This is a genomic window from Micromonospora sp. PRAS1 (assembly GCF_059553435.1).
In genome coordinates this window covers 1-57,061 of sequence record NZ_JCANNB010000023.1, presented here as the reverse complement: position 1 = coordinate 57,061, position 57,061 = coordinate 1, and the positions used below count along the sequence as shown (strand labels likewise).

Below are 57,061 nucleotides of genomic sequence, written 5' to 3'. Positions count from 1 at the left end.
TCCCGCAGCGGCCCACCGTACGCCCCGAGTGCGTGGCAGGGCGGCAACCCGGATGGGGCCGGCACCGGCCGCACCGGCCCGGGACGCAACGCCCGCAGCTCGCGCACGCACTCCGGGCAGATTCCGCGCCGCAGCCCCGGCCGTTGTTCCCGGCACCCGGCGCACTCGGCGGGCAGCACCAGGTCGGCCAGATCCGCCCACAGCCCGCCCAGCACGGCCGGCTCAGTAGAGGAAGAAGGGAGCGGTGGGGTAGCCGGCACGTACCCCGGCCGGCGGCGGGGTGACGTCTTGGACGTGTTCCCGCTCCAGCCGCTGGAAGGGGTTGCTGCGGTAGGCGACCCGGTTGGCCTCGTACATGAACGAGCCGGCGGGCGGGGCGAGTTGGGCGGGTACGGCGCTCAGCTGGGTGGCCGCGGCGCCGGTGTCCTCCCGCAGCCGGGTCTCCAGGGCGCCGTCGACGCTCACGTCGTAGATCGCCGGGCGACCGGCCGAGCCCGCCACCACCAGCCGGTTCTCCCCCGCCCAGTCCACCGCCGTGGGGTTGCTCAGGGAGACCACCAGCCGTCGGACCGGGCCGACCGTGGGCACACCGCCCTCCCAACCGATCGCGGCGACGTGCAGCACACCGCCGATGACCACGGCGATCCGGTGCCCGTCCAGGGCGGCCGCCACCGCGCTGACCCGACCGGGTACGCCGATCGACACCGGCCGCAGCACCGCCTGGTCGTCGAAGCGGTAGAGGCCTCCGTCGACGACCACCAGCCCCGAAGGCCGACCGTCGGTACGGATCCAGACCGGCCGGCCGATGCTGGCGTGCGCGGAGTCGCTGGTGGCGAAGTTCCGCACCACTCCCTGGCCACGACCGACGGCGAGTCGCTGCCGACCGTTCTCCCCGGTGATCACCAGTGCGGCCAGCACGTCCCCGCCGGAACGGCGCAGCCCAGCGGAGACCACGTCGCGGTTCACCTCGGCGGCCACCGGGACCATGCCGGGCAGTTCGTTGGCCACGGCGAGGGCGTGGATCGCCCCCTCGTAGACGCAGAAGCGCTGGGCGCCTTCCTCGAATCGGTACAACTGGTTGTTCGACCGCTGCTCACCGAGGTCGACCAGCTTGCGGGGCTGGTTGAGGATCTTGATCTCCAGCGTGCCGTCCAGGTCCAGGTCGCGCAGCGACCAGGCCAGCTGCGTGGCTAGTTGCTCCAGGCGCTGGTCGTCGGCGCCGGGCATGTCGAGGTTGACCTCCCAGCGTCCATCCGAACCGGTGGCATTGTTGATCATCTCGGTCCGGTCGGGTAGGCCGGAGACGCCGATCCGCAACCATTCCGACGGGCCCGCGGTCAGCCATCGGACCACCTCGCTCACCCGACGCTCCGCCGGCACCGCCGAGGAGAGATAGCGCTGGTCCGGCACCAGCCGGGTACGGTCGGAATTCCAGAAGTAGATCGACTTGGCCTCGTAGAAGCGACGCAGCGCCTCGTCACTGAGCAACAGCAGGTTGGGCGGATCGCTGACGTAGTAGCCGGCATCGTCCTGGCCCGCCGGCCCGGCGTTGACCAGCCGGAACTCGTACGTCGTCTCGGTGGCCAGCGGTGGTGCCAGGACGCCGTTGGCCCGCAGCAGCCCCACCTGTTGCACGGTGATGGTGACCTTCATGCTGTCCACGTCCGGCGCGATCATCGGGTTGTCGGTGAGGCGTACCACCGACAGCGCCACCTCGCTGCCCTGCTTGTCCTGCAGCGCACCCCGGTCGGTCGGCGCGATGAACTGCTTGACCCGGTCGTACGCCCGGTCGGGCTCGCCCGCCGCCGCGGCCAGGAAGTTTCGCACGAACGCCTCGGCGTCGCTGCCGCTGGCCGTCCGGGTGGGCGGTTCGGTGCCGCGCCCCGACGACCAACTGGTCTCCGCGGCCGGTCCGCGCTGCTCGATCTGGACCTCGGTGTCGTCGGGAATGCCGCAGCCGCCCAGGCCAGCCAGCACCAGCGCACCGGCCAGCATGCCACTGAGCAGGCGACGCGTCACGAACCCACCTCCGCGGGCCGCTCGGGGCCGGTGGTCGGGGTGTCACTCGACGCGGGGAGAATCGCGGGCGCACCAGCCGGGCCGGGACCAATGGCCAACAGGCCGTTACCGGCCGCCCCGCCGAACGGCGGGGTCGCGTCCGCCGGTACCAGGCGCAGCGGCGAGGTGGTGAGCCGGTCACCGGCCCGGGCCGGCAGCGTGAGCCGGAACTGGGCGCCCTGGCCGGGTGCGCCCCACGCCTCAAGCCAGCCGCCGTGCAACCGGGCGTCCTCCAGGCTGATCGACAGCCCCAGCCCGGTCCCGCCGGTCTGCCGGGCCCGCGACGGGTCGGCCCGCCAGAACCGGTTGAAGACCAGCTTCTCCTCGCCCGGTTTGAGCCCCACACCGTGATCCCGGACGGTGATCGCGACGGCGGTCTCGTCCATCCCGAGGGCGATCCGCACCGGCCGGCCCTCGCCGTGCTCGACGGCGTTGCCGACCAGGTTGCGCAGCACCCGCTCGACCCGTCGCGGGTCGATCTCGGCGATCACCGGGGCGGCGGGGACGTCCAGCTCCACCTCCACCCCGACCCGCTCGGCCAGCCCGGCGAGCCGGTCCACCACCCGGTGCACCACCGGCACCAGGTCGGTCGGCTCGGCGTCGAGCACCGCGAAACCCGCGTCGAACCGGCTGATCTCCAGCAGGTCGGTGAGCAGCTCCTCGAACCGGTCCAGCTCGGCCTGGAGCAGTTCGGCGCTGCGGGCCACCGCCGGCTCGAACCCGTCCCGCTCGGCGAAGATCAGGTCGGCCGCCATCCGTACCGTGGTCAGCGGGGTCCGCAGTTCGTGCGAGACGTCGGAGGTGAACCGGCGCTGCAACCGCGACATCTCCTCCAGCCGGAGGATCTGCCGTTGCAGGTTGGTCGCCATCTGGTTGAACGACGCGGCCAGCAGGGCCAGGTCGTCCTCGCCGTTGACCGCCATCCGCTGGTCGAGCAGCCCGGCCGAGAGCCGCTGGGCGGTCCGGGCAGCCACCCGTACCGGGGTCACCACGAGCCGGGTCACCAACGCGGCGAGCACGCCGAGCAGCAGCACCAGGGCCACCCCGGTGGCCACCACGGTGGCCCGGGCCTGACCGGCCGTGGTGTCCTGCAACGTCAGCGGTACGAAGTAGTAGAGCTCCACCTGGCCGAACCGGGTCGGCACCGGCGAGCCGTAGACGAGATACTTCGTGGTGCTTCCGTCGTCGCCGAGCTGTCCGGTACGGATCTGGTTGGCCACGTTGCCGCCGGCCACCGCGGCGCGCAGTTCCGGGCTGATCAGTGGCTGGAAGTCCACCGCGGGTGAGCTGCGCGGCTCGATCATCTCGCCGGAGGCGTCGGCGGCGAGCGCCACCACCACCCCGCTGGTCTGCTGCTGGCCGCCGCCGGCCAGATAGTTGACCGTGCCGTCGATGGTCTCCTGGAGCTGCGCCTCCTGCGGCTGACTGTAGAGGCTGAACTGCTTGGCCGCGTACTCCGCGCCGCTGGTCAGGCGCTGCCGGACGTCAATCTTGGCGTTGTCCAGCAGGATGCTGGTGATCTTGTCGGCGATCAGGTACGCGAACCCGCCCACCAGCAGACTCGACACCACAAGTGTGATGGTCACCACACGCACCTGCAACGAGCGCCGCCAGGTCTGGTGCAGGCCAGCGAGCAGCCGGGCACCTCGACCAGTGAGCCCACGCCACAGCTCCCACCCGGCGCCACGCCGGCGGGAAGTCGTGTCAAGATCCGGAATCGGGGTGTCGGTCACAGTGCGACCAGGCTATCCGGTACCCGCCTTGTAGCCCACGCCCCGGACGGTGAGGATGATTTCCGGCCGCTCCGGATCCGGCTCGATCTTGGCGCGCAGTCGCTGCACGTGCACGTTGACCAGCCGGGTGTCCGCCGCGTGCCGGTATCCCCAGACCTGCTCCAGCAGCACCTCCCGGGTGAAGACCTGACGTGGTTTGCGGGCCAGCGCGACCAGCAGGTCGAACTCCAGCGGAGTCAGCTTTACCTCCTCGCCGTTGCGGCTGACGGTGTGCGCCGGCACGTCGATGGCGATCTGGTTGCCGGGCGGGCCGATGGTGAGCAGTTCCGGCGCCGCGTCCTCGCCCCGCCGCAGCCGGGCCCGCATCCGGGCCACCAGCTCCTTGGGCTTGAACGGCTTCACCACGTAGTCGTCGGCCCCCGACTCCAGGCCCAGCACCACATCGACCGTGTCGCTCTTGGCGGTCAGCATGACGATCGGCACTCCCGACTCGGCCCGGATCGCCCGCGCCACGTCGATGCCGCTCATGCCGGGCAGCATGAGATCGAGCAGGACGATGTCGGGCCGGTTGTCGCGGAACGCGGCCAGGGCCCGTTCCCCGTCCGCCACGAAGGAGGGCATGAAACCTTCGCTGCGCAGCACGATGCCGAGCATCTCGGCGAGCGCGGGGTCGTCGTCGACCACCAGTACCCGGGCTCTCATGGGGTTAATGTTTCCATCCCGTCAGTTCGGTGGGCTCGGCGTACCCGGCACGCTACTGGCGCCACGCGTACTGCGCGCCCAGCACCGGCCTGGTGACATCGCCGCGCGCGAGCCCGCCCACCGGGCGGGACTGCACCCGGACGGATCGCGCGTGCCACCATGATTCCTGGCCGCAGCGCCGCGCGCCACCGCCCCGCCGTCAGGAGTACGCGTGCCCGAAGCAGGCCCGACCGCCGTGCTTCCCGCTTACCGGCCGGCCGTCGCTTCGGCGAGGCGCTCCTGACACGGAGAATTGCGGCAACGGTGCCGGTGGCCGGCGCCGAGCACACCGAGGAGGCCGTGATGAGGGGTTTCGGACCGTGGCTGGCCGTGCTCGCAGTGGTGGTGCTGCTCAGCGCGCTGCGGCTACGCACCCTGGCAGCGCTGGTCTCCCTGACCTGGCTGGCCTGGTGCGTCTGGACCTGGATCCGCCCGACCCGCCCCCACCAACCCCCCAACCCACCCCGTTGACCAATGAGGTTGGCGGCAGCCTGAAGATCAACCGCTGCCGCCAACCTCATGACCAACCGCCGAGGTGGCCGGGGGTCGGGGTTGTCAGTAGCGGTAGTGGTCCGACTTGAACGGCCCCTCGACGGGGATGCCGAGGTAGGCGGCCTGCTCCTTGGTCAGCGTGGAGAGCTTGGCGCCGAGCGCCGCCAGGTGCAGCCGGGCGACCTTCTCGTCCAGGTGCTTGGGGAGCACGTACACGCCGATCGGGTACTCGGCGGTCTTGGTGTACAGCTCGATCTGGGCGATCGTCTGGTTGGCGAACGAGTTGGACATCACGAAGCTCGGGTGACCGGTCGCGTTGCCCAGGTTCAGCAGGCGGCCCTCGGAGAGCACGATGATGGCGTGGCCGTCGTCGAACTTCCAGAGGTCGACCTGCGGCTTGATGTTCTCCCGGGTGACGTCCGAGCGCTTGGCCAGGCCGGCCATGTCGATCTCGTTGTCGAAGTGACCGATGTTGCCGACGATCGCCTGGTGCTTCATCCGGGCCATGTGCTCGTTGGTGATGACGTCGAAGCAACCGGTCGCGGTGATGAAGATGTCGGCGATCTCGACCACGTCGTCAAGCGTGGCGACCTGGTAGCCGTCCATCGCCGCCTGCAACGCGCAGATCGGGTCCACCTCGGTCACCACGACCCGGGCGCCCTGGCCGCGCAGCGACTCGGCGCAGCCCTTGCCCACGTCGCCGTAGCCGAGTACGACGGCCATCTTGCCGCCGATCAGCACGTCGGTGGCCCGGTTGATGCCGTCGATGAGCGAGTGCCGGCAGCCGTACTTGTTGTCGAACTTGCTCTTGGTCACCGAGTCGTTGACGTTGATGGCCGGGAAGAGCAGGGTGCCGGCGCGGTGCATGTCGTAGAGGCGGTGGACACCGGTGGTGGTCTCCTCGGTGACGCCCTTGATGCCGGCCGCGATCCGGGTCCAGCGCTGGTTGTCGGCGGCCAGCGAGCGGTGCAGCAGACCGAGGACGACCGCGAACTCCTCCGACTCGGCGGACTCGACGGCCGGCACGGAGCCGGCCTTCTCGAACTCGGCACCCTTGTGGACGAGCAGGGTGGCGTCGCCACCGTCATCGAGGATCATGTTGGGGCCCTGCCCGTCGGGCCAGTCGAGCACCTGCTCGGTGCACCACCAGTACTCCTCGAGCGTCTCGCCCTTCCAGGCGTAGACCGGCACGCCGGACGGAGCGTCGGGGGTGCCGTGCGGGCCGACCACGATCGCGGCGGCGGCGTGGTCCTGGGTGGAGAAGATGTTGCAGGAGGCCCAGCGGACCTGCGCGCCGAGCGCGACGAGGGTCTCGATCAGTACGGCGGTCTGGACGGTCATGTGCAGCGAACCGGTGATCCGCGCGCCCGCGAGGGGCTGCGCGTCGGCGAACTCACGGCGGATCGCCATCAGTCCGGGCATCTCGTGCTCGGCGAGCCGGATCTCCTTGCGCCCGAACTCGGCGAGCGACAGATCCGCCACCTTGTAATCGCCCTCGGCGAGGGTGCGCGGCCGGGCCTCGGACGACGTGCCACTGGCGGACACCGGGAGGGTGCTGGTCATGAATGCTCCTGTCGGACGACGATGCTGCGCAACCATCCACCTTACGCGCGCCACCCATGAGCGCGCGGGGCAGTTGCGCGCAGCGCACGGGGCGGCCGGTGATGGACGTGTGCCGTCCATCGCCGCCCGCCCCGTGCATCCCCCCGGTTTGGTTCCCCCGCGCGTTCCCGGACGGTTCGTCGCGACAACGCTGCGCACACATAGAGTCACACAGCGCAAGAAGCGAGTCAAGCCATTCCGGGAAAGTCGGACATGTCGGCGTGGCGTGGCACGCGGAAATCCTGAATCCCGTCGACTCAGCTCAGACCGGTCGTGGCGACGTACACCGTGCCCGCACCCGACACCACGAACGGCCCGGCGTCGGCCGACCCCACCGCGGCCCGCCCCGTGGTGAGGGTCACCGACCCGGCGTCGTCGGTCACGGTGACCCCGCCCGACGTGCAGAGCACCACCCGGGGGCCCGGCACCGCCAACGCCACCTCGGGCCGGTCGTCCGCCACCGTCACCCGGTGCAGCGCGAAGTCGGGCACCGGCACCGGCCAGGTGACCACCCCGTCGGAGACCGGCCGGGGCGACACCACCGGCTGGTCGAGCGGATCGAATCGGAGCACCCGGAGCAGTTCGGGCACGTCCACGTGCTTCGGGGTCAGCCCGCCGCGCAGCACGTTGTCACTGGCCGCCATCACCTCGACGCCGGTGCCCCGCAGGTAGGCGTGCAGGTTCCCGGCCGGCATCCAGATCGCCTCCCCGGGCGCCAACCGGACCCGGTTGAGCAGCAACGCGACGAGCACCCCCGGGTCCGCCGGATACGCCGCCGCCAGCAGCGCCACCAGCTCCGCGTCCGGCCCGGCGACCGCCGCCGCCCGTACCGCCGCGACCAGCCCGGCACGCTCCGCCGCCGGCCAGGTCAGCAGCACGCGTACGGCTTCGGCCAGCCCCGCCGGCCCGGCCGCCAGCGCGTCGAGCACCGGCCGCAGCTCCGGTACGCCCAGCCCGGCGAGCGCCGCCGCCGAACTGGCCGGATCCCGGAACCCGCAAAGCGCCTCCATCGGCCCGAGCGCCACCAGCAGTTCGGGCTTGTGGAACGGGTCGACATAGTTGCGGTGCGCGCCGCCGGTGCGGGCCTGATCCGCCGCGTACCCGGCCCGGGCCTGCTCGGCGTCCGGATGTGCCTGGAGGCTCAACGGTGCCTCCGCGGCCAGTACCTTGAGCAGGAAGGGCAACCGGGGACCGAACCGGTCGAGCACCGGCCGGCCGAGCCAGCCGTCCGGGTCGGCGGCGATCGCCTCGGTCAACGCGACCCGTGCCCCGTCGCGCTCGACCACGGCCGGAGCGCCCGGATGCGCGCCCAGCCAGAGTTCAGCCTCCGGGCCGTCGCTCGGCACCGGCCGCCCCTGGAGCTCGGCGATCGCCGAGCGGGACCCCCAGGCGTAGTCCTTGATCGGCCCGTACAGCGGTTCCACGGTCAGCTCTCCCGTCAGCCGGACGTCTCTGTCGCCCCGGCCTCGGCATGGTAGATGTCCGGCTCCAGATAGATCACCCGGGCGAGCGGTACGGCGGCCCGGATCCGGGCCTCGACCGCGTTGATGCCCCGGGCCACGTCCTCGGCGCTCTCGCAGCGCGGCACCGCGACTTTCGCGGCCACCATCAACTCCTCCGGGCCCAGGTAGAGCGTCTTCATGTGGATGATCCGTTCGACCTCGGGGCCGGCGGCGACCGCCCGCTCGATGGCCGCCACGTCCGCCGCCTCGGCGCCCTCGCCGAGCAGCAGGCTCTTGGTCTCCACGGCGAGCACGATCGCGATCGTCACCAGCAGCAGACCGATCATCGCGGTGCCCGCCGCGTCCCACCGGCCGTTGCCGGTGGCCAGGGTCATCCCCACCCCGAACAACGCGAAGACCAGACCGACCAGGGCGCCGAAATCCTCCAGCAGCACCACCGGCAGCTCCGGGGCCTTGGACCGCCGGATGAACCTGGTCCAGGTCTCCCGGCCCCGGACCAGGTTGGACTCCTTGATCGCGGTACGGAACGAGAACGACTCCAGCACGATCGCCACCAGCAGCACCGTCACCGGCACCCACTGCCAGTTGGTGATCCCGTGCGGATCGGACCACTTGTGCCACGCCTCGTAGAGCGCGAAGAGGCCACCCAGGCTGAACAGCACGATCGCCACGATGAACGCGTAGACGTACCGCTCCCGGCCGTAGCCGAACGGGTGCTGCGCGGTGGCCGCCCGCTTGGCCCGCCTGCCACCGACCAGCAGCAGGGCCTGGTTGCCCGAGTCCGCGACCGAGTGGATCGACTCGGCAAGCATCGACGACGAGCTCGTCAACAGGTACGCGACGAACTTCGTCACGGCGATGCCGAGGTTGGCCAGCAACGCGGCGATGATCGCCTTCGTGCCGCCCTGGGTGCTCACTGGTTGGACAGCTCCTTCATCTCCGTGATCGCCGGCACTGCCATCGGATCCAGGCCGTGCGCCAGCGCCAGGTAGATCGACGCGAAGTCCGGGACCGCGACCAGCGAGGCCAGCCGCTCCAACGCCGAACCGCCCTCGGCGGTGACCACGTCGCACCGTACGCCGCGCCGCTCGGCGAGGGTCTGCACCGCGTCGGCCCGGCGCTCCTCGACCGCGAGGGGCTCGTCGGCGTCGTCCTCGGCGTTCAGCCCGCCGTCGCGCAGCAGCACCAACCGCAGCCGGGTCTCCTCCTCCGACGATTCGTCCGGGTCGGCGAAGATGTCCCGCTCCCCCTCGGCGAGACCACCGAATACCCCGTCCAGCAGACCGACCCGCCCCCGACCCGCCTCACCGAGCGCCCCGGTGACCACCGGGTACCTGGCGTTTGCCGACAGGGTGTCGCCGAAGCGGCGGGCCGCGACCGAGGCCAGCGGCGAGGAACCCCACACGATCGGGATCGACCCGGCCAGGCCCAGCGCGAGGGACTTCGCCGGGTTGACAAACGACTCGGCACTCGGGCGGCAGCGGTCGGCGTCGGCGTCCAGCCGGGCCGCCGTCTCCGCGAGGTCCGCCTCGTTCACCTTCACCAGACCGAGTGCCCGGGCGGCCAGCAGAACCGGCACCGTCAGCCCCCAGAGGCTGGCCCGGGCCGGGGCCCGTCGGGGCACCGGGATGAACGGGGCACGAGCCCGCTCAGCCACCGACTGCAACTGCGAATCCGGCGGGGCCACCGCGACCAGCCGGGCACCCCGCCGATGGGCCGCCTCGGCGGCGCCGAGCGCCTCGGGGCTGCGACCGGAGGCGCTCACCGCAATCACCACGTCGGCCGCGCCGACCCAGCCGGGCACGCCCGCGCTGCGGTGCGCGATGACCGGCACCGGGCAGCGCGGCCCGGCGACGGTGGCGAGCACGTCACCGGTACGCCCGGCGGTGCCGATGCCGGCGATGACGACCGCCCGGGGCCGCCCGTCGTCGGCGAGTACGGCGAGGTTCGCCTCGGCGGCCAGCGCCGCCGACTCGCGGACCTGAGCGCCGGCCGAGGCCGTGTGCCGCAACATGCCACCCGGGTCCCGCTCGGCCAACGCCTGCGGGTCGTCGAGCAGCCGGTCGTCGGCGTGGCGGTGGCCGCTGACGCCGGCCGTCCCGTCGATCACGACGACTCCGCGGGACCGCGTGCCTCGTCCAGCAGCAGCACCGGCACGTCGTCGCGGACCTCGAAGATCCGGCCGCACTCGGTGCAGGTAAGCGTCTGGGCCTGCACGTCGTAGTCCAGCGGCGCATGGTGTGTGTCCGGGCAGGCAAGGATTTCCAGCAACTGCGGGTCGAGGGCCACTGCGCGGCTCCTTCCACGTATGCGGCTTGACCGATCGACGGTGCCGATCGGCGCGAGCGATCTTATCGGCGAACCCGGTCGAGCACCTCGTCGCGGAGCGACGTCATCCGCTCGCTTGTCGGTGCCTCGACGTTGAGCCGCAACAGCGGCTCGGTGTTCGAGGCGCGCAGGTTGAACCACGCGCCGTCGGGGAAGCGCAGGGTGAGCCCGTCCAACTCGTCGACTTCGGCGTCCGGGTACGCGGCCCGGACCTCGGCCATCTTGGCCGTCTGGTCCGCCACCGTCGAGTTGATTTCCCCCGAGGCGGCGTACCGCTCGTACTCGGCTGCCAGGGTGGAGAGCGGCAACGGCTGCTCGCCGAGCGCCGCCAGGGTGTGCATCGCGGCCAGCATGCCGGTGTCGGCGAACCAGAAGTCCCGGAAGTAGTAGTGCGCGGAGTGCTCACCACCGAAAACCGCGTTGGTGCGGGCCATCTCCGCCTTGATGAACGAGTGGCCCACCCGGGCCACCACCGGCTGGCCACCGTGTTCGCGGATGATCTCCGGCACCGCGTTCGAGGTGATCAGATTGTGGATGACCGTCGAGCCGGGGTGCTTCGCCAGCTCACGGGTCGCCACCAGGGCGGTGATCGCCGACGGCGAGACCGGTTCACCGCGCTCGTCGACCACGAAGCAGCGGTCGGCGTCGCCGTCGAACGCCAGCCCGATGTCGGCGCCGTGCGCCACCACCGCGCGTTGCAGGTCGACCAGGTTGGCCGGGTCCAACGGATTTGCCTCGTGGTTGGGGAACGTGCCGTCCAACTCGAAGTACAGCGGCACGATCCGCAGCGGCAGGGCCGGCAGCACGGCGTCACCGAGCACGCTGGGCACGGTGTGCCCGCCCATGCCGTTGCCCGCGTCGACCACCACCGTCAGCGGCCGGATGCCGGTCAGGTCCACAAGCGTGCGCAGGTGTGCCGCGTAATCGGCGAGCAGGTCCCGACGCTCGGTCGGTGCGGTCGGCTCACCGAGTGGCTCGTCCTTGTCCAGCAGCGCCTGCGCCCGGTCGCGGACCTCGGCCAGCCCACTGTCCTGCCCGACGGGGCGGGCACCCGCGTGGCACATCTTGATGCCGTTGTACTGCGCCGGGTTGTGGCTGGCGGTGAACATCGCGCCCGGCAGCCCCAACGCACCGGAGGCGTAGTAGACCATGTCGGTCGAGGCGAGCCCGATCTCGATCACCGGACGGCCCTCGGCGCGTACGCCGGCCGCGAAGGCCGCCGCCAGCCCCGGCCCGGACGCCCGCATGTCGTGCCCGATCAGCACCGCCGCACCCGGCTCGCCGGCGGCGTCGAGCATCTGGGCGAAGGCGCTGCCAAGTGCGCCGGCAACCCGCTCATCCCACTGGTCCGGCACCGTCCCACGGACGTCGTACGCCTTCACGATCTGGGACAGATCAGACACCAGTTCCACTCCTCGGCCGCAGGACCTCAACGAAGCTGAGCGTATCGGAGGGGGCGGTCCCGCCCCGGCTCAGCCGGGGAGGTCGCGTACCGGATTCGGATCGTCGTCCGCACCACCGGCCGCCGGCGAGTCCTGCCGCCCGGACAGCTCCTGCCCCCCGGCCGACGGGTCCGGCCTTCCGGACAGGCCCTCTCCTCCGGCCGGCGGCTCCGGCCGCGCGGGCGGGACGGCGGAGCCGGCGGGGGCCTCCGGCGGCATCGCCCGGGTCTGGTCGCCGGGGTCGGCCGGCCGCGCCCCGTACACGCTGCCCGACTGGCGAGGAGCGGGCGGAACGCCGTAGACGCGGGGCGTGCCGGACCGGCTCGACCCGTACACCTGGCCGGGTGGCACCGGCGGCGGGGCACCCGGGCCGCGCGGAGCCGGCGGCACGGTGCCCAGGCCCGGCGGGACCGGCGCGGCGCCCGCGCCCTGCCCGGAGCGGTAGGTGGTGCCACCCGGGTTACGCGGCAGCGGAACCTCGGGCAGCTCCTGACGCTGCCGCCGGTCCTTCCGGGCACGGTGGATCAGCAGCCCGATGAGCAGCGCGCCGGCCACGACCATGGCGATGCCGAAATACATCACCGGCGAACTGCCCGACGACTCCCCGGCCGTCTGCGCCAGGTCACCCGGACCGTCCGCGGCGAGCGCCACCGTCGGCACGACCTCGGCCGGTGGCTCCTCGTCCGGCGTCGGCGACGGCGTGGGTGACGGGGACGGCGAGGGCAGCGGCGCGACCCGCCCACCGACCACCCGGGACGCCACCGCGGCCCGGCCCAGCACAGCTCCCCCGGCGGTGACCGCCTCACCGGTCACGATCAACCTGCCGTCGGGTGCGTCCGCGCCGAAGGCCACCCGGTACCGCATCGTCGCGCGCTTGCCCCGGCACAGCTCGTCCCTGGCCGGGGCGACCACGGAGGTGGTCAACAACCCGTTGTCACCGGAGACAGCCACCGGCACCCAACGGCCCTGCACGTTGGCCTGCACGGCAATCTGGTCGGCCCGCACGCCGGGCAGGCTCAGCCCGAGCGCGCTGCGCACCCGCACGCACCCTTCGGTGCGCTTGCGTACCTCGATCGAGACCCCCTCGGCGGAGCGGCCAGCGGTGAACTTGCCGGCCGACCGGACCCGCACCTGATCCTCGTCGGCATGCGCAGGCGCGCCGCCGAGCAGCACCAGGCCACCCAGCAGTACGCAGACCGTCGCGAGCCGCGCTGCGTGGCGACGTACCGACATGATCACCCACCGTTCCTCCCCCGGACGGGGAATCGCCGGTCAGGCTACTACCGGGGCCCGACCCGGGGTGGTCATCGAGCATCCCGGATGTGCGCCGCGCCACCCCGGCAACGACTCTTCCGACCAGCCTGAACGGCGTGCACCGGGTCCTCCGGCAGCGCTCAGTTCCGACCGCTCTCGTCAGCGACGGGCACAGGACGCCACTCGCAGGCCAGCGGACTCGACCGCCGCCCGGACACCCGCCACGACTCGGCTGACCTCCACGTCGGGCACCGCCTCGACGTCGAACCTCCATTCCCCGGAGTCGACATCCCGCCACAGCTCGATCCCGATGGCACCGCCCGGCGAGGTCATCCGAGTCTCGCCGAACAACTCGTCCCAGTCGTCGCTCAACCGACCGGTCCGAGTCAGGTCCAACGCCGACCGCAGGGCGTCGAGCGCCCGCTGATCCAGCCGCTCGACCAACCGCACCGCCCACCTAATCGCCACGGCCATCCTGAGCAGGCTGGGCTGGTGTACTGCCGGGGTGCGGGTCGCGGGGCTGGTTGGCTTCGGTGGGGGCCTGCCCGGGGCCGCCGAGCAGGTGCATTCGGTTCAGGTACGGCTCGCCGTACCCCTGGTATTCCTTGGCGGACGGGTAACCCGGCAGGTCCGGTCGCCGGCTGTACAGGCCCCGTCGCAATCCGGTCAGTGGCATCGGCCGGGCGGTGCCGTCGAGCACCAGCACGTCCGCGTCGAGCGCGTTGAAGGGGTGCGCGGCACCGTGATGCCGGTAGAGCGGACGGTCGCTGACCAGCCCGATCTGCGGGTCGACGTAGAGCACGGTCCCGTTCTGGTTCAGCGCCACCCAGATGTGCGAACCGCCCCGCTCCAGATGGTTGACAACGAAGGCGAAGCTGCCGTGGCCGCCCAGCAGAAGCTGGTCGCGCAGGTTGCGGTAGCCCGCGTCGAGCGCCCGTTGCCGGCCGGAGTCCGTGGTGGCGGTGTCGTCACAGAGCCGCTGGAAACGTCCGCCCGTGACGTCCTCGACCCGGGCGGTGCCATCCTGCTCACCATTGAGCGGCCGGGTCACGTCACCGGACTGGTACGCATCGAAGGTGCGCGGCGCCGACACCCGGGGACGGCCGTGCACCCAGGTGTCGAAGAGCGAGAGCGTGCAGTCCAGGCAGTTGATGCCCCGGGTCGGGTCGGCCTGCGGCCCACCATCGTTCACCAGCCCGAACCAGTCGCCCACCCGGGGATCTGCCGTACGCAACACGTTGCCGGCCCGGTCCCGGGGCATCTGCCGCTCCACGTCCAACTGGTGCAGGGCGAGCGGCGGGCGCAGCCCGCCGGGCTGGCCGTACCGGCGGGACCGGTCTATCGGCGGCGGATGGTCATCGCCGGTCAGAGCCGAGCGGTCACTGGTCCCGATCGCCCCAGACGCAAGATCACCTACGTCGTCGTTGATCCGCCGAAAGTCCTCCGGCCGGTCGACGGCCACCGTGTCGGGCACAACGGAACCGGCAAGCACCTCGTCGGCCAGATCCAGACACTCGCCGTACGCCCGGGTCTCCTCGTCGGCCGCCCGCTGCCAGCCTGCCGACGCGCTACGGTGACCAGCCTGATGGAGTTGACGCGCGTACGCCGCAAAGTCGCTGGCCCGCTGGTAGTACTCCGCCGCCTGCGCCCGTAGCCGTGCTGCCTCATCGAGGCGACGCTTCTCCTCGAACCACGTTCGCTGCGACTCGTAATAGCCCTGGTAGCGGCGCCGTTCGAGGGCCTCCTGCTCGGCGGACCAACTGCCGCCGTTCCGATCAGCGGGCCCCGGCCGCGAGGTCGGCTGGCTGGCCCGCCCCGGTGAGCTCGCCACCTGGCGGTTCGGGGCGAGCGCTTCGAGCAGCGCGGATCGTGACGGCGGCAGGGGCTCCGGCCGGGGCGGCGGTTCCGGCCGAGGAGATGCCACGACGGACGGAGTGCCCTCTGTCGGTCTTGCGGCTGGCGGGTACACCGTCGGTTGGACCGCCGCTGGCCCGCCCAAGGTAGGTGGCCCGCCGATTCCGGTCGCCGCTGGAGGGCTGGCGCTTTGAGTGAAGCCGGTCGGGGTCGCCACACTCGCGCCCGTCGCACCCGGGCCCGTCATCTCGACAGCGGTGGCGCCCCCCGGAACCGGGGTGAGCGACGGCGGAGCGACCGTGGACAACGTCGGACCCGGCTGGCCGACCGGTCCGCCCGTCGGGACCGTCGTGGACGGGCTCGCTGCGGAAGATGCAGTGGTCACCTCGCCTGCGCGTGGGGCCTCAACGGTCGGGGCTTCACGGATCGGCTGGTGCGGCTCCGGCCGCTGACCCGACTCGGTCGGACGGTCCGGTGTTCCGCCCCGGTCGGGGCTGGCGTGATGCGTCGCCTGCGCATCCTGGGGCGACCCGGCGGAAGGGACCGGGCCGGCAACGATGTCCGGACCTGGCACGGGCCCACTCGGCGGCGGAGAGGCACTGGACGGCCCGGCGGACAGCGGCTCAACCGGGCTCCGCTGGGTAGGGATCAACGCCTCCCCCATCGAACCCGCCCCGGGGGCATACGCCGGTGCTGCGGAGCCGATCGGCTGCTCCGGGGGAGTTGGCCCAGGCATCGTCAGCGACGGAAGTGACGGGCCGGACAGGGCACTCAGCTGGCCGTTGAGCCGAGCCTGCAAGGCGTGATCGGTCTGGGCGGTGGCCGAGCCACGGGCACCGGACGCAGCCGCCCGTGCGGCATCCTCCAGAGACGTCAGCCCCTGCCCGGTGGCGAGGCTCGCCGCCTGATCGGCGATCACCTCGCCGGTCATCTCCCGACCGACATGCTCAGCCATCCGGGTTACCCGGCCGGTGGCGTGCCGGCCAAGGCCGGCCAACGGCGCAGCGGCCCCGCCGGCCAGGCCGCCGATCGCGTTGGTCCCCACGTCGGTGAGGTCGACACCATGCCGGCGACCCGTCGAGTTCTGGTACGCCTGGGTGGCCAGGTTCACTCCCGCTTCCTCGGCCGCCTCTTCCAGTCCTTCCCGGGCCACTCGTCGGGTCAGGCCCCGCACGCCGCCCTTGGCCACCTGTTTCGCTGCGCGTTCGCCGGCCTCCTTGAGGCCCTGCTTGAGGGTCTTGCGGGCCAGTTGGGCCAGCAGCCGCCGGAAGATCTGCTGCACCAGGAACCGGGTCGCGGCAATCGCCCCGGCGGCGGCCGGCGAGGCGGCCCCGGCCGTGAGCACCGCCGCCACCGCCAGCCCCACCAGCTCGATCACCAGGATGCCCAGCTCGATCCAGACTTCGAGCTTGGCGCCTTCGATGTCGCAGCCGCACTCCTCCACCACCCGGCCCAGATCCTGGCTGACGGCGAGCAGTAGCGGCAGTGGGGCCTCGTCGCCGTCTGCCACCCGCTGCCACGCGATGTCGAAGGCGGCTGCCACCGCCCCGACCGCGCCGTACCCCTGGCGTACCTCGGTGGCAGCGGTGTTCCCGTCCGTCTGCGGACCGGCGAGGACCCCGGCCACCGCGTACCACTGGTCGGCCAGATCCCAGACGGCGCGTTCGTCTCCCTCCGGCCACTCCACGCCGATCACCCAGTCGAGCGCCTCGTAGATCCAGCCGGGCAGGTCCCAGGGCGAGTAGTCCAACGGGTGCGGGATCGGGCTCGGCAGCACGGTCATCTACGACCTCCCGGTCCAGGGATCAGCGCTCTGGTCCGGTTTCGGCCACCCGATCCAGCCGGCCGGCGCTGGCCGCGTCCGTCTCCAGGTTGGCCTCCACGGAACGCACCACGTCCGTGCCCAACTCCGCCAACCTGCGACCCACTCCGGCCCAGACCCGCAGCACCAGCTCCTCGTAGCCGCGGTACTGCTGCTCGAACGCGGTGCCGATGTCGTCGCGCCCCCAGGGCCGCCGGGCGCTCGCCGCCGCTATCGCGGCACCGACCTCCGCGCGATGTCCCGTCACCGCCTCACCGACGCGGGTCAGGTCCGTGCCGGCACGCCGGGCCCGCGCCGGATCGAGCCAGAGCTGCCCGGACATCACTCGCTCCGGCGCAGGACCGTGTCGGCCCGGCCGAGCAGGGCACCGAAATCACCGGTACGCAGAAAGTCGGCCGTACCGGAGCCGGCCGGCAGGTAGTCCGCAACGAGTTCCTGCGTCGCCGCTGACGCGGTGGCACTGGCCCGCCGTACCGTGGCAGTGATCTTCGTGCTCAGTGCCCTGGGATCGCGGTCCCGGTAGATCGCGGCGGTGAGTTCCACCGACACCAGCTCGCCCCGGGCGTTGACGGTTGCGGTGACCTGCCCGTCGTCGGAACGTTCGGTCACCCGCAGCTCGGCGAGTCGGGCCTGCAGCTCGTCCAGACCGGAGCGAAGCTGCTGATATTGCCCGAACACCTCGTCGAAACGGGCCCGCAGGGTGCGATTGGCTGCACGGTCCACGTTGTCGGTCAACGCCACACCTCTCGTCACCGTCGGTAAAGCGAACCATACCGGCTGCCACGGATTCACGTTGTCCGGTAGGTTCGCCGTTGTGATTGACCGCGAACAGGCCGAGCAGATCGCGGCGGTATGGGCCCGCCGCGACTCACTGCGCCTGGGGCATGAATGCCGTCCGCTCGTGACGGAGTTCGACCTCGGATACGTCATCACGTCAGCGGTGTCCACGCAGGTCAGAGCCCTCCCCGGTGACTTGCCGACCACGGTGGTCGACAAGGAGACCGGCGAGGTGAGCACCTGGCCCCGGGTCCCACCCGACGTGGTCGAGCAGCTCTTCCGCCGCAGCCGCCCCAGCGGGCCGCCGGTTCCGCGCACCGTGGACCCGGCCAGCCAGTTACTGCGGGAGATCCGTCGAGCCGCCACCCCCACAACTGCGGCGCACCTGACCATCGAAGGGCGGATCTTCACCGCTCACGGGGCCAAGGGGGATGTCGAACTCAATCATCATCCGTTGGTCCGCGCATACCTTGACGAGCTACCCGCAGGGCACCTGGTCCGCGGCGGCGACCGGCACGCCGAGCTGATCGTCGTATCCGATGTCCTACACGAGTACGACCATCGCCGCGCCGCCGAAGGCATCGCCCCGCTGAGCCTCAGCGACGCCAGGGATTTGCTGGAATCCGCCCGCATCGAGATCTTCCGGGTCCGTGAGCAGGGCGACCCCAACGGTGGGCCGGCCGATCGGCCCTGTGACTCGTGCCTCGACATGCTGGTGGACTTCAGTCTGCTGCCATGGTCCGAGCGGGCCTACACAAGCCCCTGGTTCCCCGAGCCCGCACCCGACCCCTCCCCCGACCGATTCCCCTCGGATGTTGCCCAAGCTCTCGTCGCCGCTGGCTGGCGGCCACACTTTGGCGACGAGGTTGTGGCAATGTCAGCCATCCGCGACGTCAGTGCGGTGCGCGGGAAGGTCCACCAACACGAGGCTTTCCCCGCAGTGTCGTCCACCCTCACCTCCTTTCCCAGCCTGGTCGGTGCGCGGCGCGGCCCGGGTGAACAGGTGTGGATTTCGCGCTTCGACATCCGACCCCGTCAGGTTTCGCACACCGCTGACACGCTTGCCGATTTCGCGGCGGTGCTCGGGACGCGGCTCTTTCCGATCGGCACCGAGCACCAGCACAGCATCATCGCCGTGGACGAGCAGGGCCGGATCTTCGCGTTGGATCAGGCCGGCGAGTGGTTCCTCGGAGCGGACATCGACGAGGCGCTCACCACGCTGCTGCTCGGTCGTGCCCCGGCCCGGGTACGCGACGACGGCACCTGGTGAACCGCACCCAGTTGTTAATAAGGGGCCCTTCCTCTACACGAGGCGTTAATAAGGTGCCCTTCCTTACAGCTCTATGCCGGTGAGGACGGTGACGCGGGGATCGGTGTAGTCGTCCATGGCGCTGCGCAGACCCTCACGGCCGACGCCGCTGCCCTTCAGGCCGCCGTACGGCATCTGGTCGGCGCGGTAGGACGGCACGTCGCCGATGATGACGCCGCCCACCTCAAGGGTCCGGGCCGCCGCGAAGGCGACGTCGAGGCGGTGGGTGAAGACGCCGGCCTGGAGGCCGAACGCCGAGTCGTTGACGGCGGCGAAGCCGGCGGCGTCGTTCTCCACCCGGTCCACGACGAGCACCGGGCCGAACACCTCCTCGACCCTGACCTTGGCGTCTTTCGGTACCCCGCTCAGGACGGTCGGCGGATAGCTGGCGCCCTCCCGGAGGCCGCCGGTCTCGATGGTGGCGCCGGCCGCCACCGCCTCGTCCACCCACGCCTCGACCCGGCGCGCGGCGTCGACGGAGACCAGCGGGCCGACGTCGGTCAGCGGATCGGTCGGGTCGCCGGTACGCAGTTCCCGCACGGCCGCGACCAGCCGGGGCAGAAAGCCGTCGTAGAGCCACTCGTGCACGTAGACCCGCTGCACGGCGATGCAGGACTGCCCGGCCTGGTAGTTGGCGAAGGTGGCGATCCGCTGTGCCGCAAAGGCGAGGTCCTCGTTGCCCGCCCAGTCCTCGCAGATCAGCGCCGCCGCGTTGCCGCCCAGTTCCAGCGTGACGTGCTTCTCCGGCACGGCGCGCCGGATGGCCGCGCCGACCGGTCCGGAACCGGTGAACGAGACCACCGGCAGCCGGGGGTCGGTGACCAGTTCGGCGGCGCGCTCGTTGGGCAGCGGCAGCACCGAGAACATCCCCTCGGGCAGCTCCGTCTCGGCCAGGATCTCGCCGAGCAGCAGCGCCGACAGCGGGGTGGCCGGCGCCGGCTTGACCACGATGGGCGTACCGACCGCGATGGCCGGGGCGACCTTGTGCGCCACCAGGTTGAGCGGGAAGTTGAACGGGGTGATGCCAAGTACCGGCCCCTTCGGCACCCGCCGGACCAGGGCGATCCGGCCGGTCGCGACGGGGTCGGTGTCGAGGCGTTGCAGCTCGCCGGAGAAGCGTCGGGCCTCCTCGGCCGCCCAGCGGAAGGTCGATATCGCCCGGTTCACCTCGGCGCGGGCCCACTTGACCGGTTTGCCGTTCTCGGCGGTGATCAGGGCGGCGACCTCGTCGGCCCGCTCGGCGAGCCGGCGCGAGACGTGGTCCAGGGCCGCCGCCCGGGCGTGGGCGGGCAGGCCGGCTGCTGTCGTCGCCACCCCGGCCGCCGCCGCCACGGCCGCCTCGACCTGGTCGGCGGTGGCGAGGGTGGTACGACCGACCGGGCGCTCGTCGTACGGGTGGCGGACGGTCACCTCGCCGGCACCGTGGGCGGGACGGCCGGCGACGAAGAACGGTGTGGCTTCCACCCTGGCAGCCTAATCCAGCGCGATGCCCACGGAAACGGTCGCCTTAGCCCTTGTCTGCCGCGAATTCAGTAGCGAAGATGGCACCAAGATTGCGATAACCGCCGCAGCATGACCCCCGGACCCCTGGAGTGATCCAGTCATGAGTGACCAGCAGAAGCTGCGCAACTTCGTCAACGGCGAGTATGTCGAGCCGGTCGACGGTGGCTACGCCGACCTGATCGACCCGTGTACCGGCGATGTCTTCGCCCAGGCCCCGGTCTCCGGTGCGGCGGACGTCGACGCGGCGATGCGGGCCGCCGCCACCGCCTTCGAGAGCTGGCGCGACAGCACGCCTGCCGAGCGGCAGAAGGCGCTGCTCAAGCTCGCCGACGCGGTGGAGGCCCGGGCCGCCGACCTGGTCGACGCGGAGGTACGCAACACCGGCAAGCCCCGGCAGCTCACCGCCGACGAGGAGCTGCCGCCGGCCGTCGACGAGTTCCGCTTCTTCGCCGGGGCGGCCCGGCTGCTGGAGGGTCGCTCGGCCGGCGAGTACCTGGCCGGGCACACCTCCTACGTGCGGCGCGAGCCGATCGGCGTCTGCGCCCAGGTCACGCCCTGGAACTATCCGCTGATGATGGCGGTCTGGAAGATCGCGCCCGCGCTCGCCGCAGGCAACACGGTGGTGCTCAAGCCCTCGGACACCACGCCGGTGTCGACGCTGCTGCTGGCCGAGATCGCCGCGGAGTACCTGCCGCCGGGGGTGTTCAACGTCGTCTGCGGTGACCGGGACACCGGCCGGTCCCTGGTCGCGCACCCCACCCCGCAGCTGGTGTCGATCACCGGCTCGACCCGGGCCGGCATGGAGGTCGCCGCCGCTGCCGCGCCCGACCTGAAGCGGACCCACCTGGAACTGGGCGGCAAGGCCCCGGTGGTGATCTTCGACGACGCGGACATCGCGGCGGCGGCCGAGGCCATCGCGATCGGCGGTTACTTCAACGCCGGCCAGGACTGCACCGCCGCCACCCGGGTGCTTACCGCGCCGGGCATCCACGCCGATTTCGTCGCCGCCCTGACCGAGCAGGCCCGCAACACCAGGACCGGCGCGCCGGACGACGAGGACGTCCTCTACGGCCCGCTTAACAACGCCAACCAGCTGGCCCGGGTACGTGGCTTCCTGGACCGGCTGCCCGACCACGCCTCGGTGCAGACCGGCGGCGCGCAGGTCGGCGAGCGCGGCTACTTCTACGCGCCCACCGTCGTCTCCGGGGTCCGGCAGGACGACGAGATCATCCAGGACGAGGTCTTCGGGCCGGTGATCACCGTGCAGCGGTTCTCCGACGAGGATGAGGCGGTGCGCTGGGCCAACGGGGTCGACTACGGCCTCTCCGCCTCGGTCTGGACCCGCGACCACGGGCGGGCGATGCGGATGACCCGGCGGCTCGACTTCGGCTGCGTCTGGGTGAACACCCACATCCCGTTCATCTCCGAGATGCCGCACGGTGGTTTCAAGCATTCCGGGCACGGCAAGGACCTTTCCGTCTACAGCCTGGAGGACTACACCCGGATCAAGCACGTCATGCACAACATCGAGGGCTGACCACCTATGACTTCTTCGGAGGAGTTGCAGAAGCGGCGGGGTGCCGCCGTGGCCCGGGGCGTGGGCAGCGTCGTCGGGTCGTACGTCGCCACCGCCACCGGCGGCACCATCACCGATGTGGACGGCCGCGAGTGGATCGACTTCGCCGCCGGCATCGCGGTCACAAACGTGGGCAACTCCGCGCCGAGGGTGGTCGAGGCGGTACGCGCGCAGGTGCAGCGCTTCACCCACACCTGCTTCATGGTCGCCCCGTACGAGTCGTACGTGGCGGTCTGCGAGCAGCTCAACACGCTGACTCCGGGCGGCTTCGAGAAACGCTCGGCGCTCTTCAACTCCGGTGCCGAGGCGGTGGAGAACGCCGTGAAGATCGCCCGGCACGCCACCGGGCGGCCGGCGGTTGTGGTCTTCGACCACGCGTACCACGGCCGGACCAACCTGACCATGGCGTTGACCGCGAAGAACATGCCGTACAAGCACCGGTTCGGGCCGTTCGCCGGTGAGATCTACCGGGTGCCGATGTCGTATCCGCTGCGCGACGGTGGCCTCGACGGGGCCACCGCCGCGGCCCGCGCCATCGAGCTGATCGAGAAGCAGGTAGGCGCGGAGAACGTGGCCGCGCTGCTGATCGAGCCGATCCAGGGCGAGGGCGGTTTCGTCGTACCGGCGCAGGGTTTCCTGCCGGCGCTGCGCACCTGGGCGACGGCGGCCGGGGTGGTCTTCGTCGCCGACGAGATCCAGACCGGCTTCTGCCGCACCGGGGACTGGTTCGCCTGCCAGCACGAGGGGGTCGAACCGGACCTGATCACCCTGGCCAAGGGCATCGCCGGCGGGCTACCGCTGGCCGCCGTGACCGGCCGGGCCGAGCTGATGGACGCGGTGCACGTCGGCGGGCTCGGTGGCACGTACGGTGGCAACCCGATCGCCTGCGCCGCCGCGCTGGCCGCCATCGAGACCATGCACGAGCTGGACCTGGCCGCCGCGGCCCGGCGGATCGAGGCGGTGCTGGCCGCGCGACTGCGGGCCATCGCCGAGCGCGATCCACGCATCGCCGAGGTACGCGGGCGCGGCGCGATGCTCGCCGTGGAGCTGGTGCGGCCGGGCACCCTCACCCCGGACCCGGCCGCTGCGGCGGCGGTCTCGGCGGCCTGTCACGCCGCCGGCCTGCTGACCCTCACCTGCGGCACCTACGGCAACGTGCTGCGTTTCCTGCCCCCGCTTGTCATCTCCGCCGACGAGCTGGCCCGCGGCCTGGACATCCTCGACGCCGCCTTCGGTTGACAGGCCGGTCGGGTGGGTGCCACGTCCGCACCGCGCGGCACCCACCCGACCTCATCGCCCGGCACAGCGCCCACCCGGTCCTCAGCGCAGCAGTTCGACGGAGTTGTTGCGGACCAGGTTCTTGCCCGGCTCGCGGATCTGCTCCATCGCGGCGGAGTTAAGCAGCACGCAGCTGGCCGAGGGGCCGGTCACGGTCACCGTGGTCGCCTTGTTGTTGTCCAGGTTGGTCACCCGCAGCCGGGTGCCGACCGGGAAGCGGTCGCTTGTGGCGGCCGGGGCGGCGGCCTCCTCGAAGAACGTGATCGCACCGGAGCAGGCCGATCCGGTAACCGGTCGGGCCGCTGGCGGTGACGCGGAACCCGGCCGGTCGGGGACCTTGTCCGGCTGCCCGCCGCCGGGCTGTACCGCAGCCACACCCACCTGCTCGACGACGTTGCGCCGGATCACGTTCTTGCCCGGCTCGCGGACCAGCTCCATCGCGGCGGAGTTGAGCAGCACGCAGCTGCCCGACGGGCCGGTCACGGTCACCATGGTCACCTTGTTGTTGTCCAGGTTGGTCACCCGCAGCCGGGTGCCGACCGGGAAGCGGTCGCTTGTGGCGGCCGGCGCGCCGCCCTCGGCCGAGAAGGTGATCGATCCCGGGCAGGCGCTCTGCCGGCTGGGTGCGCTGTCGGCGAACCCGAGTCCGGTACCCACCGCCACGGCCGCCGCGGCGGCCGCTGCCACCCCTGCCGCCAGCACGTGCTTCCGCTCCAGCTTCACCTGTTCCTCCCGTACCTCACCGGCTGCGTTCAGGTGCTGGTACGGCGTGAAAGCGCTGTCCAGTTCAGCGCCGTGACATGTATCGAAAACAAAGTTTCTGGTGAACCTCCGCCGATCGGCTCACACCGGCCCGTAGCGGGTGCGGGGCGCCCCGGTGAGCAGCGCCCAGTACCGGTCGCCGTAGGACCAGTGCCACCACTCGGTCGGGTAGTTCACCAGGCCCGCCCCGGTCAGCGCGGTCACCAGGATCCGCCGGTTGCGGCGGGCGGCTGCACAGATCGACGTCGCGGCGGTGAAGCAGGCATTGTGGCTGGCCTCGGGGGTGGCGTCCACGACCGTACCCATGTCCAGCTCGACGCCGTCGTCGGTGCAGAGCGTCAGGTCCACCGCCCCGCCGGTGCTGTGCGGGGCCACCTCGACCGGCGAGACGAACTTGGTGGTCTCCTGGTGGATGCGCTCCGGCGTCCAGTCCGGGTGGTTACGGCGCAGCTCGTCCCGGTATCCGGTGAAGATGTCCAGCTGGGCCTGGTACGGCCGGTACCCCTCGATGACCAGCAGGCGCAGGCCGTCGGGGAGGGCACGCTGCGCGGCCAGCAGACGGTCCACCACTCCGCGACGCAGCCGGGCGTACGCCCCCGCCGGATCGGCGGCCCGCTCGTCCAACCGCAGCTCGGGCAGATCGCGCAGGTCTACAAGGGATTCCCCGTCGTCGGCACCGGGTACCGCCGCGACGCGCGGGTCACAGAGCAGGATCACGCCGGTCCTCCTCCCGGCCTGCCGGCCGGTCCACGTGCCGGGCGAAGGCGAGCGAGACCAGCCGGTCCACGATTTCGCGGTAGCCGACGCCGGCCGCCGCCCACACCTTCGGGTACATCGAGTGCGCGGTGAAGCCCGGCATGGTGTTCAGCTCGTTGACGTACAGCTCGTTGGCCGCCTCGTCGTAGAGGAAGTCGACCCGAGCCAGTCCCCAGCCGCCGATGGCCACGAAGGCGCGTACCGACAGTTCCCGGATCCGCTCGGTCACCTCCTCGGGCAGCGCGGCCGGCACGGTCATCGGGTCGCTGTCACCGAGGTACTTCTGCTGATAGTCGAACCAGCCGCCGGTGACCCGGACCTCGCCGACCGCCGACGCCTCGGGCCGGCCACCGCCGAGCACCCCGCACTCCAACTCCCGGCCGGTCACCCCCTGCTCCACCACGACCAGGCTGTCGTGCCGCAGCGCCTCGTCGATCGCCGCCGACAGGTCGTCACCGTCGGCCACCCGGCTGATGCCGATCGAGGAGCCCATCCGGGCCGGCTTCACGAACACCGGCCGGCGCAGCCCCACCACCAGCTTCTCCGGGTCCTCACTGGCCCGGTAGGTCGGCCCGTCGAACCAGACGTACGGCGCGATCGGCACCCCCTCGCCGCGTAGCGCCCGCTTCGTCGCCACCTTGTCCATCCCGACGGCCGAGGCGAGGATGCCGCACCCGACGTACGGCACGCCGAGCGATTCGAGCACTCCCTGCACCACGCCGTCCTCGCCGTACGGGCCGTGCAGCACGGGGAAGACCACATCCAGCTCGGCGTGCACCGCGCCGGGCGCGTCCACGGCGGTCACCAGCGCGGTCGACGGGCGCCGGCCGGACCGCAGCTCCACGACCGGCCCGGTCACCGTCAACCGGTCGTCGATGGCCCGCTGCGTCGCGGTGTCGCCGCCGTCGAGGAGGCGGGTCAGCACCGCGTCCGGGACGAGTCGCAGCACCCCGGTCCGGGTGATGCCGATGGCCACCACCCGGTATCCCCCGCCGGCCAGTGCCCGGGCGACGCCGAGCGCCGAGGCGCAGGAGACCTCGTGCTCCGCCGACGGTCCACCGAACAGGACGCCGACCCGGACCGGTGCGCCCCGGCCACCGTCCCGTGCTGCCGGTCCACTCTCCTGACGTTCGTTCACGCTGCCACCTCTTCCCTGATCCCGGTGCTGGCCAATCGGGCGACCAGTTCCGCCTCCACGTTTCCCCCGGTCAGCACCACGCCGACGGTCCGCCGCCGACGCGGGCCGCCGGTGCCCCGCCCCGACCGGCCGCCAGCCGCGAGGCCGGTCGGTAGGCCGGCCGGACCGCCTGCGGTCAGCCGCAGCGCACCGGCCAAACCGGCCGCTCCGGAGGGCTCGGCCAGCACCTTCAGCTCCATCAGGAGCAGCCGGAACGCCTCGGCGATCTCCTTCTCGTCCACCTGGATCGCCCCGTGCAGCCGGTCCCGGAGGATGGCGAAGGGCAACTCGCCCACGCAGGCCGGCCGCAGGCCGTCGGCGATGGTCGGTGCCGGCCGGACCGCGGTCGGTCGACCGGCGGCCAGGCTCCGGGCCAGCGAGTCGCAGCCGACCGGTTCCACCCCGTACACCTCGATCGGTCGACCGGCGGCGGCCAGGCAGGCACCGGCCACGCCGCCGCCCCCGCCGACCGGCAGCACCAGCAGGTCCAGCGGGATGCCGGCGCGCTCCGCCTCCTCGATCAGCTCAAGGCTGGCGCTGCCCTGCCCGGCGACCACGTCCGGGTGGTCGTACGCGTCGACAAGCGGGTGACCGGTTTCGTCGCTGACCCGACGGGCCACGGCCAGCCGTTCGGCGACAGTGGTGCCGGCGAGGATCACCCGCGCGCCCGCCGCCCGGGCCTTGGTGATCTTGGTCGGTGCCGCGTCGACCGGGAGCACAACGGTCGCGGCCAGCCGATGCCGCCGGGCCGCCAGTGCCACCGCCACCGCGTGGTTGCCTGTGCTCTGCGCGACCACCCCCCGGTGCCCGGCCGCCGCGAGCCGGCCGACCGCGTAGAGCCCGCCGCGCATCTTGTAGGAGCCGCCGGTTTGCAGGTTCTCCGCCTTCATCAGCACCCGGGCGCCGGCCAACCGGTCGATCGCGGGAGAACGCAGCAGCGGCGTACGCAGCACCCGGCCGTCCAGCCAGCGGGCTGCACCGGCCACATCGACCTCTGCACCAGCCGAAGCGAGTAGATCGTCGCTGTTTGACACACTGCTCTCCTGTTCGCCGACGTTCGTCGGGCACGCCGAGGGCCGGGGTGCCGCGTTCGCGGCCCCGTTCCGGGTTGCTGGGTCTGGTTCCTGGCCGAGGTCAGGGTGCGGCGGGTAGCTGGACGTCCACCCGCAGCCCGCCGTACTCGGCGGGTCGGGCGGCGATCAGCCCGTCGTGCGCCTGGGTGATCGAGCGGGCGATCGCCAGGCCGAGGCCGGCCCCGCCGCTCTGGTTGGTCCGGTCCCGGGTCAGCCGGCGGAACGGTTCGAAGAGCCCGGCCACCGCCTCGGCCGGCACCGGCTGGCCGGTGTTGACCACGCTCAGCGCCGGGTCGCGGCCGACCGTGACGGCGAGTGTGCCGCCGGCCCGGTTGTACTTGATCGCGTTCTCCACCAGGTTGGTCACCAGGCGTTCCAGCAGCACCCGCTCGCCCATGACCACCCGGGGAGTCAGGTGGCTCTGCACGGTCACCCCGGCCGCCGCGGCCCGATCCTGGTGGGCGGCGAGCACGGTGCCGACGATCTCGTCGAGCCGGTGCGGCAGGCGGGACCGTAGCCCCTGGTCGCTCTCGCTGAGCGCGAGCAGCCCCTCGATCAGCCGCTCGTTGCGCTCGTTGGTCGCCAGCAGCTGGCTGGTGAGCAGTTCGAGCTGCGCATCGCTTAGCGACTGGGCCATGCCGACCTCGATAAGCGTGCGTTGCACGGCCAGTGGCGTACGCAGCTCGTGCGAGGCGTTCGCGGCGAACCGCCGCTGTCCCTCGTACCCGGCGGCGATCCGCTCCATCATCTGGTCGATCGACCGGGCCAGTCGGGCCAACTCGTCGTCGCCGCGCGGGCGGATCCGGTGGCCGAGGTTCTGCGGCCCGACGTGCTCGATCGGCCCGGCGAGATCCCGCACCGGACGCAGGCACCAGATCGCGGCGACCCAGATGCCGGCCACCGCGAGCACGAGCACGGCCAGTGGAACGAAAGCAATGACAAGGTTCGCGAGTTCGGATCCCCCTCGGCAGACCGTCCCGAAGACCAGCGGCCCGGAGTCGCAGAGACCTCGGCCCAAGCCCCAGAGATAACTGATGATCCACCTGGTCGACACCGGCAGGACGAACCCGGCCACCAGGGCGAGCGTGCCGACCAGCACGATGCGTCGGCGTGGCGTCATTCCGCAGCGCCGATCCGGTAGCCGGCCCGGGGCACGGTGTGGATGAGCTGCGGCTGCCCGAGCTTCTTGCGCAGCGTCATCACGGTCACCCGGACGACGTTGGTGAACGGGTCGGCGTACTCGTCCCACGCCTTTTCGAGCAGCTCCTCCGCGCTGACCACCCGCCCCTCGGCGCGCATCAGCACGTGCAGCACGGCGAACTCCTTCGGGCTCAGATGGACCGGGTGCCCGTCGCGCCGGACGCTGTGCCGGGCCACGTCCAGCGTGACGCCGTGCTGTTCGAGCACCGGCGGCAGGGCCGGAGCGGAACGCCGGCCCAGGGCCTGCACCCGGGCCACCAGCTCGGCGAAGGCGAAGGGCTTGGTCAGGTAGTCGTCGGCCCCCAACCCGAGACCCTCCACCCGGTCCCGGATGCCGGCTGCGGCGGTGAGCAGCAGCACCCGGGTGCCGGTGCCGGAGTCGGTCAGGCTGCGACACACCTCGTCGCCGGTGTGCCCGGGCATGTCCCGGTCGAGTACCGCCACGTCGTAGCGGTTCACCCCGATCCGCTCCAACGCGCCGTCGCCGTCATAGCAGACGTCGACCGCCATGGAGAGGCGGCGAAGCCCTTCGGCGACCGTGTCCGCCAGCAACCGCTCGTCGTCCGCCACCAGTACCCGCACGTTTCCGCTCCCCGTGGTCCGTCGTCGTCCGGCATACGTTCGCAGGCAGGGGTTAAGGATTCCGTAAGCGCCCGCCGCCGCAATCCTCCACGTCCCCGCCCTGCGGACAAACACGGGCAAGTGCACGGGCATCCCCCGAAACGAATGGGGGATAAGTTGCGGTTTGCGGTGTTTATGAGGCTTGAGGGCGTTTTCCTGAGCCCCTGCGGCTGTACCTACCGACAGGGGTGACCCATGCTCTCCATCCGTTCCCGGCTCGGCTTGTCCGGTGCCGTGCTACTCGCCGCGGCCGTCACCGCCGGCTGCGGCATCACCGCGAGCCCGGCCGCGTCGCCGGTTGCCCGGGTGACCGAGACACCTCGGCCCGCCGAGACCGACCCGCCCGAGGACTTCCCGACCCAACTTCGCGAGCTGCGGGAGATCGGCCCGATTCCGGCAAACGCGCCGCGCACGTCGGCCGAGCCGTACGACCGGCTGCCACTGACCCGCACCGCCCGCCCGGGGCAACTCGACCCGACCTTCGGCACCCGAGGTGTCACGCTCACCCGATTCGCCGGCAAGTCGTACGGGGCGAACGGACTCACCGTGCTGCCCGGTGGCGCGATCGTCGCCGCGGGCGGCGACGCCAACGACCAGGACGGTGAGTTCGTGTTGGTCAAGTACCACTGCGACGGCACCCTGGACCGCCGCTTCGGCGACCGGGGCCGGGTGGTGACGCCGATCCCGCTCGGCATGTCCGGCGGCGCCCGGGCCGTCGCCACCACTCCCCTGGGCAAGCTGGTGACGGTCGGCATCGCGGGGCTCGGCCAGCCCGAGGAGTACGGCTTCGTGGTGGCCCGCCACCTGCCCGACGGGCGGTTGGACCGGAGTTTCGGCGGCGACGGGATCGTGGTCGCCCCGGTCGGGCCGATCCGCCGCAGCGGTGCCGACGGCGTGGTGGTGCTGAAGGACGGGCGGATCCTGGTGGTCGGCGGTGCCAGTGATGCCCAGCGCAATCCCAGCTTCGCCGCCGCCCGGTTCCTGCCCGACGGCCGCCTGGACCCCAGCTTCGGCGACAACGGCTCGGTCCTGGTGCCGATGCCCGGCGGAGACGCGTCCGGCTTCGCCCTCGTCGTGCAGAAGAACGGGCGGATCGTGCTGGCCGGCACGGCGGCGAACGAGGGCGTCACCTCCTTCGCGCTGACCCGACTCACCCGCAACGGCCGCCTCGACCGCAGCTTCGGCAACAACGGGATCGTCCTCCAGGCGTTCCCGGACACGATCTTCAACGGGGCCCACGACGTGGTGCTGGACCGCAAGGGGCGGATCGTCGTCGCGGGTTCGACCGGCAACGAGGAGCACCTCGGCGACTTCGCCCTGATGCGGTTCCGCCCCAACGGGTCCCTGGACCCGAGCTTCGGCGGTGGCACGGGCATGGTGCGTACCACCTTCGAGGGCGTCGCCGGCATCTCCAGCGTGCTGGTACGCCCCGACGGCGGCCTCGTCGCCGCCGGCCAGGCCTGGCCCAACATCGCCCTGGTCGGTTACCGCGAGAACGGCGACCTGGACCGGAGATTCGGCGACGAGGGCCGCACGATCACCTCGGTACGGACGGTCTCCGCGGCCAGCGGCGTGGCGCTCCAGTTCAACCGGCGGATCGTCATCGCCGGCCTGGCCGGCAACGAGACGCTGAGCGACTCTTCCTTCCTCACCGCCCGGTACGGGCTGCTCCCGGGCCGGCTACCCAGGGGCTGCCAGCGGACTCCCTCGGTCAACGGCCTGGGCTGACCGCGAGCGGTCCGGGTGGCGGCCCCTCCCGCCACCCGGACCGCTCGCCACACCTCAACCTCGGGCCCCGCAGAGCCGACTGTTTCTAGGCGATCTGACGCAGGTCGTTCCCGTAGTCGAAGATGATCCGGAGCCTGGCCCCAAGGGCATTGGCGTAGCGGCTCAAGGTCGCAACCTCGTTCACATCGAGGTCGCCGTTCTCGATCTGACTGATCCGTCCCGGGGTGACCCCCATCAGCTCGGCTACCTCCCGCTGCGTGAGCCCGAGGCGCTTGCGTTCCTCCGCGAGGTGATAGGCGCTCACCCACGCCTCGGTGCGCGCCCGCTCCTCTTCGTAGGCTGCCTCGTCACCCCCAAGCTTCGCACGCACCTCATCCCAATCGTGGAACTCGGTCACCGCTCCCCCCCTCCGCTCGTACTCACTGGCAAGCCAAGCCACCGGCGCACTTCTCCGGTGACCCGAACCTGCCAACGTCCACGACCAGAACCCATGGACGAACTATAGCCCGAGCTAAACCTGACGGTCCTCCATTGCCCAGGGGGAGCCGTAGTCGGTGAGCAGGTCGAGGAAGGGCCTCGGGGGCAGGGCCTCCGGGCCGAGCACGCCGCTGCCCGACCATGCGCCGCTGGCGAGCAGTTCCAGGGCGACGACCGGGTTCACCGCGGTCTGCCAGACCACCGCCTGGTGGCCGTACTCGCGCATCGACCACTCGTTGTCGACCACGTGGTAGAGGTAGACCGTGCGCGGTCGACCGTCGGTGCCCACCCCGGTCACTAGCGTGCCGGCGCAGGTCCTGCCGCGCATCCGGTCACCAAGGGTGGCCGGATCGGGCAGGCAGGCGGCCACCACGTCGCGCGGGGACACCTCGACGCCCTTGACCGTCACCGGCGCGGTCGAGTCCAGGCCGAGTTTGTGCAGCGTCTTGAGCACCCCGATGAACTCGTCGCCGAGGCCGTACTTGAAGGTGACCCGCTTGGCCGGTATCCAGCGCGGGATCAGCAGCACCTCCTCGTGCTCGACGTTCACGCACTCGACCGGCCCGATCCCGGCCGGGAAGTGGAACACCTCCGGCTCGCTGAACGGCTCGGTGGTGAACCAGCCCCGCCCCGCCTCCCAGATCACCGGCGGGTTCAGGCACTCCTCGATGGTGGTCCAGATCGAGAACGACGGGGCGAAGTCGTAGCCGTCCACGGTCAGGTTCGCGCCGTCGCGTACGCCGATCTCGTCGATCTCGCGGAACAGTTCGTCGGCGGCGTACCTGGCGAAGATGTCGGAGAGGCCGGGCTCGACGCCGATGCCGCAGAGCGCCAGCCGGCCGGCGGCGGCCCACCGGTCGGCCGCCGCGAACTGCTCGTCGCCGAGCTTGACGCCGGTCTCCCGATGCGGCCGGGTCGGGTGCGGCCGGGAGAGCGACATCGCCATGTCCAGGTAGTCCGCGCCGGCCGCGTACGCGCCGTCGAAGATCGGCATGACGAACCGTGGGTCGACCGCGTTGAGCACGTGGGTGATCCGGTGTTCCCGGCACAGGGCGGCGACCGCCTCCGCCGAGGAGGCGTCGACCCGGGCGGCGACGAAGCGTCCGTCCCGGCCGGCGACCGCCCGCGCCGCGCGATCGGCGTCGTAGTCGGCGACCACAATGGCCTCGAAGAAGGTACGCCGGGCCGCGATGGCGACGGCGGCGGATCCGACGCCACCGGCGCCGACGAGCAGGACACGCATCACGAGTCGAACCCCACTCCAAGACGATCGAGCGTACGCAGCCAGAGGTTGCGCCGTCCCTGCCGCGCGTCGGCACGGGCCAGGGACCAGCGGGTGAGCCCGATCCCGACCGCGCGGGCCGGTTCGGGCGGAAACGGCAACGGCCTGCTCCGCACCAGGTCGAGCCGGGTCAGCGGGGTGTCCGCGCCGTCGAGCAGGTCGAGCATCACCCGGGCGCCGAACCGGGTCGCCCCGACGCCGAGCCCGGTGTAGCCGGCCGCGTACGCCAGCCGCCCGTCGTACGCGGTGCCGAAGAACGCGCAGAACCGGGTGCAGGTGTCGATGATCCCGCCCCACCGGTGGCTGAACCGCACCCCTTCGAGCTGCGGAAACGTGGTGAAGAAGTGGCTGGCGAGGGCGGTGAAGGTGGCCTGTCGTTGGGCCAGTTCGGGCGCGACCCGGTTGCCGTAGTGGTAGACCGCGTCGTACCCGCCGAAGAGGATCCGCCCGTCGGCCGTGATCCGGTAGTAGTGGAACTGGTTGGCGGTGTCCGCCAGCCCCTGCCGGTTGCGCCACCCGATCGCGTCCCGCTGGGCGGGCGTCAGCGGCTCGGTCATCAGGGCGTAGTCGTACACCGGCACGATCCAGGCCCGCAGCCGGCGCAGCAGCGGCGGGAACGCGTTCGTCGCGAGCACCACCCGGCCGGCGCGTACCACGCCCGGCACCTTTCCGGCGCCGATGGTCCGCGCCCGCAGCGCCGCGCCGTCGCGGGCCAGGCCGGTGACCCGGGTGTGCTCGTGGATCCGCACGCCCAGCGCCAGGGCGGCGCGGCGCAGCCCCCAGGCCAGCCGCGCCGGGTCGAGCATCGCCACCCGGTCGCGGTCCCAGAGCCCACCGAGGTACGTCGGCGAGTCCACCTCGGCGCGGACCTCGTCGGCGTCGAGCAGGGCCACGTCGTGGCCGTACCGCAGGGCCAGCTCCGTCTCCTCGGCCAGGCCGGGCAGCTGGTACGGCTCGACGGCCACCGACAGCTCGCCGGTGCGCTCGAAGTCGCAGTCGATGCCGTACGCCTCGACGGTCGCCGCGATCTCGTCCAGGTTCTCCCGGCCGAGCCGCTCCAGCTCGGCGATCTCCCCGGGGAAACGCGCGGTGCCGTGGGCCAGCCCGTGGGTGAGCGAGGCGGCGCAGAATCCGCCGTTGCGTCCGGAGGCCGCCCAGCCGCAGCTGCCCGCCTCGACCAGCAGCACGTCCCGCCCGGGGTCCTGCTGCTTGGCGAGCAGCGCGGTCCAGAGCCCGGAGTAGCCTCCGCCGACGACGAGCAGGTCGGTGTCGGTGCCGCCATGCAGCGGCGGCAGCGCATCGGGGCGCTCCGGACGGTCGAGCCAGTACGGCACGGGTGCCGCGTCGGCGAGGGCGTCCCGTCCGGCTCGCGGCACGTCCCCGTGGGGGCGCCCCGAGCCGGTACGGACGCCGGTCATGACCGGCCGCCCGCCTGCCCGACGACCACGGGCGCGGCGAGCGCCGCCCGACGGGCCCGCCGGCCGCGCGCCATGCTCGCCAGCACCAGCAGCAACGCGATCAGGAACATGGCCGTGCCGATCACGTTGACCTGCGGCGGGATGCCCCGCTGGGCAGCGCCCCAGACGTACATCGGGAACGTGACGGTGGTGCCGGAGTTGAAGTTCGTGATGATGAAGTCGTCGAAGCTCAGCGAGAAGGCAAGCAGGGCGGCGGCCACGATGCCGGGCAGCACCAGCGGCAGGGTGATCCGCCGGAAGGTCTGCCACTCGTTGGCGTAGAGATCCATCGCGGCCTCCTCCAGCCGCCGGTCCATCCCGGCCAGCCGCGCCTTGACCGTCACCACCACGAACGAGACGCAGAACATCACGTGTGCGATGACGATGGTCCAGAAGCCCAGCGGCACCCCACCGGCGACGAAGAGGGCGAGCAGCGAGGTGCCCAGCACCAGTTCCGGCGTCGCCATCGGCAGGAAGATCAGCACGTTGAGCCCGGACCGACCACGGAACCGGTGCCGGGCCAGCGCGAACGCCATCAGGGTGCCGAGCGCGGTGGCGGCCACGGTGGCGATGAAGCCGATCTGCGCGCTGCGCACCACCGCGTCGCACATGTCGGAGGTGGCGCACGGGTTGCGCCAGTTGTCGAGGGTGAACTCGTTGAAGTCGTACGACAGCCGGTTGGAGGGCCTGTTGAACGACAACGCGGCGACCACGGCGACCGGCAGGAACAGGTAGCCGAGCACCAGCAGGGCCACCCCCATCACCCAATGCTTGGCGAACCAGCGCGAAACCCTCATCGGTGCCGCCTTTCGTTCGCGACTGCGGGGCTCCGCTGCGCTGCACTCCTCGCGCTCACAGGACTTCCTCCGTGCCGGCGCGGCGCAGGTAGACGAAGACCACCGCGAGGATCGTCGACATCAGCAGGAACGACAGCGCCGCGCCCTGCGGATAGTCCAGCCGGACCAGGAACGCCGAGTCGATGACGTTGCCGATCATGTATTCGTTCGGGGTGCCGAGCAGTTCGGCGTTGATGTAGTCGCCGGTCGCCGGGATGAAGAAGAGCAGGGTGCCGGCGATCAGGCCGGGCATCGACAGCGGCAGGGTGACCCGGCGGAACGTGTGCCACGCGCTCGCGTACAGGTCACTGGCCGCCTCCAGCAGCCGGTGGTCGAGCCGCTCCAGGCTCGCGTACAGCGGCAGCACCAGGAACGGCAGGAAGTTGTACGTAAGGCCGAGCACCACAGCGATCGGGGTGGCCAGCAGCCGGCCGTCCGGACCGAGCAGGTGCACGTCGCGCAGCAGCCCGACCAGCCAGCCGTTGTCCGACAGGATGGTCTTCCAGGCCAGGGTGCGCACCAGGAAGCTGGTGAACATCGGCGCCACCACGCAGACCAGCAGCAGGTTCTTCCATCGGCCGGCCTTGCACGCGATCGCGTACGCCAGCGGGTAGCCCATCAGCAGCGCCAGCACCAGTGCGCTGCCGGCGTACAGGAACGACCTGCCGAACTGCGGCCAGTACGCCTGCAACGCCGCCGGGTAGTTCCCGAAGGCCCAGGTCATGGCGTACCCGGTGGAGAGCGAGCCGTTCGGGTCGTAGAGGCTGGCCGAGGCGAGTTGCAGCAGCGGCAGGGCGAAGAAGAGGAAGAGCCAGGCCGCGCCGGGCAGCAGGAGCAGGTACGGCAGGAACCGGTGCCGCCCCGAGCGGGCAGCCGGCGGCGGCGACGCCGGCTGCCCGGAGCCGGTGGGTACGTGAGCCAGCACACTCATGAGGAGGCGCCCACCGGCTCGTCCAGGACGGGCGTGGTCCGGTCCTCCTCGCCGGAGCGGCGGGTGAGCAGGAAGGCGTGCCGGGGATCCCAGTACGCCACGGCCCGCTCGCCGACGGCGAAGCGCTGCTGGGCACCGCTGTTGGCGACGAAGACGCTCAGCTCGGTGCCCCAACCGGTCCGCAGCAGGTACTGCGTGCTCACCCCGACGTAGGAGGCGTCGGTGATGGTGCCGTCGAGGTGCTGGCTGCCGGCGGGCACCTGTACGGCGGCACCGGCCAGTTGCAGCTTCTCGGGGCGTACGCCCAAAAAGACCGGACCCTGGTCGGCGCGGGCCCGGGCCGACGGCACCGAGAACCGCGCGCCGTGCGCGGTGACCAGGATGTCTTCCCCGTTGCCGCCGGAGACCTCACCGGCGATCAGGTTGGACTGGCCGAGGAAGTTGGCCACGAACGCGGTGGCCGGGAACTCGTAGATCTCGGCGGGCGCGCCGAGCTGCTCGATCCGCCCGGCGTTCATCACCGCGACCGTGTCGGCCATCGTCATGGCCTCCTCCTGGTCGTGGGTGACGTGCACGAAGGTGATGCCGACCTCGGTCTGGATCCGCTTCAGCTCGATCTGCATCTGGCGGCGCAGCTTGAGATCCAGCGCGCCGAGCGGTTCGTCGAGGAGCAGCACCTGCGGGTGGTTGATCAACGCTCGGGCCAGCGCGACCCGCTGCTGCTGGCCACCGGAGAGCTGCGCGGGACGCCGCCGCTCGTAGCCGGCGAGTTGCACAAGCGACAGCATCTGCCGGACCTGCTCGTCGACCGAGCGGATGCCGCGGCGGCGCAGCCCGAACGCCACGTTCTCGAAGATGTCCAGGTGCGGGAAGAGCGCGTAGCTCTGGAAGACCGTGTTGACCGGCCGCTTGTACGGGCGCAGCCGGGCGATGTCCCGGTCGCCGAGCAGCACCTGCCCGCTGGTCGGCTCCTCCAGGCCGGCGATCATCCGCAGGGTGGTGGTCTTGCCGCAGCCGGAGGCGCCGAGCAGCGCGAAGAACGAGCCCTGTGCGACGGTCAGGCTCAGGTCGTCGACGGCGGTGAACGGGCCGAAGGTCTTGGTGAGGTTGGCCAGCCGCAGATCACCGGCCGGGGTGTCCCGCGCCATCGTCACGCTCCGATTACCTGCTGGAACTTGGTCTCGTACTCCCGCTCCTGCTGCTCGTCCAGGGCCATGAAGACCCGGGCCTTGGAGAGGATGGCGTCGTCCGGGAAGATCAACGGGTTGGCGGCCAGCTCCGGGTCGATCTTCTCCATCTCCGCCTGTGCGCCCTGCACCGGGCAGATGTAGTTCACGTACGCGGCGAGCTGGGCGGCGATCGCCGGGTCGTAGTAGTGGTTGATCAACGCTTCGGCGTTTGCCCTGTGGGTGGCCCGGTTCGGCACCAGCATGTTGTCCGACCAGAGCATCACTCCGGAGTCGGGCACCACGAACTTGATCCGATCGTCGTCGAAGCCGAGCTGGATGATGTCACCGGACCAGCCGATGCAGGCCGCGATGTCGCCCTTGGCCAGGTCTGGTGCGTAGTCGTTGCCGGTGAACCGGCGGATCTGCCCGGAGGCGACCGCCTTCTTCAGCTTGTTCAACGCGTCGTCGAACTGGTTGCTTGTGAAATCGGCCGGATTGTGCCCGTTCGACATCAACAGCAGCCCGATGGTGTCCCGCATCTCGGTCAACGCGGTCACCTTGCCCTTGAGGTCGGGGCGGGTCAGCAACTCGTCGACGGTACGGATCTCTCCGGTGACCCGGCCGTTGTAGGCAAGCCCGGCCAGGCCGGACTGCCACGGCACGGCGAGGTGGTTGTCCACGTCGAAGGGGCGGTTGCGCAACGACGGCAACAGGTTGGCCTCGACGTTAGGCATGTTCGCCTTGTCGAGCTTCTGGATCCAGCCCAGCCGGATCATCCGGGCCGCCATCCAGTCGGTGAGCACCATCAGGTCCCGCCCGGTGCTCTGACAGGCGGCGAGCTGGTTCTGCACCTTGCCGAAGAACTCGTTGTTGTCGTTGACGTCCTCGGTGTAGGTCACCTGGATGCCGCTGGAGCTGACGAAACTGTCCAGGGATGGGCGCTTCGACTCGTCGTCCTCGTCGACGTCCATGTACTGCGGCCAGTTGGAGAAGGCCAGCTTCTTCTCCGTACCGGAGATGTCCTCGCTGACACAGCCGGCCTCGGTCTGCTGCGCGGCGGGGGTGCCGCAGCCGGCGAGGGTGCCACCCGTGGCGAGCAGCGCGGCCGAGCCGAGGGTGCCGGTGAGCAGACCACGCCGGGTGAGGGGCCGGAGGGCACTACGCATGTGACGACTCCTAGGGGATCATCGGCGGCGGGACGGGGGTAGCGCGCGCCGGTGGGAGGGTCAATGGCGATGGACGACTGATCCTGACATGAGCAAACCTCACTCACAAGGGATTCCGTTGCCGGGATAGCCGTTGGCGACGAATTTCGCCGGGATAGCCGATGGCATTAGGCTCAGCCGGGTGACGGACATGGGGAGCGGTCGATGACGAACCGGCAGCACGACAACGGCAACGGCGGACGCCGGGTCAGCGTGCGAGAGGGCGCGAGCCACGCCCTGCTGGACGACGTGGCCAAGCAGATCATCGAGCAGTTGCAGGAGGACGGTCGCCGGCCGTACGCCACAATCGGCAAGGCCGTGGGGCTCTCCGAGGCGGCGGTACGCCAGCGGGTGCAGCGCCTGCTCGATGCCGGCGTGATGCAGATCGTCGCGGTCACCGACCCGCTCCAGCTCGGCTTCCCCCGGCAGGCCATGATCGGCCTACGCACCGACGGCGACCTGGAGAGCGTGGCCGACCGCATCGCCGAACTCGACGAGGTCGACTACGTGGTGATCACCGCCGGCTCCTTCGACCTGCTCGCCGAGGTGGTCTGCCGCAACGACGAACACCTGCTGGACATCCTGCAACGGCTGCGCGCGGTCTCCGGCGTGGTCTCCACCGAGGCGTTCGTCTACCTCAAGCTGCGCAAGCAGACCTACAGCTGGGGCACCGCCTGACCCGGAGTGGCGGCGACGAAGGCGCGCCAGGCATCGGGGGTGAAGGTCAGGGTGCCGGCCTCGCGGTCCTTGCTGTCGCGCACCAGGACCCCCGGTGGTCACGCCGGCCAGCAACAGGTCGCCGGTAAGCAGAAAGCGGACGCCTATATCCAGTCGTTTACCCGGCCTGTGCGGATCGATTCCGTTATGGTGTCCCGAGCGCGGATTCGTGTCACCGCACCGGGGCGACCCGAAAGCGAGAGGATGCCTCATGATCAGCCAGGAGAAGGTCTACTTCAGGTTGCCGGCGATCGGGCAGAACATTCTGCTGTCAACCATCGGGGTGCGGGTAAACAAGGCTCGTTACGGCAGTCTTTTTCGTCGACACTTCGCCGCGTACTGCGATCGGGATCGCTGGGATCCGGAGCGGATGGCCGAATTCCGCCGGGGCAGGCGGGCCCGCATTCTGGAGTTGGCGTCCTACACCCCCTATTACGAACGACTCTTCCGGGAACTGGGCGCGGACTGGCGGGACTTCGTGACGGACGACGCGTTCGCCGAGCTGCCGATGACCCACAAGAGCGATATCCGGGAATGGCCCGAGGAGTTCCGGACCCGGGCGGCGGTCAAGGGAGACAGCGTGGTCCGCACGTCGGGCACCACCGGTTCGTCGATCTCCGTCTTCAAGGACGCGAACGCCGTCGCGGAGCAGTGGGCCGTGTGGTGGCGGTACCGGCAGTGGCACGGCCTTACCCACGACACGTGGTGCGCGATCTTCGTCGGCCGGCGGGTCATCGCCGAGGCACAGGGCCGACCGTACTGGCGAATGAACCACCCCGGCCGGGAGATCCGCTTCAGCAGTTATCACATATCGCCGGAGACGGTCGGGGCCTACGTCGAGAAGCTGAACCGTACGCGGGTGCCCTGGATTCACGGTTTCGCCTCAGCGATCGGGAATCTGGCCACCTGCATGGTCGAACGCGGTGTCGAAATCGACTATCGGATCAGCGCGATCACCCTCGGCGGCGAGAACCTCGCCCCGTGGCAGCTGAAGAACATTCAACGTGCATTCGGGATCACCCCGAAAGAGCACTACGGCCTCGCCGAACAGGCCGCCAACATCTCCACCTGCCCGGAGGGCAACCTGCACGTCGACGAGGACTTCGCCGAGGTCGAATTCGTCGAGCAGGAACACGGGTCGCTACAGATCGTCGGAACCCCGTACGCCAACGAGGCGATGATTCTGCTGCGGTACGCGACCGGCGATCTCGCCACGCTCGGTGCGGGGCGCTGCGGGTGCGGGCGTACCCGGCAACTGGTGGCCTCGATCGACGGGCGCAAGGACGACGTCATCCGACTTCCCGACGGCCGGGTCCTCGGCACCCCCGAGGACGCGTTCCGCCCCGCTCTCGGATTGGCCGAGGCCCAGGTGGTCCAGCACGCGGACGGCGATCTCACGGTCCGGTACGTGCCGTCGGCGACCTGGTCGGACCGCTCCCTCGTGGAACTCGACCGCTCGTTCCGCAACTTCGTAGGCCAGTCGGTGCGGGTCCGGTACGTCCAGGTGAACGAGGTGCAGCGCACGCCGGCCGGGAAGGTACGGCTGGTGATCTCGGAGCGGGCCGCAGGTACGAAATCCGTGCTGGAGAACACAGCACATAACTGAATTCGTTGCGTTGAGCCACAATGCCAACCGATAGCACTTGCCTGACGGCATCAGGCTATGGGATAACCGTGGGCAGAGCGGCCGGTGACCCCTGACCGGCCCGAGACCCGATGGGGCTGACATGGCCAACGCCACCGACCACCTCTGGATGCACTTCACCCGGATGGCGAGCTACTCCGCCGGCGAGGTGCCGACCATCGTCCGCGGCGAGGGTGCGTACGTCTGGGACGCGCAGGGCCGCCGCTACCTGGACGGGCTCGCCGGGCTCTTCGTCGTCAACGCCGGCCACGGTCGCACCGAGCTGGCCGAGGCGGCGGCCAAGCAGGCCGGCGAGCTGGCCTACTTCCCGCTCTGGTCGTACGCCCACCCGACCGCCGTGGAGCTGGCCGAACGGATCTCCGCGCTGACCCCCGGCGACCTGAACCGGGTCTTCTTCACCACCGGCGGATCCGAGGCGGTCGAGGCGGCCTGGAAGCTCGCCCGGGCGTACTTCAAGCGGACCGGCAAGCCGACCAAGCACAAGGTGGTCAGCCGGTACATCGCCTACCACGGCACCTCGATGGGCGCCCTGTCGATCACCGGGCTGCCCGGCATCAAGACCGACTTCGAGCCGCTGGTGCCGGGTGGCATCAAGGTGCCGAACACCAACTTCTACCGGGCCCCGGAGCACGGCGACGATCCGGTGGCGTTCGGCCGGTGGGCCGCCGAGGAGATCGGCCGCGCCATCGAACGCGAGGGGCCGGACACGGTCGCGGCGGTCTTCCTGGAGCCGGTGCAGAACTCGGGCGGCTGCTTCCCGCCGCCACCCGGCTACTTCGAGCGGGTCCGCGAGATCTGCGACGCGTACGACGTGCTGCTGGTCAGCGACGAGGTGATCTGCTCGTGGGGCCGGCTCGGCGAGTACTTCGGCGCGCTCCGCTACGGCTACCAGCCCGACATCATCACCACCGCCAAGGGGATCACCTCCGGCTATGCGCCGCTCGGTGCCATGATCGCCAGTGACCGGCTGATGGAGCCCTTCCTGACCGAGACCGGCATGTTCGCCCACGGGGTGACCTTCGGCGGGCATCCGGTCTCCTGCGCGGTGGCCCTGGCCAACCTGGAGGTCTTCGCCCGCGAGGATCTCGTCGGGCACGTACGCGCCAACGAGGCCGCGTTCCGCGCCACCCTGGAGAAACTGACCGACCTGCCGATCGTCGGCGACGTCCGGGGCGACGGCTACTTCTACGGCATCGAGCTGGTCAAGGACAAGTCCACCCGGGAGACCTTCGACGAGGCCGAGTCCGAGCGGCTGCTGCGTGGCTTCCTCTCCAGCGCGCTCTTCTCCGCCGGGCTCTACTGCCGGGCCGACGACCGGGGCGACCCGGTGGTGCAGCTCGCCCCGCCGCTGATCGCCGGGCAGCAGCAGTTCGACGAGATCGAACAGATCCTGCGCGGCGTACTCACCGAGGCCTGGTCCCGCCTCTAGGAGCCACCATGCACTACCAGGACCTGTCCTACTGGCTCTCCAGCGTGGACGAGCCGTTGACCCCGCGCCCGGCGCTGGCCGGCGACGACGTCGCGGACGTGGTGATCGTCGGCGCCGGCTACACCGGCCTCTGGACGGCGTACTACCTGTCGCAGGCCGACCCGGCGCTGCGCGTCGTCGTCCTGGAACGCCAGATCGCCGGCTTCGGCGCCTCCGGACGCAACGGCGGCTGGTGCTCGGCGCTGCTGCCGACGTCGCTGACCGGGTTGGCCCGCCGGCACGGCCGCGACGCCGCGATCGCCATGCAGCGCGCCATGCACGACACCGTGCGCGAGGTCGGCCGGGTGGTCGCCGCCGAGGGCATCGACTGCCACTGGTCGTACGGCGGCACGGTGGTGCTGGCCCGCAGCGCCCCGCAGGTGGCGCGGGCCGAGGCGGCCGTGGCGGAGGCCCGGGAATTCGGCTTCGGCCCGGCGGACCTCACCCTGCTCGACCGGGACGAGGCCGCGAGCCGGTGCGCCGCCGAGGGGGTACGCGCCGCCACCTACACGCCACACTGCGCGGCGCTGCACCCGGCCCGGCTGGTACGCGGACTGGCCCGAGCGGTCGAGCGCCGGGGCGTGACCATTTACGAGCGGACCCCGGTGACCGAGATCCGTCCCGGTGCGGCGGTCACCCCGCACGGCACCATCCGGGCCCCGGTGGTGGTGCGGGCGACCGAGGGGTACACCCCTGGGCTGCGGGGGCAGCGGCGATCCATCGCACCGGTCTACTCGCTGATGATCGCCACCGCGCCGCTGCCGGCCGCCACCTGGGAGCGGATCGGCCTCGCCGGGCGGGAGACCTTCTCCGACCACCGACACATGATCATCTACGGTCAGCGGACCGCCGACGGCCGGCTCGCCTTCGGCGGGCGGGGTGCGCCGTACCACTTCGGCTCGCGGACCCTGCCGGGCTACGACCGGGAACCCCGGGTCTTCGCCGCGCTGCGCCGTACCCTCGGCGAACTCTTCCCGGTGCTCGGCCCGGACGTGCCGGTGACCCACAGCTGGGGCGGGCCGTTGGGGATCGCCCGGGACTGGGCCGCCTCGGTCGGGTACCACCGGGCCGACGGGCTGGCCTGGGCCGGCGGTTACGTCGGCGACGGCGTCGGCACCAGCAACCTGGCCGGCCGCACCCTCGCGGACCTGATCCGGGGCGAGCAGACCGAGCTGACCGGGTTGCCCTGGGTCAACCACCGCTCCCCCCGCTGGGAGCCGGAACCCCTGCGCTGGCTGGCGGTCAACGCCGGCCTGAAGGTCATGCACTCCGCCGACGAGGCCGAGTCCCGCACCAACCGCCCCTCCCGCCGCGCCGCCACCTTCTCCCGCCTCCTAGGCCACTAACCCGAACCCCCCACCCACCCACCCCGCCCGACCCCACCCCACCCCACCCTGACCCCGTTGATCATGAGGTTAGCGGCAGTAGTTGATCTTCAAAGCGCCGCTAACCTCATGATCAACCACGAAAAGGGCGGTTAGTGGGGTGGGGGGATTACCCGGAGGTGGCCGCGGCGGGAAGAGGTGGTGGGAGGGCTGGGGGGGCGGGTTTGGGTCTGGTCGTCCTGCGGGGGGCGGGGGGCGGGGCGGGCGGCCTCGCGGACCGCCTCGGCCAGCGCGACCAGGTCGTCGGTGGTGGGCGGCGGCGGCTCGAACTCGCCCTCGTGCCGGACCACCTCCCAGCCCCGCGGCGCGGTCAGGCTACGGGCGTGCGGCTCACAGAGGTCGTACGTGTGCGGCTCGGCGAAGGCGGCCAGCGGACCCACCACAGCCGTTGACTCGTTGTAGACATAGGTCAGCGTGGCGACCGCTTGCCGGGGGCAGCCATTACGGGAGCAGCGCCGTGGTGACCTCACGGGCGCAGGGTATCTCCATTACCGGGTCCGGCGCACCGCTTCGCGTTGCGACACGCCCGTCTGGGTGATCACATTTCTACCGCACCGACGCGGCTCGCCACGGTGGCGGCGCTGATGCGGTCCGGCCACTTCCGGAAGCTACCCTTTGCCCATGACGAGCCCGGAGAACCGCCGCCCCGGCGCCAGCCGGCGGGCCCACCGCGACCGGCACGGTCGGGGCCTGCGCGGGCGGCTGGTGCCGGCCACCGTGCCGTTGGCGCGGACCAAGGCGGAGATCTTCGACGACCTGGTGCTGGACACCGTCGAGACGCTCGAACGCCGGTTCGCCAAGGAGTTGGCCGGGGTGGAGTTCGCCGTCGAGGACGTGCCGCCCGAGCTGAACGTCTACGACTCCGATGTGCTGGAGGACGGCGAGGTGCCGCTGGCCCGGTTGCTCCCGGGCCGGCCCGGCCGGCAGGAGTTGCCGCCCCGGATCGTGCTCTACCGGCGGCCCCTGGAGTTCCGGGCGATGGACCGGGAGGATCTCGCCGACCTGGTGCACGACGTCATCATCGAGCAGGTGGCGAACCTGCTCGGCGTCGACCCGGACGAGTTGGCCTGAGCACCGCCGACGGGGCGGCCGACCTCCGGGGAAGTGCGCGCTCCGCTCGTCCGGGCAGGGCGGTCCCCCAACCGCCCCGGCCCGACGAGTCAGGCTGCCCGGCGCTTCAGCCTGCGTCAGGCTGCCCGGCGCTTCAGCTTGCGCCGCTCCCGCTCGGAGAGCCCACCCCAGATGCCGAACCGCTCGTCGTGGCCGAGGGCGTACTCAAGACATTCCGCCTTGACCTCACATCGCGTACAAATTCGCTTCGCTTCTCGGGTAGAGCCGCCCTTCTCGGGGAAGAACGCCTCCGGGTCGGTCTGCGAGCACAACGCCCGCTCCTGCCACTCCGGCGCGTTCCCGAGCAGGTCGGCCGCTTCGAGCTGGCCGTCCATCAATTGCCTCCTTGTCGCGCACCGGCGTCATCGCCGCTGCAACCCCCCACGCGAAAGGCGTGTTTGTCCGTCCGGACCCGTTTTGCTGCGTTCCGCGCGAACAACCCCATTCAAATTACACGCGTGTAATGCGTGCGCCGTCAAGCCAAACTTGATATTGGAGTCGCCCTCCCGACACGCGCCCGGACGGCAGTCCGGACCACCCCCGTCCTCGCCTTGCCCTATCGATTCAGACCCCGGCGGAGTAACGCCCTCCCCGGCGAGTTGCCGGAGTTTTCTCCCGTGGCGCAGGGTGCCGCAGCCGAACGATCGAGCCCGCCAGGAACCCGGGAAGGCCACCCGTCAAGATCCGTTGATCTTGAACGGCAAGGTTAACGCGCCTCCGCCCGTCCTGCCCGCCGGGCGGGCGCACAACGACCGCGTCCCGCCCACATCGTGGACGGGACGCAGTCGCCGGGGGTGCCTCGGTGGTCAGTCGGCAGTCGGAGATGTGCTGGTGGGCCAGACGAATTCGGCTACGAATCCACCCGCGACGGTGACCGTACCGGCGGGCGTGTCATCGTCCCACCAGACGGTATAGAGGCCCGCGGGAAGATCCGGATAGACCGCGCTGTGGAAGGTGCCGTCCCGGACCTGGCGCTCCCGCACCGCAGCGTGGGTACGCGGCTGTTCCTCCTGATCGGCCCGGCTCACCTCGATCTCCCGGCCGAGCAGTTGTCGTCCGGTATGGATGATCAAGGCACCGGTGTCGCCGCCCAGGTTGAGCAGCACAGCCCCGCTACCCGTCGGCCCGTACGCGTGTGCGTGCCCGCCCATGTCTCCCCTCCCCAACTCAGGCCGACACCGGCGGGTTGTTGAACCCGTCGTAGGGCGTACCGAGGAACGGGAAGTTCCGCAGGAAGGGCGCGGTCACGTCCGCCTCGGTCAGCCCCGGGGTCACCGCCGCCGCGGCGTCGTCCGGGGTGAACTTCTTGTCGACAAGCGGGACGGTCAGCCCGGCCACCGCGCGCAGGGCGATGGTCACCACGTCGTCGGTGACCCGGCGGCCGTTCGGCCACCCGGCCAGATCACCGCCGAGCACCCCGAGGCGGTTCGGGCGACGGGCCGGCGGGATGGCCGTGTTCAGCCGGAGCATGTCGGCCTGGACGTCGCCGGTGGCGTTGCTGAAGCCGTTGATCAGTCCTTCCGGGATGCCGGTGAGCAGGATGGCGACCAGGTCGGCGCGAGCCTTCTTCGACTTGTTCAACTTGGCCAGGTTGTCGAAGACGCCCGGGTAGAGCACCGGCAGCAGGGCGGCCAGTTCCGGCTGTTCGACGAACTTCGCGAACCGCTTGTCCTCCGAGGGGGGCAGGGTGTTCCACAGGTCCTTCTGGGCCATCGGCACGATGACCTCGTTGAACAGTGGATTGCCCAATCGGGACACCTGGGTGAACGGCCCGGCGTCGGTGTCGCCCGCCGCCCGGTCCCCGAGCACCTTCACCTGCCGGCGGGACGCCGAGGTCCACACCCCGATCACCGAGGCCGGCTCCTGCCAGTTGTAGCGGTCGGCCCGTCGCCGCAGCTTCTCCAGCGGCACCTGGATGGCCAGACTGTGCACGTTCATCCGGTCGAGGGCGTTGACCGGCTCGCCGGCCTCCCGGAACAGTTTCTTCCCGGCCACATGCAGCTGCTGGAAGGGCCGCAGCGTGCCGAGGTCGAAGATCGCGCCGAGGTCGACGTAGAAGCCGTCCGCGCGTTGCCCCGCGAAGACCTTCTCCCCGGTGGAGAGCGAGAAGGTCGCCTGGCGGACCAGATCCTCGTAGCGCGGGATGGAGAGCGGGCCGACGTTGCTCGGCGGGCAGGGCAGCTTACGGGCCAGCAGTTGCTGGCGGCCGTCGGCGATCCGGGTCAGGCTGTAGAACTGCCGCCGGTTCCAGTTCTCGCTTTCAAGCGACTCGATCGGGCCGGTGTTGTAGAGAAAGCTGTTCGGATTGGTGATCTCGGTGGTGAACTCGAAGCGGTAGGTGACCTCCGGCTCGCCGTCCCCGTTGTTGTCGATGTGGATCTCGTACCGCACGTCGTCGCCGAACTCGAAGAAGTTCGGCCCGCCGGAGGGAAGCTGCAACGGCACGTAGTTGGCGATCAGCGTCACCGTGTCCGGCTTGTTCGGGGTGACGAAAGCGTACAGGTCCGACGAATCGGCGACCGGATCCTTTGCGATCTCCGGCGCCTCGCGGTGTGAAGACATGGCGAACCCACCTCACTGGGCAGAATGGTGAATCGGACGGCCGGCCGGGCGCCGAGAGCCCGCGCCGGGCCGAAGAGAAGGGGCCGAAGAGAACGGGCCGAAGAAGAATCAGCGCTGCGCGGCGGCCTTGCGCAGCCGGTCCGCCAGGCCCTTGTCCCGCACCTGGAGCCGGGACTCGCCGACGAACACGTCCATCGTTCCGTTCCGGGCGTCCCGCAGGTGCACGATGATCGTCTCGTCGGGACCGGCCGCGCCCTTGTCGCCGTCACCGGCGGCCGAGAGGCCCGGCACGGCGAGGGCGGCGGCACCGAGGGTGGCGCTGGCCGCGGCCGTCAACGTCTGTCGGCGGGTCAGTTTCGGCCAGCGCCGCTTACGGCTCTCAGTTCTCATGGGCAACCTTTCCAGCGGCGGCGCGCACGCGCCCGCGATGGCGGACGGGGGTCGCGACGCCTACCGCGCCGGCCCCCTGCGAGGGGTACCGGCGGCGGTCCTCGCCGCTACCGCCGCCGGCATCGACAGGTACGGCTGCCGCCGGGCGAAGGTTCGACGTTACGCGGAAATGTGACCGTACGCGGTGGTACGCCTACGCACCGGCCGCCCCGCCGCCGCCGCGATCGACCGGAGCTGCTCCTCGGTACGCGCCGACCCGTTGCCCGAACCCGCCATCCGCGAGATCGTCTCCTCCATCAGCGTGCCGCCCAGGTCGTTGCAGCCGCTGCGCAGCATCTCGGCGGTGCCCACGTCGCCCAGCTTCACCCAGGAGCACTGGATGTTGTCGATCCGGCCGTGCAGCAGCACCCGGGCCATCGCGTGCACCACCCGGTTCTCCCGCCAGGTCGGGCCGGGCCGGGCGATGCCGGCCAGATAGATCGGGGCGTTGGTGTGCACGAACGGCAACGCCACGAACTCGGTGAACCCGCCGGTGCGGTCCTGCACCCCGGCCAGCACCCGGAAGTGCGCCAGCCACTGCCCCGGATGGTCCACGTGGCCGTACATCATCGTGGAGCTGGACCGGATGCCCAGCTCGTGGGCCGTGCTGACCGTCTCGACCCAGGCGGCGGTCGGCAGCTTGCCCTTGGTCAGCACCCACCGCACCTCGTCGTCGAGGATCTCCGCCGCGGTGCCCGGGATGGTGTCCAGCCCCGCGTCGCGCAGCCCGGTCAGCCAGTCCCGTACCGAGACGCCGGCCTTGGCCGCGGCGGTGACGATCTCCATGGGCGAGAAGGCGTGCACGTGCATCTGCGGCACCCGCGCCTTGATCGCCCGGACCAGGTCGGCGTAGACGGTCACCGGGAGCTTCGGGTCGATGCCGCCCTGGATGCAGACCTCACCGGCACCGGCCGCCCACGCCTCCTCGGCCCGGTCGGCGACCTGCTCCACCGACAGCCGGTACGCGTCGGCGTCGCGTTCCCGCTGCGCGAAGGCGCAGAACCGGCACCCCACGTAGCAGACGTTGCTGAAGTTGATATTGCGGTTCACCACGTAGGTGACGTCGTCGCCGACGGCCTCCCGGCGCAGCTCGTCGGCGGTACGGCAGAGTTCGTCAAGCGCCGGACCGTCGGCGGCGAAGAGGGCCAGTGCAGCATCGGCGTGCCGGGTTTCGAGCAGCGCCGCCGGATCGTCGGCGGCGAGCCGCAGGCCGGCCCGCAGGTCGGCGTCCCCGCTGCCCGCAGTGGCCTGCCGGCCCGCCATGGTCCGCTCGGCGACATCCGCTGCCGGGCCGTCACCGGCGCCCACCCGTGCCGGTGGCACGGCGACCTTGGCCGCAACCTCCGACCAGTCACCGTAGACGTGGTCGAAGTCGCCCCGCCGGTCCTCGGTACGCCCCGTGGTGTCGATGGTGACGTGCAGGTCGGTACGCCCGCCGTACGTCTCGTCGGGCTCCTGCCACGGCCGACCCACCGGCCGGGCCGACTCCACCGCCAGCCCGGTCGCCGGATCGGTCAGCGCGCCGACGTGCGGCAGCAGACGCGGGTCCAGCCAGGGCTCGCCGGCCCGGACGTACTCCGGGTAGATGGTCAGCCGCTCGCGCAGGGTGAACCCGGCGGCGGCGGTACGCGCCGCCAACTCGTCCAGCTGCGGCCAGGGGCGCTCCGGATTGACGTGGTCCGGAGTCACCGGCGAGACACCGCCCCAGTCGTCGATGCCGGCCCGCAGCAGCAGGTCGTACTCGCCGGCGATCAGGTTCGGTGGCGCCTGGATGCGGGCCTTCGGGCCGAGCAGCACCCGGGTCACCGCCACGGTGGCGGCGAGGTCGTGCAGCTCCGCGTCGGGCATCCCGCGCATGGCGGTGTCCGGCTTGGCGCGGAAGTTCTGCACGATCACCTCCTGGAGGTGGCCGTACTCCCGCATGGCCCGCCGGATCGCGAAGATCGCGTCCACCCGCTCGGGATGGGTCTCGCCGATTCCGATCAGGATGCCCGTGGTGAACGGGACACCGACCCGGCCGGCGTCGTCGAGCACCCGCAACCGCACCGCCGGCTCCTTGTCCGGCGAGCCGAAATGCGGGCCGCCCGGTTCGGACCAGAGCCGAGTCGCCGTGGTTTCCAGCATCATCCCCATGCTGGGTGCGACCGGCTTGAGCCGGTGCAGCTCCGACCAGGAGAGCACGCCCGGATTCAGGTGCGGCAGCAGACCGGTCTCCTCCAGCACCGCGACCGCGCAGGCGCGCAGGTAGTCCAGGGTGGACTCGTAGCCCCGCTCGTCCAGCCACCGCCGGGCCGCCGGCCAGCGTTCCTCGGGCCGGTCGCCGAGCGTGAACAGCGCTTCCTTGCAGCCCTGCGCCGCACCGGCACGGGCGATGGCGAGCACCTCGTCGCGGTCGAGGAAGGCCGCCGGCAACCGGTGCGGCACGGTGGCGAACGTGCAGTAGTGGCAGCGGTCCCGGCAGAGCCGGGTCAACGGGATGAAAACCTTCTTGGAGTACGTCACCACGCCCGGTCGGCCGGCGTCCCGCAGGCCGGCGTCGCGGATCGACCCGGCGATGTCAAACAGCTCGTCAAGTGCCGCGCCCCGGGCGGTGAGCAGCGTCGACGCCTCGCCGACGTCGATTGCCCGCCCGGTCGCGGCCCGGTGCAACGCTCGCCGCACGCCCGCCTCGTTCGGCACCGACTCGCTCCGATCAACCATCCGCCCAGCCTATGCGCTGCCGTGCCGGCCCACGGTGGGCCCGGCACCACCGCCGGGCAGCGGATACCGAGCGGTCAGCGCGGGTCGATGCGCTGGGTCGGGTCGGCGTCGGGGTCGGGGCGCGGTACCGGCTGGGTCGGTTCGGCGCCCTGGCGCGGGATGGCCTGGGTCGGATCGGCCGAGGCCGGCTGCCCGAACGGCGGCGCGGCCGGTGCCGGAGCGGGTGACGGTGCGGCCGGTGCCGGCGACTGCGGGGCGACCGCCGGCTGGCCGTGCGGCGGCCAGGTGTGCGGCGACGACGGCTCGCCGGCCGACGGCGGCTGACCGGCCACCGGCCAGCCCGGCTGGCCGCCACCCGGGTAGCCACCGGTCTCACCGCCACCGGCGTGGGGATCGGGCTGGCCGCCACCGGAGTAACCGGCGGAGTACGCGCTGGCCTGGTCGCTGCCGGAGTACCCGCCGGGCTGACCACCGCCGGAGTAGCCACCGGGCTGGCCGCCGCCGGGCCACCCGGTCGGCTGGCCGGGTGCGGCCCAGCCGCCAGCCGGCTGGCCGGAACCGCCGGGCTGGGCAGGGTAGGGCCAGCCCGGCTGCTGCGGGGTGCCGTAAAGCCCCGGCTCCGGCTTGGGCCGGGGCACGTGGTAGAGCCGCTGCCAGACAGTCCAGACCAGGTAGGCGGCCACCGCGAACAACGCCAACCAGCCGACCCGGGTCAGCGTGCCGGTGAAGGCCTCGAAGAGCTGGCCCTCGGCCAATCGACCGACCAGCCAGACCAGCAGGGTCAGTCCGCCGAGTACCGCGCTGAACGCGTACTGGCCGAGCGCCACCTGCGTGATCAGTTTCGCCCGCGGCACGACGGGAGCCAGGTGCGTGGCGAGCAGCACGGCCAGCACCGGCAGGACGATCGCCTCCAGCCCGATGAAGACGGCGGACGCGCCGCCGGCCCGCCCGGTCACCGTGCTGTACGTGCCCTGCGGGGTAAGCAGCCGGATCAGGCCGACGAAGAGGAAGAGCGCGTTCGCGCCGAGGAGCACGAAGGCGGCCAGTTCCCGCAGCGGCCGGGTCGCCTGGCTGGCCGGAGTCGGATCGGTGGGCGAGGGCTCGGCGGGGCTGGTCACGAACTCTCCCTGAGGGCGAAAGCGGACAGGTGCCGACGTGAGCCTAGTCTCCCCGTGCGACGGGCCGCCGAAGGCGTCACGTAGGCGAGGATGGGCGGATGCGGATCGTGGTTCTGACCGGGGGCATCGGCGGTGCCCGGTTCCTGCTTGGCGTCCGGGCGTACGCCCGGGAAGTGGACGCCGAGGTGACCGCGGTGGTGAACGTCGGTGACGACCTGCGCCTGCACGGGCTCCGGGTCTGCCCCGACCTGGACAGCGTCATGTACACCCTGGGCGGCGGCGCCGACCCGGAGCGGGGCTGGGGACGGGTCGACGAGAGCTGGACCGTCAAGTCCGAACTGGCCGCGTACGGCGCCGAGCCGAGCTGGTTCGGGCTGGGCGACCGGGACATCGCCACCCACCTGGTCCGCACCACGATGCTGGACGCGGGCTATCCCCTGCACCAGGTCACCGAGGCGCTGGCGGCGCGCTGGCAGCCCGGCGTACGCCTGCTGCCGGCGACCGACGACCGCCTGGAGACCCACGCGATCACGGACATCGACGGCGCCCGGCGGGCGATCCACTTCCAGGAATGGTGGGTACGGCACCGGGCCCAGGTGCCGACCCACCGGTTCGTCTTCGTCGGTGCGGAGACGGCGAAGCCGGCACCCGGCGTCACGGAGGCGATCGGCGCGGCCGACCTGGTGCTGATCGCGCCGAGCAACCCGGTGGTCAGCATCGCGCCGATCCTGGCCGTACCGGGCCTGCGGGAAGCGGTGACCGGCGGTCCGGCCCCGGTGGTCGGCGTCTCACCGATCATCGGTGGCGCGCCGGTGCGCGGCATGGCCGACCGGTGCCTGGCGGTGGTCGGGGCCGAGTGCAGCGCCGCCGGTGTCGGTGGGCTCTACGGCTCGCGGGCCGGCGGTGGCCTGCTCGACGGCTGGCTGGTCGCCGAGGAGGACGCGGATACCCTGGTGCCGGACGTGGCCGTACGCGCGGTACCGCTGCGGATGACCGACGAGGCGGCGACGGCGGCGATGGTCCGCGCCGCGGTGGAGCTGATGTGAGACTGGAGATCCTGCCGGTGCCCGGCATCGGCCATGTGACCGAGGGCGACGATCTGGCGGCGCTGATCGGCGGTGCGGCACCCTGGCTACGCGACGGCGACGTGCTGGTGGTGACCAGCAAGATCGTCTCCAAGGCGGAGGGACGCCTGGTGGACGTCCCGGCCGACGGACCGGAGCGGCAGACCGCCCGGGACGAGGTGCTGGCGGCGGAGACCGTTCGGGTGGTGGCGGCCCGGGGCGCGACCCGGATCGTGCAGACCCGGCACGGCTTCGTGATGGCCGCGGCCGGGATCGACGCCTCCAACGTCGACAAGACCCGGCTGGTGCTGCTCCCGGTGGACCCGGACGCCTCGGCCCGGGCACTGCGGGCCGGGCTGCGGGAGCGGTACGGCGTGGACGTGGCGGTGATCGTCAGCGACACCATGGGCCGGCCCTGGCGCAACGGGCTCACCGACGTGGCCCTCGGCGTCGCGGGCATGGCGGCGATCCGCGACCACCGGGGCGAGGTCGACCCGTACGGCAACGAGCTGGTGCTGACCCAGATGGCGGTGATCGACGAGTTGGCCGCGGCGGGCGAACTCATCAAGGGCAAGTGTGACCAGATGCCGGTGGCGGTGATCCGGGGCTACCTGACCGCACCGCTGGCCGGGGACGGCGCGGGGGCAAAGGTCCTCGTCCGGGACGCCGCGATGGACCTGTTCTCGCTCGGCACCGCCGAGGCGACGGCCGCCGGGCTGGCCGCCGCCGCCACCCTGCCGGACCAGCCGGGCGACACCCCACCCGACCCGGAGACGGTACGCCAGGCGATCGCCTCGGTCGCCGACGTGGTGGCGCCCGGCACGGTCTTCACCCCGATCACCGAGGACGGCGTACGCGCCCGACTGGTCAGTACGGTGCCCGGCTGGCCGGCGCGGGCCAGCGCGCTGGTGCTCTGTTCCCCGCCCACCCCGGCCGGGCAGGCCCAGCTGGTCCGCTTCGGCGCCGACGTCCAGCGCCTGCGCACCGCCCTCGCGGCCCGCGACGTCCCCTCCCAACTCCTCCCGCCACCCGCCGCCACCACCGCCGCCGCCACCCTCGCGCTCTGAGAATGAAAGGAAGGGCCCCTTGTTAACGCCTCGTGTAGAGAAGGGGCCCCCTTTTAACACCGGCACCGGCGACACCTGGACGGCGCTGCACGCCGACGCGGTGGCGGTGCTGAGCGGTTGGCAGCCCACCGACGCGACGGCGGCGACCGCCCGGCAGCGCACCCTCGACCTGCTCGCCGCCGGGCCGACGGCGATGCGCCGCGAGCACCGGGCCGGCCACGTCACCGCCAGCGCACTGGTGTTCGACGCGACCGGGTCCCGGGTGCTGCTCTGCCTGCACGGCAAGTTCCAGCGGTGGGTGCAGCTCGGCGGGCACTGCGAGCCGGGCGACCGGACGCTGGCCGAGGCGGCGCTGCGCGAGGCCACCGAGGAGTCGGGCATCGCCGGCCTGCGGATCGATCCGGTCCCCATCGACGTGGACGTACACCCGGTGCGCTGCCAGGGCGGGTCGCTGCACCACGACGTCCGCTACGCCGTCGTCGCCCCACCAGGCGCGGTGGAACAGGTCAGCGCGGAGTCGGAGGCCCTGGGCTGGTTCCCGCCCGACCGGCTACCGGAGCCGCTGGCCGGCGGGACCGCCCGGCTCGTACCACCCGGGCTGGCCGCCTTCAGACGAGCTTCTCCTCCCCCCGCGCCTTGAGCTCGTCGACGATCGTCTTGACGTCCTGAGCGCGGTCGCGGGGGCAGACCAGCAACGCGTCCGGCGTGTCGACCACGATCAGGTCCCGTACGCCGACGCCGGCCACCAGCCGCCCGGACTGCGGTACCACCACCACGCCGCTGCTGTCGCGCAGCAGCACCTCGGCCTCGGAGTCCGCGCCGAGCACCACGTTGCCGTCGGCGTCGGCCGGCAGCACCTCGCCGAGGGTGTGGAAGTCGCCCACGTCGTTCCACCGGAAGTCGCCCGGCACGGTGGCGACCCGGCCGGCGCTGGCCGCGCCCTCCATCACCGCGTAGTCGACCGAGATCTTCGGCAACGTCGGCCAGACCGCGCCGAGCACGTCGTCCTGCTCCGCGCTGCCCCAGGCCGCGGCGATCGCGGTCACGCCGGTGTGCAGGGCGGGCTGCTGGCGGGCCAGCTCGGCGAGGAAGGCCGACACCCGCCAGACGAACATGCCGGCGTTCCAGAGGTACCGGCCGGAGCGCAGGTACGCCTCGGCCACCTCGGCGCTCGGCTTCTCCTTGAATTCGACGACCGGGCGCATCGGCCCGTCGCCTACCGGTTCGCCGGTCTGCAGGTATCCGTACCCGGTCTCCGGTCGGGTCGGGGTGATCCCCACGGTCATCAGCAGCCCCTGCTCGGCTCCACGGACCGCCTCGGAGACCGTGGCCACCCACCGCTGCGGGTCACCGATCAGGTGATCGGCGGCGAACGAGCCCATGACCGCGTCCGGATCCCGTACGGCGATCACCGCCGCGGCCAGCGCGATGGCGGCGCAGGAGTCCCGTGGCGAGGGCTCGACCAGGATGTTCTCCTCCGGTACCCCGGTCAGTTGGCGGGCCACGGCCGCGGCGTGGGCCGCGCCGGTGACCACCATGGTGCGTTCCGGGGTGGTCAGCGGTGCCGCCCGTTGCACCGTCGCCTGGAGCAGCGAGGCGGACGTGCCGGTGAACGGATGGAGAAACTTGGGATGGCCGGCGCGGGAGAGCGGCCACAACCTTGTGCCGCTGCCACCCGCCGGGATGACGACATAGATCACCAGGACATCATGCCCGAACCACCCGGACCGGTCGCCCGGTTGCCACTGTCAGGATCGCGCTCTCGACCAGGCGGCGATGTGCACCTCGGCGCTGGACTCCCAGGTGAACTCCTTGGCCCGATCGAAGCCGGCCTTGGCCAGCGACAACCGGCGCGGCTCGTCGTCGAGGAGCGCGGCCAGGTCGGTGGCGATCTGGTCCGGGTCCTCGCTGGTGTAGGCGACCGCGTCGCCGCCCACCTCAGGCAGTGACAGCCGGGGGGTGGTGAGCACCGGGGCCGCGCAGGCCATCGCCTCCAGGATCGGCAGGCCGAACCCCTCACCGTACGAGGGATAGGCCGCGACCAGCGCACCGCCGAGGAAACCGGGCAGGTCGGCGTAGCGCAGGTAGCCAGGGCGCAGCAGCCGCAGGTGCGGCGGCACCTCGGCCACCGCCCGATCGATGTCGTCGTCGTGCCCCTGGCCGCCGGCGACCACCAGCGCGGGCGGGTCCTGCCGGTCGGCCACCGCCCGGGTCCAACCCCGGATCAGGTTCGGTACGTTCTTGCGCGGCTCCTTGGCGCCGAGGAACGCGACGTAGCTGCCGCCACCGAGGCCGAGCCGGGCGCGTACCCGGGCCTTCTCCTCGTCGCCGGGGGCGTGGAAGGCGGTGTGGTCGACGCCGTGGTAGGCCACGTCGATCCGGGTCGGGTCGGCGTCGAGCAGCCGGATCAGCTCGTCCCGGGTCGCCTTGCTCGGCACGATCACCCGGTCGGCGCGGCGCAGCGAGGTCTTGATGGCGCTGCGGAAAAACGTCCGGCGGGACTTGTCGTAGTGCTCCGGCTCGGTGAAGAAGGTCGCGTCGTGCACGGTCACCGTGACCGGGCATCCGGCCCGCAACGGGCAGGTGTAGAAGGGCGAGTGCAGCACCTCCGCGCCGACCTGCTGGGCCAGCAGCGGCAGGCCGGTCTGCTCCCAGGCGAGCCGGGCGGGTCGGTGCGCGACAGCGGCGGGCGCGGGGACGATCTCCGCGCCGGGCAGCATCCGACGGTAGCGCTCCAGATCCGTGCGGAGGCTGACGACGACCAGGTCCACCGCCGAACCGCACACCTTGCCCAGGGCACCGAGCAGGCCGTCTACGTATCTACCGACGCCGCCACGATCGGCGGGGACACTCGTGGCGTCGATGAGTACGCGGGGCTGGCGACCGGCGGTCACTGGGCGACTCCTTGCGCTGACGGGACTGTGGGGAACAACACTCCGGCAAGCCTACGCCGGAGCCGGGTACGGACGCTGACTGCGACCCGACGGTACGCCGACTTGTCGTTGTCATTGAATACGTTCACCGGCGGCGTATCGTTCGCGCCGATGGCCGACAACCTTGCCCGGGTCCTCGCCGACGCGATCGCGACCGACCCGACCCGCCCCCTGCTGACCTGGTACGACGACGCGACCGGCGAGCGCACCGAACTCTCCGGCGCGACGCTTGCGAACTGGGTGGCCAAGACCGCCAACCTGCTCGTCGACGAGTTGTCCCTCGGTCCGGGCGACACCGCCGGCGTGTTGCTCCCGCCGCACTGGCAGACCGCTGCGGTGCTGCTCGGCTGCTGGTCGGCCGGGCTCACGGTGACCGACCAGCCGGGCGACGTGGACGTGCTCTTCGCCGCCGCGGACCGGATCGCCGAGGCGGACAGCTGGACGGCAGGCGACCGGTACGCCCTGGCGCTGCACCCGTTCGCGCTGCCGCTGCGGGAGGTGCCGGCCGGCTTCGCCGACTACGTGACCGAGGTCCGCGCGCACGGCGACCACTTCGGGGCGTACCCGCCGGGCAGCCCGGCCCATGCGGAGCTGCGGGCCCGGGCCGTCACCCGCGCGGCGGAGTTGGGCATCGCCGCGGGCGACCGCGTCCTGATCGACGTGGACCGCCATCCCGACCCACTCGACTGGCTGCTGACCCCCCTGGCCGCCCGCGCCACCCTGGTCCTGACCGCCCACCCCACCCCCACAACTCTCGCCACCCACCAGGCCACCGAAAAAACCACCCACACCCTCCCCTAACCGCCCCACCCACCGAGACCCAGCAACCCCGAGACCCAGCAACCCCGAGGCCCAGCGGCGCCGATCTTGCACTTTCGGTCGCCGCATACCGGACTTAACACGCAAAGCAGCGACCGAAAGTGCAAGATCGCGGAAACGAGGGGGAGGGGCGAGGGC

General features: G+C 71.5%; 54 protein-coding genes (1 of these 54 cut by a window edge). 15 read left to right on the top strand and 39 right to left on the bottom strand.

Annotated features, from left to right (window positions below; genetic code table 11):
* The 4 genes in view from AC507J_RS21135 to mtrA are tightly spaced (at most 43 nt apart) and all read right to left on the bottom strand, a layout consistent with a single transcriptional unit that may run on beyond the window.
* Positions 1-179, bottom strand: the 5' portion of a protein-coding gene (locus AC507J_RS21135) for a ComF family protein (protein ID WP_496290948.1). Its footprint begins 484 nt before the window's first position; the window shows 179 of its 663 coding nt (coding positions 1-179); its start codon is at positions 177-179; its stop codon lies off the left edge, out of view.
* 43 nt (positions 180-222) lie between these two features.
* Positions 223-2,019, bottom strand: coding sequence for an LpqB family beta-propeller domain-containing protein (locus AC507J_RS21130; RefSeq protein ID WP_496290907.1), 1,797 nt, complete (start codon positions 2,017-2,019; stop codon positions 223-225).
* Positions 2,016-3,791 (bottom strand): MtrAB system histidine kinase MtrB, encoded by a 1,776-nt coding sequence (gene mtrB / locus AC507J_RS21125; protein WP_496290906.1) that lies wholly within the window; start codon positions 3,789-3,791, stop codon positions 2,016-2,018. The genes AC507J_RS21130 and mtrB overlap by 4 nt, the downstream gene beginning before the upstream one ends.
* Positions 3,792-3,803: 12 nt before the next feature.
* Positions 3,804-4,493, bottom strand: a complete 690-nt coding sequence (gene mtrA / locus AC507J_RS21120) for an MtrAB system response regulator MtrA (RefSeq protein ID WP_013731734.1) — start codon at positions 4,491-4,493, stop codon at positions 3,804-3,806.
* A gap of 7 nt (positions 4,494-4,500) precedes the next feature.
* Here mtrA and AC507J_RS21115 point away from each other — a divergent pair, with 7 nt between their 5' ends.
* A complete protein-coding gene (locus AC507J_RS21115) occupies positions 4,501-4,656 on the top strand; it encodes a hypothetical protein (RefSeq protein ID WP_496290905.1) in 156 nt (51 codons plus the stop codon).
* A gap of 179 nt (positions 4,657-4,835) precedes the next feature.
* Positions 4,836-5,003 (top strand): hypothetical protein, encoded by a 168-nt coding sequence (locus tag AC507J_RS21110; protein ID WP_496290904.1) that lies wholly within the window; start codon positions 4,836-4,838, stop codon positions 5,001-5,003.
* 84 nt (positions 5,004-5,087) lie between these two features.
* Here AC507J_RS21110 and ahcY read toward each other — a convergent pair whose 3' ends face one another.
* The 11 genes from ahcY to AC507J_RS21055 all read right to left on the bottom strand — a co-directional run bounded on the left by ahcY (position 5,088) and on the right by AC507J_RS21055 (position 17,530).
* Entirely contained in the window at positions 5,088-6,587 is a 1,500-nt protein-coding gene (gene ahcY, locus AC507J_RS21105) for an adenosylhomocysteinase (RefSeq protein ID WP_496290903.1), read from the bottom strand.
* A gap of 296 nt (positions 6,588-6,883) precedes the next feature.
* Positions 6,884-8,050 (bottom strand): mannose-6-phosphate isomerase, class I, encoded by a 1,167-nt coding sequence (gene manA, locus AC507J_RS21100; RefSeq protein WP_496290902.1) that lies wholly within the window; start codon positions 8,048-8,050, stop codon positions 6,884-6,886.
* A 14-nt stretch (positions 8,051-8,064) separates the two neighbouring features.
* Positions 8,065-9,006: a cation diffusion facilitator family transporter gene (locus AC507J_RS21095; RefSeq protein ID WP_496290901.1), complete on the bottom strand. Its 942-nt coding sequence runs from the start codon at positions 9,004-9,006 to the stop codon at positions 8,065-8,067.
* Complete coding sequence (locus AC507J_RS21090; protein WP_496290900.1) at positions 9,003-10,199, bottom strand: SIS domain-containing protein; 1,197 nt, start codon at positions 10,197-10,199, stop codon at positions 9,003-9,005. Before AC507J_RS21090 ends, AC507J_RS21095 begins: the two co-directional genes overlap by 4 nt.
* Positions 10,196-10,378: a Trm112 family protein gene (locus tag AC507J_RS21085; RefSeq protein WP_496290899.1), complete on the bottom strand. Its 183-nt coding sequence runs from the start codon at positions 10,376-10,378 to the stop codon at positions 10,196-10,198. The genes AC507J_RS21090 and AC507J_RS21085 overlap by 4 nt, the downstream gene beginning before the upstream one ends.
* A 62-nt stretch (positions 10,379-10,440) precedes the next feature.
* Positions 10,441-11,820: a phosphomannomutase/phosphoglucomutase gene (locus AC507J_RS21080; RefSeq protein ID WP_496290898.1), complete on the bottom strand. Its 1,380-nt coding sequence runs from the start codon at positions 11,818-11,820 to the stop codon at positions 10,441-10,443.
* A 69-nt stretch (positions 11,821-11,889) separates the two neighbouring features.
* Positions 11,890-13,092: a hypothetical protein gene (locus tag AC507J_RS21075; protein ID WP_496290897.1), complete on the bottom strand. Its 1,203-nt coding sequence runs from the start codon at positions 13,090-13,092 to the stop codon at positions 11,890-11,892.
* Between the two features lie 180 nt (positions 13,093-13,272).
* Positions 13,273-13,587 carry a hypothetical protein gene (locus AC507J_RS21070; protein WP_496290896.1) on the bottom strand — a complete coding sequence of 105 codons (315 nt, stop codon included), beginning with the start codon at positions 13,585-13,587 and terminating at the stop codon, positions 13,273-13,275.
* Positions 13,571-16,750 (bottom strand): toxin glutamine deamidase domain-containing protein, encoded by a 3,180-nt coding sequence (locus AC507J_RS21065; protein WP_496290895.1) that lies wholly within the window; start codon positions 16,748-16,750, stop codon positions 13,571-13,573. The genes AC507J_RS21070 and AC507J_RS21065 overlap by 17 nt, the downstream gene beginning before the upstream one ends.
* Positions 16,751-16,772: 22 nt before the next feature.
* Positions 16,773-17,111, bottom strand: a complete 339-nt coding sequence (locus tag AC507J_RS21060; protein WP_496290894.1) for a hypothetical protein — start codon at positions 17,109-17,111, stop codon at positions 16,773-16,775.
* Positions 17,111-17,530: a YbaB/EbfC family nucleoid-associated protein gene (locus AC507J_RS21055; RefSeq protein ID WP_496290947.1), complete on the bottom strand. Its 420-nt coding sequence runs from the start codon at positions 17,528-17,530 to the stop codon at positions 17,111-17,113. Before AC507J_RS21055 ends, AC507J_RS21060 begins: the two co-directional genes overlap by 1 nt.
* A 73-nt stretch (positions 17,531-17,603) precedes the next feature.
* On the opposite strand from AC507J_RS21055, the gene AC507J_RS21050 reads away from it, so the two are divergent.
* On the top strand, positions 17,604-18,836 hold the full coding sequence (locus AC507J_RS21050) for an SUKH-3 domain-containing protein (protein ID WP_496290893.1): 1,233 nt from the start codon (positions 17,604-17,606) through the stop codon (positions 18,834-18,836).
* 63 nt (positions 18,837-18,899) lie between these two features.
* Here AC507J_RS21050 and AC507J_RS21045 read toward each other — a convergent pair whose 3' ends face one another.
* Positions 18,900-20,339, bottom strand: a complete 1,440-nt coding sequence (locus tag AC507J_RS21045) for an aldehyde dehydrogenase family protein (protein ID WP_496290892.1) — start codon at positions 20,337-20,339, stop codon at positions 18,900-18,902.
* 139 nt (positions 20,340-20,478) lie between these two features.
* On the opposite strand from AC507J_RS21045, the gene AC507J_RS21040 reads away from it, so the two are divergent.
* Together AC507J_RS21040 and gabT are read left to right on the top strand one after the other, a co-directional pair.
* On the top strand, positions 20,479-21,915 hold the full coding sequence (locus tag AC507J_RS21040; protein ID WP_496290891.1) for a gamma-aminobutyraldehyde dehydrogenase: 1,437 nt from the start codon (positions 20,479-20,481) through the stop codon (positions 21,913-21,915).
* A gap of 6 nt (positions 21,916-21,921) precedes the next feature.
* The gene (gene gabT / locus AC507J_RS21035; protein ID WP_496290890.1) at positions 21,922-23,193 is read left to right on the top strand and encodes a 4-aminobutyrate--2-oxoglutarate transaminase; all 1,272 of its coding nucleotides are present in this window, start codon (positions 21,922-21,924) and stop codon (positions 23,191-23,193) included.
* A gap of 81 nt (positions 23,194-23,274) precedes the next feature.
* Here the strand turns inward: gabT and AC507J_RS21030 are convergent, their stop codons facing one another.
* From AC507J_RS21030 to AC507J_RS21005, 6 genes are all read right to left on the bottom strand, one after another.
* Complete coding sequence (locus tag AC507J_RS21030; protein ID WP_496290889.1) at positions 23,275-23,955, bottom strand: RlpA-like double-psi beta-barrel domain-containing protein; 681 nt, start codon at positions 23,953-23,955, stop codon at positions 23,275-23,277.
* Between the two features lie 120 nt (positions 23,956-24,075).
* Positions 24,076-24,711, bottom strand: coding sequence for a M15 family metallopeptidase (locus tag AC507J_RS21025; protein ID WP_496290888.1), 636 nt, complete (start codon positions 24,709-24,711; stop codon positions 24,076-24,078).
* Entirely contained in the window at positions 24,695-25,888 is a 1,194-nt protein-coding gene (locus AC507J_RS21020) for a D-alanine--D-alanine ligase family protein (RefSeq protein WP_496290887.1), read from the bottom strand. Before AC507J_RS21020 ends, AC507J_RS21025 begins: the two co-directional genes overlap by 17 nt.
* Positions 25,885-26,961 carry a threonine ammonia-lyase gene (locus AC507J_RS21015; protein WP_496290886.1) on the bottom strand — a complete coding sequence of 359 codons (1,077 nt, stop codon included), beginning with the start codon at positions 26,959-26,961 and terminating at the stop codon, positions 25,885-25,887. The genes AC507J_RS21020 and AC507J_RS21015 overlap by 4 nt, the downstream gene beginning before the upstream one ends.
* A gap of 100 nt (positions 26,962-27,061) precedes the next feature.
* Entirely contained in the window at positions 27,062-28,120 is a 1,059-nt protein-coding gene (locus AC507J_RS21010) for a sensor histidine kinase (protein WP_496290885.1), read from the bottom strand.
* Positions 28,117-28,782, bottom strand: a complete 666-nt coding sequence (locus AC507J_RS21005; RefSeq protein ID WP_496290884.1) for a response regulator transcription factor — start codon at positions 28,780-28,782, stop codon at positions 28,117-28,119. The genes AC507J_RS21010 and AC507J_RS21005 overlap by 4 nt, the downstream gene beginning before the upstream one ends.
* 234 nt (positions 28,783-29,016) lie before the next feature.
* On the opposite strand from AC507J_RS21005, the gene AC507J_RS21000 reads away from it, so the two are divergent.
* Entirely contained in the window at positions 29,017-30,549 is a 1,533-nt protein-coding gene (locus tag AC507J_RS21000) for a hypothetical protein (protein WP_496290883.1), read from the top strand.
* 85 nt (positions 30,550-30,634) lie between these two features.
* Here the strand turns inward: AC507J_RS21000 and AC507J_RS20995 are convergent, their stop codons facing one another.
* From AC507J_RS20995 to AC507J_RS20965, 7 genes are all read right to left on the bottom strand, one after another.
* Positions 30,635-30,946 carry a helix-turn-helix domain-containing protein gene (locus tag AC507J_RS20995; RefSeq protein ID WP_496290882.1) on the bottom strand — a complete coding sequence of 104 codons (312 nt, stop codon included), beginning with the start codon at positions 30,944-30,946 and terminating at the stop codon, positions 30,635-30,637.
* A gap of 114 nt (positions 30,947-31,060) precedes the next feature.
* A complete protein-coding gene (locus tag AC507J_RS20990) occupies positions 31,061-32,269 on the bottom strand; it encodes a saccharopine dehydrogenase family protein (RefSeq protein ID WP_496290946.1) in 1,209 nt (402 codons plus the stop codon).
* Complete coding sequence (locus tag AC507J_RS20985; RefSeq protein ID WP_496290881.1) at positions 32,269-33,726, bottom strand: NAD(P)/FAD-dependent oxidoreductase; 1,458 nt, start codon at positions 33,724-33,726, stop codon at positions 32,269-32,271. The genes AC507J_RS20990 and AC507J_RS20985 overlap by 1 nt, the downstream gene beginning before the upstream one ends.
* The gene (locus AC507J_RS20980) at positions 33,723-34,562 is read right to left on the bottom strand and encodes an ABC transporter permease (protein WP_496290880.1); all 840 of its coding nucleotides are present in this window, start codon (positions 34,560-34,562) and stop codon (positions 33,723-33,725) included. The genes AC507J_RS20985 and AC507J_RS20980 overlap by 4 nt, the downstream gene beginning before the upstream one ends.
* A 55-nt stretch (positions 34,563-34,617) precedes the next feature.
* A complete protein-coding gene (locus AC507J_RS20975) occupies positions 34,618-35,532 on the bottom strand; it encodes an ABC transporter permease (protein WP_496290879.1) in 915 nt (304 codons plus the stop codon).
* Positions 35,529-36,680: an ABC transporter ATP-binding protein gene (locus AC507J_RS20970; RefSeq protein WP_496290878.1), complete on the bottom strand. Its 1,152-nt coding sequence runs from the start codon at positions 36,678-36,680 to the stop codon at positions 35,529-35,531. The genes AC507J_RS20975 and AC507J_RS20970 overlap by 4 nt, the downstream gene beginning before the upstream one ends.
* Positions 36,681-36,682: 2 nt before the next feature.
* Positions 36,683-37,867 (bottom strand): polyamine ABC transporter substrate-binding protein, encoded by a 1,185-nt coding sequence (locus AC507J_RS20965; protein WP_496290877.1) that lies wholly within the window; start codon positions 37,865-37,867, stop codon positions 36,683-36,685.
* A gap of 204 nt (positions 37,868-38,071) precedes the next feature.
* On the opposite strand from AC507J_RS20965, the gene AC507J_RS20960 reads away from it, so the two are divergent.
* Positions 38,072-38,584: an Lrp/AsnC family transcriptional regulator gene (locus tag AC507J_RS20960; RefSeq protein ID WP_496290876.1), complete on the top strand. Its 513-nt coding sequence runs from the start codon at positions 38,072-38,074 to the stop codon at positions 38,582-38,584.
* Here the strand turns inward: AC507J_RS20960 and AC507J_RS20955 are convergent.
* Entirely contained in the window at positions 38,563-38,667 is a 105-nt protein-coding gene (locus AC507J_RS20955) for a DUF397 domain-containing protein (protein WP_496290875.1), read from the bottom strand. The genes AC507J_RS20960 and AC507J_RS20955 overlap by 22 nt on opposite strands.
* 167 nt (positions 38,668-38,834) lie before the next feature.
* Here AC507J_RS20955 and AC507J_RS20950 point away from each other — a divergent pair, with 167 nt between their 5' ends.
* From AC507J_RS20950 to AC507J_RS20940, 3 genes are all read left to right on the top strand, one after another.
* Entirely contained in the window at positions 38,835-40,229 is a 1,395-nt protein-coding gene (locus tag AC507J_RS20950) for a phenylacetate--CoA ligase family protein (RefSeq protein WP_496290874.1), read from the top strand.
* 121 nt (positions 40,230-40,350) lie between these two features.
* Positions 40,351-41,697, top strand: coding sequence for an aspartate aminotransferase family protein (locus AC507J_RS20945; RefSeq protein ID WP_496290873.1), 1,347 nt, complete (start codon positions 40,351-40,353; stop codon positions 41,695-41,697).
* An 8-nt stretch (positions 41,698-41,705) separates the two neighbouring features.
* On the top strand, positions 41,706-43,082 hold the full coding sequence (locus AC507J_RS20940) for an NAD(P)/FAD-dependent oxidoreductase (RefSeq protein WP_496290872.1): 1,377 nt from the start codon (positions 41,706-41,708) through the stop codon (positions 43,080-43,082).
* A 131-nt stretch (positions 43,083-43,213) separates the two neighbouring features.
* On the opposite strand, the gene AC507J_RS20935 is transcribed toward AC507J_RS20940, so the two are convergent.
* Complete coding sequence (locus tag AC507J_RS20935; protein ID WP_496290871.1) at positions 43,214-43,591, bottom strand: DUF3499 domain-containing protein; 378 nt, start codon at positions 43,589-43,591, stop codon at positions 43,214-43,216.
* Between the two features lie 151 nt (positions 43,592-43,742).
* Here AC507J_RS20935 and AC507J_RS20930 point away from each other — a divergent pair, with 151 nt between their 5' ends.
* Positions 43,743-44,192, top strand: a complete 450-nt coding sequence (locus AC507J_RS20930) for a metallopeptidase family protein (RefSeq protein ID WP_341719105.1) — start codon at positions 43,743-43,745, stop codon at positions 44,190-44,192.
* A 116-nt stretch (positions 44,193-44,308) separates the two neighbouring features.
* On the opposite strand, the gene AC507J_RS20925 is transcribed toward AC507J_RS20930, so the two are convergent.
* The 6 genes from AC507J_RS20925 to AC507J_RS20900 all read right to left on the bottom strand — a co-directional run bounded on the left by AC507J_RS20925 (position 44,309) and on the right by AC507J_RS20900 (position 51,040).
* On the bottom strand, positions 44,309-44,566 hold the full coding sequence (locus tag AC507J_RS20925; RefSeq protein ID WP_111245606.1) for a WhiB family transcriptional regulator: 258 nt from the start codon (positions 44,564-44,566) through the stop codon (positions 44,309-44,311).
* Positions 44,567-45,037: 471 nt separating this feature from the next.
* A complete protein-coding gene (locus AC507J_RS20920) occupies positions 45,038-45,382 on the bottom strand; it encodes a phospholipase (protein WP_496290870.1) in 345 nt (114 codons plus the stop codon).
* Between the two features lie 16 nt (positions 45,383-45,398).
* A complete protein-coding gene (locus AC507J_RS20915) occupies positions 45,399-46,793 on the bottom strand; it encodes a DUF4331 domain-containing protein (protein ID WP_496290869.1) in 1,395 nt (464 codons plus the stop codon).
* A gap of 108 nt (positions 46,794-46,901) precedes the next feature.
* On the bottom strand, positions 46,902-47,183 hold the full coding sequence (locus AC507J_RS20910; protein WP_496290868.1) for a hypothetical protein: 282 nt from the start codon (positions 47,181-47,183) through the stop codon (positions 46,902-46,904).
* 159 nt (positions 47,184-47,342) lie between these two features.
* A complete protein-coding gene (locus tag AC507J_RS20905; protein ID WP_496290867.1) occupies positions 47,343-49,922 on the bottom strand; it encodes a bifunctional FO biosynthesis protein CofGH in 2,580 nt (859 codons plus the stop codon).
* Between the two features lie 74 nt (positions 49,923-49,996).
* The gene (locus tag AC507J_RS20900; RefSeq protein ID WP_496290866.1) at positions 49,997-51,040 is read right to left on the bottom strand and encodes a hypothetical protein; all 1,044 of its coding nucleotides are present in this window, start codon (positions 51,038-51,040) and stop codon (positions 49,997-49,999) included.
* 98 nt (positions 51,041-51,138) lie between these two features.
* On the opposite strand from AC507J_RS20900, the gene cofD reads away from it, so the two are divergent.
* The 3 genes from cofD to AC507J_RS20885 are packed head-to-tail and all read left to right on the top strand — an operon-like array spanning position 51,139 to position 53,811.
* Positions 51,139-52,086: a 2-phospho-L-lactate transferase gene (gene cofD, locus AC507J_RS20895; protein ID WP_496290865.1), complete on the top strand. Its 948-nt coding sequence runs from the start codon at positions 51,139-51,141 to the stop codon at positions 52,084-52,086.
* Positions 52,083-53,171: a coenzyme F420-0:L-glutamate ligase gene (locus AC507J_RS20890; RefSeq protein WP_496290864.1), complete on the top strand. Its 1,089-nt coding sequence runs from the start codon at positions 52,083-52,085 to the stop codon at positions 53,169-53,171. The genes cofD and AC507J_RS20890 overlap by 4 nt, the downstream gene beginning before the upstream one ends.
* Before the next feature lie 19 nt (positions 53,172-53,190).
* Positions 53,191-53,811, top strand: a complete 621-nt coding sequence (locus tag AC507J_RS20885; protein ID WP_496290863.1) for an NUDIX hydrolase — start codon at positions 53,191-53,193, stop codon at positions 53,809-53,811.
* Here the strand turns inward: AC507J_RS20885 and AC507J_RS20880 are convergent.
* Together AC507J_RS20880 and AC507J_RS20875 are read right to left on the bottom strand one after the other, a co-directional pair.
* Entirely contained in the window at positions 53,780-54,871 is a 1,092-nt protein-coding gene (locus AC507J_RS20880; protein WP_496290862.1) for a mannose-1-phosphate guanylyltransferase, read from the bottom strand. The two genes, AC507J_RS20885 and AC507J_RS20880, sit on opposite strands and share 32 nt — an antisense overlap.
* Positions 54,872-54,919: 48 nt before the next feature.
* Positions 54,920-56,065, bottom strand: a complete 1,146-nt coding sequence (locus tag AC507J_RS20875; protein WP_496290861.1) for a glycosyltransferase family 4 protein — start codon at positions 56,063-56,065, stop codon at positions 54,920-54,922.
* A gap of 150 nt (positions 56,066-56,215) precedes the next feature.
* Here AC507J_RS20875 and AC507J_RS20870 point away from each other — a divergent pair, with 150 nt between their 5' ends.
* Positions 56,216-56,905 carry a TIGR03089 family protein gene (locus AC507J_RS20870; RefSeq protein WP_496290860.1) on the top strand — a complete coding sequence of 230 codons (690 nt, stop codon included), beginning with the start codon at positions 56,216-56,218 and terminating at the stop codon, positions 56,903-56,905.
* Positions 56,906-57,061 lie beyond the last annotated feature (156 nt).

Bases quoted from the DNA above. Each gene is read 5' to 3' on its own strand.
- AC507J_RS21065 (WP_496290895.1), bottom strand. From the start codon at position 16,750: ATGACCGTGCTGCCGAGCCCGATCCCGCACCCGTTGGACTACTCGCCC.
- gabT (WP_496290890.1), top strand. From the start codon at position 21,922: ATGACTTCTTCGGAGGAGTTGCAGAAGCGGCGGGGTGCCGCCGTGGCC.
- AC507J_RS20985 (WP_496290881.1), bottom strand. From the start codon at position 33,726: ATGACCGGCGTCCGTACCGGCTCGGGGCGCCCCCACGGGGACGTGCCG.
- AC507J_RS20980 (WP_496290880.1), bottom strand. From the start codon at position 34,562: ATGAGGGTTTCGCGCTGGTTCGCCAAGCATTGGGTGATGGGGGTGGCC.
- AC507J_RS21075 (WP_496290897.1), bottom strand. From the start codon at position 13,092: ATGTCGGTACGTCGCCACGCAGCGCGGCTCGCGACGGTCTGCGTACTG.
- AC507J_RS20920 (WP_496290870.1), bottom strand. From the start codon at position 45,382: ATGGGCGGGCACGCACACGCGTACGGGCCGACGGGTAGCGGGGCTGTG.
- AC507J_RS20905 (WP_496290867.1), bottom strand. From the start codon at position 49,922: ATGGTTGATCGGAGCGAGTCGGTGCCGAACGAGGCGGGCGTGCGGCGA.
- AC507J_RS21115 (WP_496290905.1), top strand. From the start codon at position 4,501: ATGTTTCCATCCCGTCAGTTCGGTGGGCTCGGCGTACCCGGCACGCTA.
- AC507J_RS20930 (WP_341719105.1), top strand. From the start codon at position 43,743: ATGACGAGCCCGGAGAACCGCCGCCCCGGCGCCAGCCGGCGGGCCCAC.
- AC507J_RS20925 (WP_111245606.1), bottom strand. From the start codon at position 44,566: ATGGACGGCCAGCTCGAAGCGGCCGACCTGCTCGGGAACGCGCCGGAG.
- cofD (WP_496290865.1), top strand. From the start codon at position 51,139: ATGCGGATCGTGGTTCTGACCGGGGGCATCGGCGGTGCCCGGTTCCTG.
- AC507J_RS21070 (WP_496290896.1), bottom strand. From the start codon at position 13,587: ATGGCCGTGGCGATTAGGTGGGCGGTGCGGTTGGTCGAGCGGCTGGAT.
- AC507J_RS21010 (WP_496290885.1), bottom strand. From the start codon at position 28,120: ATGACGCCACGCCGACGCATCGTGCTGGTCGGCACGCTCGCCCTGGTG.
- AC507J_RS20870 (WP_496290860.1), top strand. From the start codon at position 56,216: ATGGCCGACAACCTTGCCCGGGTCCTCGCCGACGCGATCGCGACCGAC.
- ahcY (WP_496290903.1), bottom strand. From the start codon at position 6,587: ATGACCAGCACCCTCCCGGTGTCCGCCAGTGGCACGTCGTCCGAGGCC.
- AC507J_RS20960 (WP_496290876.1), top strand. From the start codon at position 38,072: ATGACGAACCGGCAGCACGACAACGGCAACGGCGGACGCCGGGTCAGC.
- AC507J_RS20975 (WP_496290879.1), bottom strand. From the start codon at position 35,532: ATGAGTGTGCTGGCTCACGTACCCACCGGCTCCGGGCAGCCGGCGTCG.
- AC507J_RS20910 (WP_496290868.1), bottom strand. From the start codon at position 47,183: ATGAGAACTGAGAGCCGTAAGCGGCGCTGGCCGAAACTGACCCGCCGA.
- AC507J_RS21000 (WP_496290883.1), top strand. From the start codon at position 29,017: ATGCTCTCCATCCGTTCCCGGCTCGGCTTGTCCGGTGCCGTGCTACTC.
- AC507J_RS20940 (WP_496290872.1), top strand. From the start codon at position 41,706: ATGCACTACCAGGACCTGTCCTACTGGCTCTCCAGCGTGGACGAGCCG.
- AC507J_RS20970 (WP_496290878.1), bottom strand. From the start codon at position 36,680: ATGGCGCGGGACACCCCGGCCGGTGATCTGCGGCTGGCCAACCTCACC.
- mtrA (WP_013731734.1), bottom strand. From the start codon at position 4,493: ATGAGAGCCCGGGTACTGGTGGTCGACGACGACCCCGCGCTCGCCGAG.
- AC507J_RS20950 (WP_496290874.1), top strand. From the start codon at position 38,835: ATGATCAGCCAGGAGAAGGTCTACTTCAGGTTGCCGGCGATCGGGCAG.
- AC507J_RS20990 (WP_496290946.1), bottom strand. From the start codon at position 32,269: ATGCGTGTCCTGCTCGTCGGCGCCGGTGGCGTCGGATCCGCCGCCGTC.
- AC507J_RS20915 (WP_496290869.1), bottom strand. From the start codon at position 46,793: ATGTCTTCACACCGCGAGGCGCCGGAGATCGCAAAGGATCCGGTCGCC.
- AC507J_RS21040 (WP_496290891.1), top strand. From the start codon at position 20,479: ATGAGTGACCAGCAGAAGCTGCGCAACTTCGTCAACGGCGAGTATGTC.
- AC507J_RS20965 (WP_496290877.1), bottom strand. From the start codon at position 37,867: ATGCGTAGTGCCCTCCGGCCCCTCACCCGGCGTGGTCTGCTCACCGGC.
- AC507J_RS20945 (WP_496290873.1), top strand. From the start codon at position 40,351: ATGGCCAACGCCACCGACCACCTCTGGATGCACTTCACCCGGATGGCG.
- AC507J_RS21110 (WP_496290904.1), top strand. From the start codon at position 4,836: ATGAGGGGTTTCGGACCGTGGCTGGCCGTGCTCGCAGTGGTGGTGCTG.
- AC507J_RS21060 (WP_496290894.1), bottom strand. From the start codon at position 17,111: ATGTCCGGGCAGCTCTGGCTCGATCCGGCGCGGGCCCGGCGTGCCGGC.